Annotated in this window: 45 protein-coding genes, 1 tRNA gene and 2 pseudogenes; 19 read left to right on the forward strand and 29 right to left on the reverse strand. The window is 72.6% G+C overall.

The features are described from left to right. Window positions 1–91 precede the first annotated feature (91 nt). Window positions 92–949, reverse strand: coding sequence for an AraC family transcriptional regulator (locus EV684_RS22845; RefSeq protein ID WP_242478670.1), 858 nt, complete (start codon window positions 947–949; stop codon window positions 92–94). Window positions 950–1104: 155 nt separating this feature from the next. On the opposite strand from EV684_RS22845, the pseudogene EV684_RS24715 reads away from it, so the two are divergent. From EV684_RS24715 to glpK, 3 genes and pseudogenes are all read left to right on the forward strand, one after another. Further along, a pseudogene (locus EV684_RS24715) lies at window positions 1105–1548 on the forward strand (glycosyltransferase); the annotation flags it as partial. A gap of 215 nt (window positions 1549–1763) precedes the next feature. Next, entirely contained in the window at window positions 1764–2189 is a 426-nt protein-coding gene (locus EV684_RS22850; protein ID WP_132649654.1) for a glycosyltransferase, read from the forward strand. Between the two features lie 53 nt (window positions 2190–2242). Continuing rightward, complete coding sequence (gene glpK, locus EV684_RS22855; protein ID WP_132649655.1) at window positions 2243–3739, forward strand: glycerol kinase GlpK; 1497 nt, start codon at window positions 2243–2245, stop codon at window positions 3737–3739. A 20-nt stretch (window positions 3740–3759) separates the two neighbouring features. On the opposite strand, the gene EV684_RS24720 is transcribed toward glpK, so the two are convergent. Next, window positions 3760–4392 carry an H-NS histone family protein gene (locus tag EV684_RS24720; protein WP_375138685.1) on the reverse strand — a complete coding sequence of 211 codons (633 nt, stop codon included), beginning with the start codon at window positions 4390–4392 and terminating at the stop codon, window positions 3760–3762. 45 nt (window positions 4393–4437) lie between these two features. Next, on the reverse strand, window positions 4438–5103 hold the full coding sequence (locus tag EV684_RS22865) for a TetR/AcrR family transcriptional regulator (protein WP_132649656.1): 666 nt from the start codon (window positions 5101–5103) through the stop codon (window positions 4438–4440). Window positions 5104–5259: 156 nt separating this feature from the next. Between EV684_RS22865 and EV684_RS22870 the strand changes: the two genes are divergently transcribed. Next, window positions 5260–6072 (forward strand): DAPG hydrolase family protein, encoded by an 813-nt coding sequence (locus EV684_RS22870; RefSeq protein WP_132649657.1) that lies wholly within the window; start codon window positions 5260–5262, stop codon window positions 6070–6072. Here EV684_RS22870 and EV684_RS22875 read toward each other — a convergent pair. The 13 genes from EV684_RS22875 to EV684_RS22935 form a co-directional block, all read right to left on the reverse strand. Next, entirely contained in the window at window positions 6069–6569 is a 501-nt protein-coding gene (locus tag EV684_RS22875; RefSeq protein WP_132649658.1) for a GNAT family N-acetyltransferase, read from the reverse strand. The two genes, EV684_RS22870 and EV684_RS22875, sit on opposite strands and share 4 nt — an antisense overlap. Then, entirely contained in the window at window positions 6566–7033 is a 468-nt protein-coding gene (locus tag EV684_RS22880) for an OsmC family protein (RefSeq protein WP_132649659.1), read from the reverse strand. Before EV684_RS22880 ends, EV684_RS22875 begins: the two co-directional genes overlap by 4 nt. Window positions 7034–7094: 61 nt before the next feature. Continuing rightward, window positions 7095–7475 carry a DnaJ family domain-containing protein gene (locus EV684_RS22885; RefSeq protein WP_132649660.1) on the reverse strand — a complete coding sequence of 127 codons (381 nt, stop codon included), beginning with the start codon at window positions 7473–7475 and terminating at the stop codon, window positions 7095–7097. Between the two features lie 10 nt (window positions 7476–7485). After that, on the reverse strand, window positions 7486–8838 hold the full coding sequence (locus tag EV684_RS22890) for a tetratricopeptide repeat protein (RefSeq protein ID WP_132649661.1): 1353 nt from the start codon (window positions 8836–8838) through the stop codon (window positions 7486–7488). 116 nt (window positions 8839–8954) lie between these two features. Then, window positions 8955–10343 carry an amidase gene (locus tag EV684_RS22895; RefSeq protein WP_132649662.1) on the reverse strand — a complete coding sequence of 463 codons (1389 nt, stop codon included), beginning with the start codon at window positions 10341–10343 and terminating at the stop codon, window positions 8955–8957. Further along, window positions 10343–11845 carry an ABC transporter substrate-binding protein gene (locus tag EV684_RS22900; RefSeq protein WP_132649663.1) on the reverse strand — a complete coding sequence of 501 codons (1503 nt, stop codon included), beginning with the start codon at window positions 11843–11845 and terminating at the stop codon, window positions 10343–10345. Before EV684_RS22900 ends, EV684_RS22895 begins: the two co-directional genes overlap by 1 nt. Next, window positions 11829–12644: an ATP-binding cassette domain-containing protein gene (locus EV684_RS22905; RefSeq protein WP_132649664.1), complete on the reverse strand. Its 816-nt coding sequence runs from the start codon at window positions 12642–12644 to the stop codon at window positions 11829–11831. The genes EV684_RS22900 and EV684_RS22905 overlap by 17 nt, the downstream gene beginning before the upstream one ends. Next, window positions 12641–13615 carry an ABC transporter ATP-binding protein gene (locus tag EV684_RS22910; protein WP_132649665.1) on the reverse strand — a complete coding sequence of 325 codons (975 nt, stop codon included), beginning with the start codon at window positions 13613–13615 and terminating at the stop codon, window positions 12641–12643. The genes EV684_RS22905 and EV684_RS22910 overlap by 4 nt, the downstream gene beginning before the upstream one ends. Before the next feature lie 120 nt (window positions 13616–13735). Next, complete coding sequence (locus EV684_RS22915) at window positions 13736–14737, reverse strand: porin (protein WP_132649666.1); 1002 nt, start codon at window positions 14735–14737, stop codon at window positions 13736–13738. 357 nt (window positions 14738–15094) lie between these two features. Further along, a complete protein-coding gene (locus EV684_RS22920; protein ID WP_132649667.1) occupies window positions 15095–15613 on the reverse strand; it encodes a class IV adenylate cyclase in 519 nt (172 codons plus the stop codon). Between the two features lie 22 nt (window positions 15614–15635). After that, complete coding sequence (locus tag EV684_RS22925) at window positions 15636–16496, reverse strand: ABC transporter permease (protein WP_242478671.1); 861 nt, start codon at window positions 16494–16496, stop codon at window positions 15636–15638. Further along, the gene (locus EV684_RS22930) at window positions 16493–17449 is read right to left on the reverse strand and encodes an ABC transporter permease (protein ID WP_132649668.1); all 957 of its coding nucleotides are present in this window, start codon (window positions 17447–17449) and stop codon (window positions 16493–16495) included. Before EV684_RS22930 ends, EV684_RS22925 begins: the two co-directional genes overlap by 4 nt. Before the next feature lie 103 nt (window positions 17450–17552). Continuing rightward, window positions 17553–17795, reverse strand: coding sequence for a hypothetical protein (locus tag EV684_RS22935; protein ID WP_132649669.1), 243 nt, complete (start codon window positions 17793–17795; stop codon window positions 17553–17555). A 124-nt stretch (window positions 17796–17919) separates the two neighbouring features. Between EV684_RS22935 and EV684_RS22940 the strand changes: the two genes are divergently transcribed. After that, window positions 17920–18864 (forward strand): LysR family transcriptional regulator, encoded by a 945-nt coding sequence (locus EV684_RS22940; RefSeq protein WP_132649670.1) that lies wholly within the window; start codon window positions 17920–17922, stop codon window positions 18862–18864. Window positions 18865–18867: 3 nt separating this feature from the next. Here the strand turns inward: EV684_RS22940 and EV684_RS22945 are convergent, their stop codons facing one another. Together EV684_RS22945 and EV684_RS22950 are read right to left on the reverse strand one after the other, a co-directional pair. After that, window positions 18868–20064, reverse strand: a complete 1197-nt coding sequence (locus tag EV684_RS22945; protein ID WP_132649671.1) for an amino acid aminotransferase — start codon at window positions 20062–20064, stop codon at window positions 18868–18870. Then, window positions 20061–20549 carry a glutathione peroxidase gene (locus EV684_RS22950; protein WP_132649672.1) on the reverse strand — a complete coding sequence of 163 codons (489 nt, stop codon included), beginning with the start codon at window positions 20547–20549 and terminating at the stop codon, window positions 20061–20063. Before EV684_RS22950 ends, EV684_RS22945 begins: the two co-directional genes overlap by 4 nt. Window positions 20550–20658: 109 nt before the next feature. Here EV684_RS22950 and EV684_RS22955 point away from each other — a divergent pair, with 109 nt between their 5' ends. After that, window positions 20659–21393 (forward strand): response regulator, encoded by a 735-nt coding sequence (locus EV684_RS22955; RefSeq protein WP_132649673.1) that lies wholly within the window; start codon window positions 20659–20661, stop codon window positions 21391–21393. A 4-nt stretch (window positions 21394–21397) separates the two neighbouring features. Here EV684_RS22955 and EV684_RS22960 read toward each other — a convergent pair whose 3' ends face one another. Both EV684_RS22960 and lplT read right to left on the reverse strand, forming a co-directional pair. Then, window positions 21398–22291: a DMT family transporter gene (locus EV684_RS22960; RefSeq protein WP_132649674.1), complete on the reverse strand. Its 894-nt coding sequence runs from the start codon at window positions 22289–22291 to the stop codon at window positions 21398–21400. Beyond that, window positions 22281–23558, reverse strand: coding sequence for a lysophospholipid transporter LplT (gene lplT, locus EV684_RS22965; protein ID WP_132649675.1), 1278 nt, complete (start codon window positions 23556–23558; stop codon window positions 22281–22283). Before lplT ends, EV684_RS22960 begins: the two co-directional genes overlap by 11 nt. 140 nt (window positions 23559–23698) lie before the next feature. Between lplT and alr the strand changes: the two genes are divergently transcribed. From alr to EV684_RS23000, 7 genes are read left to right on the forward strand one after another with little or no spacing between them, the layout of a single operon-like run. Next, window positions 23699–24787 carry an alanine racemase gene (alr, locus tag EV684_RS22970; protein ID WP_132649676.1) on the forward strand — a complete coding sequence of 363 codons (1089 nt, stop codon included), beginning with the start codon at window positions 23699–23701 and terminating at the stop codon, window positions 24785–24787. Then, complete coding sequence (gene arfB / locus EV684_RS22975) at window positions 24787–25197, forward strand: alternative ribosome rescue aminoacyl-tRNA hydrolase ArfB (RefSeq protein ID WP_132649677.1); 411 nt, start codon at window positions 24787–24789, stop codon at window positions 25195–25197. The genes alr and arfB overlap by 1 nt, the downstream gene beginning before the upstream one ends. A gap of 12 nt (window positions 25198–25209) precedes the next feature. Next, entirely contained in the window at window positions 25210–26562 is a 1353-nt protein-coding gene (radA, locus tag EV684_RS22980; RefSeq protein WP_132649678.1) for a DNA repair protein RadA, read from the forward strand. A gap of 2 nt (window positions 26563–26564) precedes the next feature. Next, complete coding sequence (locus EV684_RS22985) at window positions 26565–27329, forward strand: metallophosphoesterase family protein (RefSeq protein WP_132649679.1); 765 nt, start codon at window positions 26565–26567, stop codon at window positions 27327–27329. Then, window positions 27326–27733 carry a hypothetical protein gene (locus tag EV684_RS22990; protein WP_132649680.1) on the forward strand — a complete coding sequence of 136 codons (408 nt, stop codon included), beginning with the start codon at window positions 27326–27328 and terminating at the stop codon, window positions 27731–27733. Before EV684_RS22985 ends, EV684_RS22990 begins: the two co-directional genes overlap by 4 nt. A 44-nt stretch (window positions 27734–27777) precedes the next feature. Beyond that, a complete protein-coding gene (locus EV684_RS22995) occupies window positions 27778–28701 on the forward strand; it encodes a branched-chain amino acid transaminase (RefSeq protein ID WP_132649681.1) in 924 nt (307 codons plus the stop codon). A 4-nt stretch (window positions 28702–28705) separates the two neighbouring features. Then, on the forward strand, window positions 28706–28909 hold the full coding sequence (locus EV684_RS23000; protein WP_132649682.1) for a zinc-finger domain-containing protein: 204 nt from the start codon (window positions 28706–28708) through the stop codon (window positions 28907–28909). 158 nt (window positions 28910–29067) lie between these two features. On the opposite strand, the gene EV684_RS23005 is transcribed toward EV684_RS23000, so the two are convergent. The 4 genes from EV684_RS23005 to EV684_RS23020 are packed head-to-tail and all read right to left on the reverse strand — an operon-like array spanning window position 29068 to window position 35144. Beyond that, complete coding sequence (locus EV684_RS23005; RefSeq protein WP_132649683.1) at window positions 29068–29478, reverse strand: type 2 periplasmic-binding domain-containing protein; 411 nt, start codon at window positions 29476–29478, stop codon at window positions 29068–29070. Window positions 29479–29489: 11 nt separating this feature from the next. Next, window positions 29490–30785, reverse strand: a complete 1296-nt coding sequence (locus EV684_RS23010) for a hypothetical protein (protein ID WP_132649684.1) — start codon at window positions 30783–30785, stop codon at window positions 29490–29492. Continuing rightward, window positions 30782–31975 carry an HD-GYP domain-containing protein gene (locus EV684_RS23015; RefSeq protein WP_132649685.1) on the reverse strand — a complete coding sequence of 398 codons (1194 nt, stop codon included), beginning with the start codon at window positions 31973–31975 and terminating at the stop codon, window positions 30782–30784. Before EV684_RS23015 ends, EV684_RS23010 begins: the two co-directional genes overlap by 4 nt. Next, a complete protein-coding gene (locus EV684_RS23020; RefSeq protein ID WP_132649686.1) occupies window positions 31965–35144 on the reverse strand; it encodes a response regulator in 3180 nt (1059 codons plus the stop codon). The genes EV684_RS23015 and EV684_RS23020 overlap by 11 nt, the downstream gene beginning before the upstream one ends. 142 nt (window positions 35145–35286) lie before the next feature. Here EV684_RS23020 and purU point away from each other — a divergent pair, with 142 nt between their 5' ends. Genes purU through EV684_RS23040 form a run of 4 tightly spaced genes read left to right on the forward strand, consistent with a single transcriptional unit; the run spans window position 35287 to window position 38158 of the window. Continuing rightward, the gene (gene purU, locus EV684_RS23025; protein WP_132649687.1) at window positions 35287–36171 is read left to right on the forward strand and encodes a formyltetrahydrofolate deformylase; all 885 of its coding nucleotides are present in this window, start codon (window positions 35287–35289) and stop codon (window positions 36169–36171) included. 7 nt (window positions 36172–36178) lie between these two features. Further along, a complete protein-coding gene (locus EV684_RS23030; RefSeq protein WP_132649688.1) occupies window positions 36179–36631 on the forward strand; it encodes a YybH family protein in 453 nt (150 codons plus the stop codon). A 25-nt stretch (window positions 36632–36656) separates the two neighbouring features. After that, entirely contained in the window at window positions 36657–37625 is a 969-nt protein-coding gene (locus EV684_RS23035; protein WP_132649689.1) for a YheT family hydrolase, read from the forward strand. 14 nt (window positions 37626–37639) lie between these two features. After that, window positions 37640–38158 carry a DUF2946 family protein gene (locus EV684_RS23040; RefSeq protein WP_132649690.1) on the forward strand — a complete coding sequence of 173 codons (519 nt, stop codon included), beginning with the start codon at window positions 37640–37642 and terminating at the stop codon, window positions 38156–38158. Window positions 38159–38171: 13 nt separating this feature from the next. Here the strand turns inward: EV684_RS23040 and EV684_RS23045 are convergent, their stop codons facing one another. After that, on the reverse strand, window positions 38172–38699 hold the full coding sequence (locus EV684_RS23045; RefSeq protein ID WP_132649691.1) for a c-type cytochrome: 528 nt from the start codon (window positions 38697–38699) through the stop codon (window positions 38172–38174). Window positions 38700–38816: 117 nt separating this feature from the next. On the opposite strand from EV684_RS23045, the gene EV684_RS23050 reads away from it, so the two are divergent. Both EV684_RS23050 and EV684_RS23055 read left to right on the forward strand, forming a co-directional pair. After that, window positions 38817–38891: transfer RNA gene (locus EV684_RS23050), tRNA-Arg, on the forward strand. A 291-nt stretch (window positions 38892–39182) separates the two neighbouring features. After that, window positions 39183–40082 carry a fumarylacetoacetate hydrolase family protein gene (locus EV684_RS23055; protein ID WP_132649692.1) on the forward strand — a complete coding sequence of 300 codons (900 nt, stop codon included), beginning with the start codon at window positions 39183–39185 and terminating at the stop codon, window positions 40080–40082. A 36-nt stretch (window positions 40083–40118) separates the two neighbouring features. Here EV684_RS23055 and EV684_RS23060 read toward each other — a convergent pair whose 3' ends face one another. The 4 genes and pseudogenes from EV684_RS23060 to EV684_RS23075 form a co-directional block, all read right to left on the reverse strand. After that, window positions 40119–40448 (reverse strand): hypothetical protein, encoded by a 330-nt coding sequence (locus tag EV684_RS23060; protein WP_132649693.1) that lies wholly within the window; start codon window positions 40446–40448, stop codon window positions 40119–40121. Continuing rightward, window positions 40448–41338, reverse strand: coding sequence for a formate/nitrite transporter family protein (locus EV684_RS23065; RefSeq protein WP_132649694.1), 891 nt, complete (start codon window positions 41336–41338; stop codon window positions 40448–40450). Before EV684_RS23065 ends, EV684_RS23060 begins: the two co-directional genes overlap by 1 nt. 7 nt (window positions 41339–41345) lie before the next feature. Further along, complete coding sequence (locus tag EV684_RS23070; protein WP_132649695.1) at window positions 41346–42275, reverse strand: bifunctional enoyl-CoA hydratase/phosphate acetyltransferase; 930 nt, start codon at window positions 42273–42275, stop codon at window positions 41346–41348. Between the two features lie 82 nt (window positions 42276–42357). Next, window positions 42358–42597, reverse strand: a pseudogene (locus EV684_RS23075) (pyruvate formate-lyase-activating protein); the annotation flags it as partial.

The following is a 42597-nucleotide window of genomic DNA, read 5'->3' on the forward strand; positions in this document are numbered from 1 at the left end:
CGGTTGTTGAGTGGACTGGGGGTTTGGCGATTTCCAGTCTCTCAGAACCTCTCCGGGTGAACACCCGCAACAACCTATTGAAGCTTCACAGCTAGCGCGCCCGGATCTGGCGCTGGTAACGCGCCGGCGTGACGCCGTAGCGCGCCGCGAAGGCGCGTGTCAGGTGCGCCTGGTCGGCCAGCCCGGTGGCCGCGGCCACCTCGGCCGGCGCGACGCCGGCGGCGAGCTGGCGCTGCGCGGCCAGCAGGCGCAGCGACATCAGCACCTGCTGCGGCGTCGCACCCTGCGCCTCGCGGAAGCGGCGCAGGAAGTGGAACGGGCTCAGGCCGGCGACGGCCGCCAGCTCCTCCAGCGTCAGGCGTTCGGCTAGGCGGTCCTGCATGTAGTCCAGCACCGGCGCGAAACGCGGCATGGCCTCGCGCACCGCGGCGTGGTCGGCACGCGCGTGCGGCTGCAGCGCGGCCAGCAGGTCGGCGAGCAGGCCGTCGAAGGCCAGCGGCTCGTCGGCCGCCTGCCACAGCGCGGCCAGCAGCCGGCCGACGCGGCGCGCGCGCGGGGCGTCGGCCGCCACGGCGTCGGCGAAGCGCCAGCGCTCGCCGGTCAGCGCCTGGACCAGCGCCTCGTCGACGTAGGCCATGCGGTAGCGCCAGCCGGCCTCGGTCTCGGCGCGGCCGGTGTGCACTTCGCCGGGGTTCATCAGCACCAGCGAGTCCGGCGGCGCGAGGTGATCGCTGCCGCGATAGCGGAAACGCTCGACGCCGGCTTCGATCGCGCCGACACCGAAGCCGTCGTGCGCGTGCGGCTCGAAGGCGTGGCGCACGATGGCCGCGCGGTACAGCTCCACGCCCGGGCGGTGCGCCGGGCGGCGGAACTCGGCGGCGTCCTCGGGCGCGTCGAAGGCCTGGGGCACGCCGGGCATAGTCGCCAGCGGATCGGTGAGCCGGGTCATGGGGCGCCCAATCTAACGCGCCGCGCCAGCGGGCGTGCGCCGGGTCGCGGCAAACCCGCGGCGCGGGCCGCGGTGGACAATCGGCCGAGCACCGCACGACCGCCGCCGATGTCCATTCCCGCCCTCTCGTTCCCCCGCCCCGCCGGAGCCCGCCCATGGTGAGCACGATCCACGTGCTCGGCAGCCGCGAGCTCGGTGGCGCCGACCGCTTCTTCATCCGCCTCGTCGAGGCGCTCACGAGCGCCGGCCACCCGACGCTGGCCGTCACCCGTCCCGGCAGCCCGGTGGCACGCGCGCTGGCCCCGTCGGTCGAGCAGGTTCACCTGGCGCTGGGCTCGAAGTGGGACCTGCTGTCGCGCTGGCGGCTGACACGGCTGATCGCGCAGCGCCAGCCCGACGTCGTGCAGACCTACATGGGCCGCGCGACGCGGCTCACCCGGCTGCCCGCCGGCAGCCGGGCGGCGCTGGTGGCGCGCCTGGGCGGCTACTACAAGATCCCCGGCTACTACGAGCATGCGCACGCCTGGGTCGGCAACACGCGCGGCATCTGCGATTACCTGAAGCGCGAAGGCCTGCCCGCCGACCACGTCTTCTACATCGGCAACTTCGTGCCCTCGCCGCGCGCGGTGGCGCCGGCCGAGCTCGATGCGCTGCGTGCGACGCTGGCGCTGCCGCCCGGTGCACGCGTGCTGCTGGCGCTGGGCCGCGTGATCGCCAAGAAGGGCTTCGCCGACCTGCTGGACGCGCTCGCCCAGGCGCCCGACGCGCCCGGGCGGCCGCCGGTGGTGCTGGTGATCGCCGGCGACGGCCCGAGATGCCGGCGCTGCGGGCGCAGTGCGAGCGCCTGGGGCTGGCGGCACGCGTGCGCTTCGCCGGCTGGCAGGACGACCCGGTGCCGTTCTACGAACTCGCCGACCTCTTCGTCTGCCCCTCGCGCCACGAGCCGCTGGGCAACGTCATCCTCGAAGCCTGGCAGCACCGCCTGCCGGTGCTGAGCACGCGCAACGAAGGCGCGACCGAACTCGTCGCCGAAGACCGCAACGCGCTGCTGGCACCGCTGTCGAACCCGGCCGGCCTGGGCGAGGGCCTGCGCCGGCTGTTCGCGCTGGACGACGCGGCGCTGGACGCGCTGGCCACCGCCGGCCACGAGACCGTGCAGCGCGAGCACCACGCCGACGCGGTGCTGCAGGCCTACCTCGAGCTCTACGACCGGCTGATGCACGAGCGCCGCCGCGCCTGATTCCGCGGCGCGCCGGGCGCCGATATGCTCCTTGGCTCGCCAGGAGCACCGCCATGACCCGCCACGTCCTCGCGCTCGACCAGGGCACCTCCAGCTCGCGCAGCATCGTCTTCGACGAGGCCGGGCGCGTCGTCGCGCTCGCCCAGCGCGAGTTCCGCCAGCACTATCCGCAGCCCGGCTGGGTCGAGCACGACCCCGAGGAGATCTGGCAGAGCCAGCTCGCCACCGCGCAGGAGGCGATCGCGCGCGCCGGGCTGACGGCGCGCGACATCGCCGCGATCGGCATCACCAACCAGCGCGAGACCACCGTCGTCTGGAACCGCCGCACCGGGCGCCCGGTGTGCAACGCCATCGTCTGGCAGGACCGGCGCGGCGAGCCGCTGTGCGCCCAGCTGCGCGAACGCGGCCTGGAGGACACGGTGCGGCGCAGCACCGGGCTGGTCATCGACCCGTACTTCTCGGCGACCAAGATCCGCTGGATCCTGGACCACGTGAACGGCGCGCACCTCGCCGCGGCCCAGGGCGAGCTGGCTTTCGGCACCGTCGACAGCTGGCTGATCTGGAAGCTGACCGGCGGCCGCGTGCACGCCACCGACGTCAGCAACGCGTCGCGCACGATGCTCTACGACATCCGCCACGACGTCTGGGACCACGAGCTGCTGGCCGCGCTGCACGTGCCCGACAGCCTGCTGCCGCAGGTGCTGCCGTCCAGCCACCCGTTCGGCGAGACCGAGCCCGGGCTGTTCGGCGCACCGATCGCCATCGCCGGCGTCGCCGGCGACCAGCAGGCGGCGCTGTTCGGCCAGGCTTGTTTCGAGCCCGGGCTGGCGAAGAACACCTACGGCACCGGCTGCTTCATGCTGATGCACACCGGCGAGCGTTTCGAGCGTTCGAGCAACGGCCTGGTGTCGACCGCCGCGGCGCGCTGCGGCACGGCGCGCGAGTACGCGATGGAAGGCAGCGTCTTCATCGGCGGCGCCGTCGTGCAATGGCTGCGCGACGGGCTGCAGGCCATCCGCGCCAGCGGCGAGGTGCAGGCGCTGGCCGAGAGCGTGCCCGACGCCGGCGGCGTGATGTTCGTGCCGGCCTTCACCGGCCTGGGCGCGCCGTACTGGAACGCCGACGCGCGCGGCACCATCGTCGGCCTGACACGCGGCAGCACCGTCGCGCACATCGCGCGCGCGGCGCTGGAGAGCATCGCCTTCCAGAGCGCGGCGCTGCTGCAGGCGATGGCGCGCGACACCGCGGCCCAGGGCGGACGGCCGCTGTCGGAGCTGCGCGTGGACGGCGGCGCCTGCGTCAACGACCTGCTGATGCAGTTCCAGGCCGACCTGCTGGGCATCCCGGTGGTGCGCCCGCAGGTCACCGAGACGACCGCGCTGGGCGCGGCCTATCTCGCGGGGCTGGGGGTGGGCGTGTGGCGCGACCGTTCGGAGATCGGCGCGCTGTGGCAGGCCGAACGCCGTTTCCTGCCGACGCTGGCGCGCGAACGCGCCGCGGAGCTGATGGCGCGCTGGGAGCGCGCCGTGCGCCAGACCGTCGCCGAGTGACGCCGGCCCGGCACGCCGGGTCAGGCCCCGACTTCCAGATCCTGCAGCGTCTTGCCGGCGGCGAGCGCGTCACGCACCCATTGCGGGCGTTTGCCGCGGCCGACCCAGGTATTGCCGGCGTCGTCGCGGTATTTGGCGATGACGATCTTGCGTTTGCGCGAACGCGGTTTGGCCGCCACCAGGCCGAGATCGGCGGCCGTCAGCCCGTATTGGGCAATCTGCTCGCGCACGCTGGCGATGACGGCGTCGACTTCCCGGCGCCGGAGGGTTTCGGCCTGGGCTTTCAGGGACTCGATCTGCTTGAGGACTTCGCTGTAGGTTTTCGTCATGATCGTTCCGGGCTGGCGCGGCCGCCGGTGTCCTCCCCGCGGGCCGGTTGCGTCGACCGGCCCGCCCGCCACGTGCGGCGGCGGGTGATGCACGCGGGCCGGCGGCCCGCGCAGCGCGGAACTTACCACGGCCCCCGCGGGGGTCGCGGAGCATTTCTGCATTTGCAATGGCAACGCCTGGAACAGGACGTGGAACGCGGGGAATTGGCAACATCGGCGGCCCGCGGCAATCGCTGACCGGCACAAGTTCTTGCAATTCACGGCCGATTGCAGCGCTTTCTCCGCAGCGATGGCGAGGCGCCGGTGCTCGCCCGGGATACGCAATTCAATTGCGTATCGCGGTTCCGCCCGGGTGGCTGCGGTGGCGCCTCAGGGTGGCGACTGCCGGGCGCCGGCCGGAACGAGCAGCATCTGCAAGGCCTGGCGGGCGAGCTCGTCGGCCAGGCCTTGCGCCGCCGCACGATCGGTGCTCATCGCCGCGCCCAGCAGCGGCAGGGCGATCGCCGGCAGCAGCATGCGCAGGCACAACGCGGGGTCCGTCGCACGCAGCACGCCCTGGTCGATCGCAGCGCGCACGATCGGCGCCGCGGCGGCAAGGAAAGGCTCGACCAGCAGGCGCTCGATCGACTCCAGCCGCGGCCCCGGCGTGCAGGTCTCCTGCATCAGCAGCGCCGGGAACTCCGGGATCTCCAGGCTGATGCGCGAGAACAGGACGATGAACTCGCAAAAGCCGCCGCGTGCGTCGCCGCCGGCGGCGAGGTGGTCGAACTGCGCACGGTAGTGCTCGCCGGCGGCGGCCAGATCGTCGATCACCGCGCGCCACAGCGCGTCCTTGGAGCCGAACAGGCGCGCGACGAGCGCGACGTCGACCCCCGCCTGGGCCGCGATGTCGCGCAGGCTGGCGCCGTCGAAACCCTTGCGCGCGAAGCTGCGGCGCGCCGCGACGAGCAGCGCCTCGCGGCCCGAGGGTGCGTGCGACGGCCGGCGCCCTCGGGGCGGTCGGGCGCGGGGATCGGCCTCGGACTGGATCGGCATGGGGTGGAAGGCGCAGGACGCCCGCGGTGGCGGCAGCACACGGACACGGGCGCGTGGATTATGCCGAGCGGTCCCGCCACGACCGGCCCGCCCGGCTTGACGCCGGGCCGGACGACGCTAGCATGTCAACGTTCGTTGATTTAAAACGGGACTGCCATGAGAAGCCTCGCCCTGACCGCCGAAGAACGCCACCAGCCCTACGCCGCGTACTTCTCCCGCCGACCCGCGGCGCCCGACCCGCGGCGGCTGGAGGCGATGTCCGCGCCGATGGACCCGGCCCAGGCGCTGCGCGCCGAAGACCGCGGCCGGCTGCTCGACCCGGGCTATCACGGGGTGGAATGCGGCTGGTGCATCCTGCCCGACGGCACCGGTTACGTCGCCAACCACACGCCGATGCCCGGCGTGACGCTGGAGATGGTGAACTGGTGGTTCGCGTGGCACGCGCTGGAGGACCTGCGCTACAAGATCTGGTGGCCGGCCGGTCACTTCTCGGCCAGCATCCCCGACCCGGCGCAGCGCGCACGCGCCGCCGATGCCCGCCGGCCGCTCGTCGAACGCTTCCAGGGCATCACCCACCACGTCCAGGAGGACGTCGGCGGCGGCCCCGAGGACATCCTGATCTCGTTCATGACGCCGCAGGACTTCGGCCTGGACATGGCCCGCTTCGACGCCGCACGCCACACGCTGGTGGCGGCCAACGGCAGGAGCCGGCCGGTGGGCGCGTTCTTCCTGCGGCCCTGGGCGAGCGCGGTGATGTGCCACTTCGTGCGCACGACGGACGACGGCGTCGAGTTCCGCTCGCGCTTCTGGCTGGGCCGCCAGCTCGTCGACGGCCAGCCCAGGACCAGGCTGCCGCCCTTCGTGAAGGTGCCAGCCGCCGCGGCGCGCGGCCTGGCCCGGCACAACGTGCTGGAGTACGCGAACCTCGCGTCCTTCCTGCCGGCGCTGTATCGGGAGATGAACGCCTAGGCGTTGTGGCGCCAGACGCGGGCGCGGCCGCCGAGGAAGTCGATCTCGGTGTCGGCCACCGCGCCCAGGCGTTCGGCGAGCCGGATCGAGCGCTCGTTCTCGGGGCGGATCAGGCTGATCGGCGAGACGATGCCGCGCACGTCGCGGCCCCAGGCGAGCGCGGCGCGTGCCGCCTCCTGGGCGTAGCCCTGGCCCCAGGCGTCGCGCGCCAGCAGCCAGCCGAGCTCGCAGCCGGGCCAGCCCTCGGGGTGCATGAAGCCGGCGCGGCCGATCATGCGGCCGTCGCTCTGGCGCTCGACGGCCCACATGCCGTGGCCGCGCAGCGTCCAGTGGCCGATGAACAGCGCCACCTGGCGCCAGGCGACGTCGCGTTCGACCGGGCCACCGGCGCCGATGTGGCGCATGACCTCGGCGTCGGCGCACATCTCGGCATAGGGCTCGACGTCGGCCGGGCCGAAGCTGCGCAGCACGAGGCGCGCGGTGCGCAGCCGCGTCACGGCTGCGGCTCCACGCGCACCGCGGTCTTCACCGAGTTGGCGATGAAACACGCCTCGTGGGCACGGTGGTGCAGCACCGCCAGGCGTGCGGCCTCGGGCACGGCATCGCCGGCCAGGCGCACGCGCGGGCGCAGCGTCACGGTGGTCAGGAAGGGCCGGCCGTGCTCGTCGCGGCCCATCGTGCCGACGGCGTCGTCGAGGTAGGAGTCGACACGCCAGCCGGCGCTGGCGGCCAGCGACAGGAACCACAGCATGTGGCAGCTCGCCAGCGAGGCGACGAACAGCTCCTCGGGATCGACGGCGCTGGCGTTGGAGTACGGCAGCGGCACGACCCCGGGCGAAGCCGAGGCGGCGATCTCGGCGCCGCCGTCGAAACGCAGCGCATGCAACCGGCTGTAGCGCTGGTCGGTGAAGGCCTCGGCGGGCTGGCGCCGCCATTCGACCTGGGCGTGGTGTTCGGACATGGGCCCTCGCGGAGGACTGGACCACGGCATTGTGCGCCCGCGCGCGGCGCCCGGGCGCCGATCAGAGGCTGGCGCTGCGGCGCAGGTGTTCGAGGCGCAACGCCAGCTGCTGGCGCAGCTCGGCGACACGCTGGCGCCTGGCGCGCCAGGCCGGCGTGTCGGCTTCGGCCGCCGGCGCGGCGTCGAGCTCGGCCTGCAGCGCGGCGATCTCGCGCATCAGCTCGACCTCGGCGGGCACGTGGCCGGCGTCCTTGAGGATCTTGAAGGGCATCTTCAGCCCGTCGGGCGTCTGGTCGTAGCCGTCGTCCAGCGCCAGCGGCCGGCCCCAGCTGGGCGCGGATTTCAGCTCGCCGCTGTCCTGGCTCTGGCGCAGCGCGTCGGCGATCTGCTCGTCCAGCGTGCGCAGGCGCTCGAGCCGCTTGTCCTCGCGCCGCGTCGCCATGTCCGCCGCCTCAGGCGCGCGCCTCGCGCGCCAGGCCCAGGCGCGAGGCCCAGTGGCGCGTCAGCGCCGTCGCCGGCTTGGCCATCAGGCGCTCGTTGAGCAGCGCCCGGCCGAGGTCGCGCCGCCGCCCCTGCACCGCCGCGGCGAGCAGGGTCTGGTCGATCAGGTCGCGCTGCGCGTGGCTGCCGCCGAGCGCCGGCGCGGACATGCGCGCCGGGTAGAGGATGTCGGCGGCCGTATCGACGTCGCCGCGCGCGAAGGCGAGGAAAGCGCGCATCAGCGGCAGGCCGACCTCGCGCGCCATGGTGTGGTTGACGCGCCGTGCGTCGTCCAGGGCGAGCGCACGTTCGGCACAGCGCGCGACCCAGCGTTCGGCGCGCGGCAACTGGCCCGCGGCGATCAGCGCGGTGACGCGGTGCAGATCGTTGAAGGCGTAGTAGCCGGGTTCGTCGTCGGCCTCGGCCCAGGCGTCGGCCAGCGCCAGCGCACGCGCCGAGACGTCCTCGCCGACGAGGTGCAGCCGCCACAGCATCGCCGCGGCGTCGACGCGCTGCAGCGTCGTCGTCAGCGCCTCGGCCGTCAGGTGACCGTCGATCAGGCGCAGCACGCCGGCGCAGTCCATCGCCTCGACGCGGAACAGCGCCTTGTGCCACCACAGGTGCGAGGCGAACTCGTTGCCGTCGGCCCAGTCGTGCTGGTGCAGCCGCAGCCAGGCCGAACCCTCGTCGTGCCGGCCCTGCATCTCCAGCACGTGGGCCACGGCGTGCACCGCCCAGGTGACGCGCCGGTCGGCCTGCAGCGCCTGGCGCGCGGCCTCCTCGGCCTGCGGGTACAGGTTGCACTCCTCCAGCCCGAAGGCGTAGAGGCCGAGCACGAACGGGTACAGCGGGTCGTCGGCGTCCCAGTCGGGCAGCGAACGCGCCGGGCGCATGCGCATGCCGGCGGCGTCGCCACGATGCAGGTCCCACTGGTGCGACCACTGCAGCGCCAGCGCGTCGCGCGGGTACTCCAGCAGCAGGTCGTCCCAGCGGCGGCAGGCGTTGTGCCAGCGGCCTTCGAGCACCAGCTGCAGTGCTTCGAGGTGCGCACGTTCGCGCACGCCGGCACTGCCCAGGCGCTCGCGCGCCGCGTCCAGGTGCCGGGCCACGGCGGCGAGTTCGCCGGGGTCGGTGGCGGCGAGCAGCCAGCCCGCCGTCATCAGGTGCGGCATCGCCCAGCCGGGATCGGCCGCGATCGCCGCGTCGAGATCGGCCAGCGGCGAGTCGTAGAACGACATCAGCCGCCACAGCGCCGACTCCGCGGCATCACGCGCGGCGGCGACACCGCAGCCGACGGGATTGCCTCGCAGATCGAAGAACGCCATGGCGAGACTGTAGCGCGAGCACGTAACAGGCCGCGGCGGGGCTCAGCCCTCGCGCGTGAAATCGCGCTTGGGCCTTCGGCAGGCGCAGAACGCCTTCCGGCGTCCTGCGTCCGGCCTCAGACCAGCGGCCCGGCGGGCAGCGGCGGCCGCAGCCGCTCCCAGGCGCGCGCCAGGCGCAGCACGCCCAGGTCGTCGTGGCGCCGGCCGGCGATCTGCAGCCCGACCGGCAGGCCGTCGGCCGTCATGCCCGCCGGCACCGCGATCGCCGGCTGCTCGCTCATGTTGAACGGCAGCGTGAAGCCGATGTGCGCCATCGCCTGCGCCGGGTCGTTCGTCGGGCTGGCGTGCAGCGCCGGGAAGGCCGGCACCGGCGCCACCGGCGAGAGCACGAAGTCGAACGGCGCGCAGGCCGCGACCGCGGCGTCGCGCAGCGCCGCCATCTGCGCGTGGCCGTGGAAGACCTGGGCGGCGCTGTAGCCGGCGCCGCGGCCGGCCCAGTCGCGGATGAAGGGCAGCACACGTTCGCGCCGGTCGGCCGGCAGCGCCTGCAGGTCCAGCCAGGAGCGCATGCGCCAGAACAGATCGATGCCCTCGGCCATCTCGGGCGTCGTGAACGCTGCCAGCGGCTCGACGATGCAGCCGGCGGCTTCGAAAGCCCGTGCGGCGGCGGTGACGATCTCGACGTGGCGCGGCTGCGGCGCCAGGCCCCAGCCGGCGTCGAGCAGCAGGCCCAGGCGCAGGCCGCGCAGGTCCAGGTCGTCGAGCCGGTCCCAGGCGATGGCCTGCGGCGGCAGGCTGGTCGCGTCACGCGCATCGGGGCGCGACAGTTCGGCCATCAGCAGCGCGGCGTCGGTCACGGTGCGCGTGATCGGCCCGGCGCAGCGCCCGGCGTACGGCGGCACGATCGGCACGCGGCCCAGGCTGGGTTTGAAGCCGACGACGCCGCACCAGCCGGCGGGCAGGCGGATCGAGCCGCCGATGTCGGTGCCGACGTGCAGCGGGCCGTAGCCGGCGGCGGCCCCGGCGCCGGCGCCGGCACTGCTGCCGCCGGGCGTCAGCGCCGGGTTCCAGGGGTTGCGCGCGGCGGCGTGCAGGCTCGACAGCCCCGAGGACAGCATGCCGTAGTCGGGCATCGTCGTGCGCGCGACGAAGACGCAGCCGGCTTCGCGCAGGCGCGCCGCGGGCGGCGAGTCCTCGGTCTCGGGCGCGGCCTCGACGGCGGCGCAGCCCAGCGGCTTGGGCCAGCCGCGCGTGCCGATGTTCTCCTTGAGCATCGCCGGCACGCCGTCCAGCGCCGACAGCGGCCGGCCTTGGCGATGCCGTTCTTCAGACTCGGCCGCCGCGGCGAGCGCGCTGTCGGGGTCGAAGCCCCAGGTGGCGTGCAGCGTCGGCTCCAGGCGCTCGACACGCTCGATGACGGCCCGCGTGGCCTGCACCGGCGACAGCTCGCCGCGCCGGTACAGCGTGGCCAGCGCCGCCGCGTCGAGCGTGTGCAGCGCCGTCATCAGCCGCCCCAGGAGACGGCGGCCAGGTCGTTGGCGAAGATCGGCGAGCGCGTCCACAGCCCGCGCAGGCCCTTGCGCCAGACCGCCACCTGCGCCGGGTTCCAGAGGAAGACGCTGGCCGCGTCGTCGGCCAGCTTGCGCTGGATCTCGCGCCACAGCCGCGCCTTCTCGCGCGCGTCGTTGCTGCCGGCGTGCGTGGCGACGAGGCGGCGGAAGTCGGCGCTGTCGTAGCCGAAGTAGTACTTCGGGTCGGCGTAGGCGGTGGCGTAGTCCAGCGGCTCGACGTGGTTGATGATCGTGAGGTCGAACTGGCCCTTGAACGCGCCCGACAGCCACTGCGCCCACTCGACGTTCTCGATCTTCGCGACGACGCCGACCTTGGCCAGCATCGCGGCGACGATCTCGCCGCCCTTGCGCGCGTAAGGCGGCGGCGGCAGCGTCAGCGTGACGTGCAGCGGCGTCGTCACGCCGGCTTCCTTCAGCAGCGCACGCGCCTTGTCGGGGTCGTGGGCGACGAGGCCGGACAGGTCGACGTAGCCGCTGTCGGTGGGCGCGAAATGGCTGCCGATCGGCGTGCCCAGGCCTTCCTGGGCGCCGGCGATGAAGGCGCGGCGGTCGATGGCGTGGGTCAGCGCGCGGCGCACGCGCACATCGTCGAAGGGTTTGCGGCGGTGGTTGACGGCCAGGATGCCCTTGCCGGCGGTGGCGCCGACCTCGACGACGAAACGCCGGTCGGCGCGCAGCTGCGGCAACGCCTGCAGCGCGGCGAAACGCGGCATCGCGTCGACGTCGCCGGCCAGCAGCGCCGCGACCTGGGCCGCGGGGTCGTTGATGAAACGGAAGACGACCCGCTCCAGCGCGACACGCGCGGCGTCGCGGTGGCCGGCCCACTTGGCCAGCGTGACGCTGACGCCGCGTCTCCAGTCCTCGACGCGGTACGGCCCGGTGCCGACCGGCCGCGTTGCCGCGTGGGCGGCGCTGGCCGGGTGCAGGATGACGGCGCTGCTCTCGCCGAGACGGAACGGCAGCGTCGCGTCGGCGTTGGCCAGCGTCAGGATGACCGTTTGCGGGTTCTCGACGCTGATGCGCGCGATGTTGTCGAACACCGCCTTCTTCGCCTTGTTCGTGCTGCCCTCGGCGCGCGCGCGCTCGAAGCTCCAGCGCACCGCCTCGGCATCGAAGACCGCGCCGTCGGAGAAGGCGACGCCGCGGCGCAGCCGGAAGACGTAGCTCTTGCCGTCGGGCGAGACGGTCCAGGACTCGGCGAGCAGCGGCGACACGCGGCCGTCCATGCCGATCTTCGTCAGCCCTTCGAGCACGTTGTAGTGCACGATCTCGCCGATCGCCGCGGCCGGCGCGACGGTCGGGTCCAGGCCGGGCGGCTCCAGCACCATGCCGAGCACCAGGCGCTTCTTCGACGCCTGGGCCTGCGCTGCGGGCAGCGCGGCGGCCAGCGGCAGGCCGGCCAGCAGCGTGTTGACGGTTCTACGGGTGGGATTCATGGCCGGGCGATTCTGCGCCAAGGGCCGCGGCCAGCAGCCGGCGCGTGTACGGGTGCTCGGGCGCGCGGAACAGCCGCTCGGGTGTGCCGCGTTCGACGACCCGGCCCTGGTAGAGCACCAGCACCTCGTCGCTGACCAGGTCGACGACCGCCAGGTCGTGGCTGATGAAGAGATAGGCGACGCCGTAGCGCTGCTGCAGGTCCTGCATCAGGTTCAGCACCTGGGCCTGCACCGAGACGTCGAGCGCGCTGACCGGCTCGTCGGCGACGATCAGCTTCGGCCGCGTGACCAGCGCGCGTGCGATCGCGATGCGCTGGCGCTGGCCACCGCTGAACTCGTGCGGGTACTTCGGCAAATCGGCCGGGCCCAGGCCGACGGCCTCCAGCACCTCGACGGCACGCGCGAGCTGCTCCTCGCGCCCGGCGCCGTGCAGCACGGCCAGCGGCTCGGTGACGGTCTGCAGCACGCTGCGGCGCGGGTCGAGCGAGCCGTAGGGATCCTGGAAGACCATCTGGAACTTGGCACGCGCGCGCCGCAGCGCCTCGGGCGCCAGCGTGTGCAGGTCCTCGCCGTCGAGCAGCACGCGGCCGGCGCTGGGCGTCTCCAGCGCCATCACCAGGCGCGCCAGCGTGCTCTTGCCCGAGCCCGACTCGCCGACGATGCCCAGCGTGCGCCCGGCTTCGAGCGTGAAGCTCGCGTCGGCCAGCGCCTGCATCTCGGGTGCCGGTGCGAACAGATGCTGGCGCGGCAGGCGGTAGCGCTTGCCCAGCCCCTGGACCTGCAGCAGCGGCGCCGTCATGGGTGAAGCCGGATGCAGCGCGCCTCGTGGCCCGGGCCGACGGCCACCGGCGCCGGCAGCGCAGCGCGGCACTCGGCGACCGCGCGCGGGCAGCGCTCGGCGAAGGGGCAGCCAGCGGGGCGTTCGCCCAGCGCCGGCACGCGCCCGGGAATCGTCGCCAGACGGGTGCCGCGCGCCAGCCCCAGCCGCGGCTGGGCGGCGAACAGCGCACGCGTGTAAGGATGCGCCAGACGCTCGAAGACGGCGGCCGTCGGCCCGCTCTCGACGACGACGCCGGCGTACATCACGAGCAGGTGTTCGACCGAGCGCGCCATCACGCCCAGGTCGTGGCTGATCAGCAGCAGCGCCATGCCGGTGTCGGCGCGCAGTTCAGCGATCAGGTCCAGCACCTCGCGGCGCACGGTGGCGTCGAGCGCGGTGGTCGGCTCGTCGGCGATCAACAGCTCGGGCGCGCAGGCCAGCGCGATCGCGATGACGACACGCTGGCGCTGGCCGCCGGAGAGCTGGTGCGGGTAAGCGTCGAGCCGGCGCGCCGCGTCGGGCAGGTGCACCCGTTCAAGCAGGCGCAGCGCCTCGGCACGCGCGGCCGCCGCCGACAGGCCGCGATGCAGGCGCAGCGGCTCGGCGATCTGGCGGCCGACGGTGTGCAGCGGGTTCAGCGCCGTCATCGGCTCCTGGAAGACCATCGCCAGGCGGTCGCCGCGCAGCGTGCACCAGTCGCGTTCGGCGAGCGCGGTCAGCTCGCGGCCGTCGAGCACGATCGAGCCGCTGATGCGCGCGGCCTCGGGCAGCAGGCCCATCAGCGCCAGCGCGGTCAGCGACTTGCCGCAGCCGGACTCGCCGATCAGGCCCAGCGTGCCGCCGCGGCCGAGCGTGAAGGACACACCGTCGAGCGCCGCGCCGGCGCCCGTCGCGGTCGGCAGCACGACCCTCAGGTCGCGCACGGCAAGCAGTTCGGAAGACAGGGACATCGGGGACACGGCGGCCGGCAACGATACGCCGCCGGCGGCGCCCATGAAAAAAGCCCCGGCACCAGGGCACCGGGGCTTGCTCGGCACCGGCGGCCGTGAGGCCGCCGGTCGCTCCGTCGATCAGAACGAGTGGCGGATGCCGATTTCCAGACCTTGCGACTTGTCGCCGGCGGCGATCGTCGAGTAGTCGTTGGACACCGTGAAGGCGGCGCCGTCGTCGTTGTCGATCACCGCATAGGTGCCGTACAGCGCGGTGCGCTTGCTCAGGTTGTAGATCGCGCCCAGGGCGAAGCGGTTGGCATCACGATCGGTGACGTCGCTGGACTTGCTCTGCGAGTACGCAGCGCGCAGCACGAAAGCGCCGACCGGCACCGTGGCGCCGACGGTCATGTGCTCGTCCTTGTCGCCTTGGTACTTGGCCTGCTGGTAGGCGGCCATCAGCTTGGCAACGCCGAAGTCGTAGGAGCCGCCGATCACCGCCAGCTTGACGTCGTCGGAGGTGACTTCGGTCTGGCCGTAGGCGCCGCTGACGTCGAAGGCGCCGGCCTTGAAGCCCAGGCGGCCGCCGAAGTACTTCTTGCCCGCGGTGCCTTCGCCGGCGGCGACCGAGGCTTGGCCGTAGATGCCACCCAGGTTGCCCGGCAGGATGTAGCTGACTTGGTTGTCGGCACGGACCTTGGTGTCGACGCCGCCCCAGACCTTGTAGATGCGGGTGGTGTCGGCGATGCCGGTCGTGCCGAACGCGTCGTAGTCGGCCAGGCCGGAGTAGGTCGGCGTGAAGTCACGGCCCAGGCGGACTTCGCCCAGCGAGTCGGAGATCACGCTGACGGTCGCACGACGGTGCCAGAAGCGGCTGTTCGGCTGGGTGCCTTCGTCGGCCTTGACTTCGGACTCGAGCCAGAAGCCGGCCTTCAGGCCGCCGCCCAGGTCTTCGACGCCACGGAAGCCGATGCGGCCGGTGCTCAGGCCGCTGCTGCCCAGCACGTCACGCGTACCGGCGCTGTCGTTGTCCAGGTGGCGGTAGGCCACGTCGACGATACCGAACACGGTGACCGACGACTGGGCCGAAGCGCTGCCGGCGGCAGCGGCCAGGACGGCCAGAGCGATGAGGGACTTCTTCATATGGATTCCTCGTTGGGGGATGGGATTCAGACACACAGGCCGCAGCCAGGCGGCACCTCAGCGACTGGAAGGCTACGAACCGGCCGGGACTGCAACTAGCTCTTCCAGCGCAATAGTGTCGTGCACAGGAAGAAATAATAAACCCGGATTGCGTCCGACGTCCCGTCATGCCACGGCGCTACGCGCGCCCGTACGTCGTGCGCCCTCGCGTAAACCAGTCGCGTGACGGTCCGCCGCCCGGCACCGGGAGTGCCCCAGGGCGTCCCACCATGGTCCGCAGCCGTGCGCTGCAGCGCCGAAGCAACACCGCTTCATGTTGCACCGCCGCAACGTTTACTGACCCCCAGGCCCGCGCGGTCAGCCCCGGGGCGGCTGCAGGTCGGCGTAGGCCGTGGCCAGACGCGGCGCTTCGGCCAGTCCGAGCGCGGCCAGCAACTGCTCGGCGACCTGGCGTCCGTCGGCTTCGCACTCGGTGTCTTCGAGCACGACCTCGATCTCGACGAAGTCGCCCAGGCCTTCGACCCGATCCAGGTGCAGGCGCGAGCGCCCGACGCGCGCGAGCCAGCGCTGCTTGCGCACGCATGCCCGCACGCCCAGGCCACGCACGAGGACCCGGTGCAGCGCCTCGGCCGCTTCGCCGACGGCGACGCGTTCATAGTCCGACAGGCGCGCGCCGCTGCCGTCGGGGCGCTCGTAGTGGATCAGCTCGGCGCTGCCGTCGGCGAAGCGGCGCAGCTTCAGCCGGCCGCTGGCGACGGAGTAGAAGACGTCGTCCTGCTCGATGAGTTCGAGCGCCGCGCCGGACAGCGCGACGGCGCGTTGGTGCAGAGCGTCGAGCGACTCGACGCGGACCTTGATCTCGACGTTGCGTGCCATCTCGCTCCCCGATGCAGACCGATCATCGCGCGCCTGCGCCGGGCCGGGCCAGGCGCGGGTCCAGCAGGTCGCGCAGACCGTCGCCAAGCAGGTTCAGGCCGAGCACCGCGGTCATGATCGCCAGGCCCGGGTAGACGGCCTGCATCGGTGCCTGGAACCACTGCGTCTGGGCCTCGTTGAGCATGCGGCCCCAGCTCGGCCGCGGCGGCTGCGTGCCCAGGCCGAGGTAGCTCAGTGCCGCCTCGGCCAGGATCGCCGTGGCGAAGGCGATCGTCGCCTGCACGACGATGGGCGCGGCGATGTTGGGCAGCACGTGGTCCAGCGTGATGCGCCACGCGCCCTTGCCGGCGGCCCGTGCGGCGAGCACGTACTCGCGCGCCCAGACGCCCAGCGCGGCGCCGCGCGTGATGCGCGCGAACACCGGCACGTTGTACAGGCCGATCGCGACGACGCTGGTGGCCAGGCCCGGGCCCTGCACCGCCGCCAGCAGCAGGGCCGACAGCAGCGCCGGGAAGGCGAAGCCGAAGTCGGCCGCACGCATCAGCGCCTCGTCGATCCAGCCGCGCCGGGCAGCGGCCAGCGCGCCCAGCGCCACGCCCAGCGTGAGCCCGATGGCGACCGCGACGACACCGACGAGCAGGCTGGTCTGCGCGCCGGCCATCAGCAGCGAGACGATGTCGCGCCCCAGACTGTCGGTGCCCAGCCAGTGCGCCGCCGACGGCGGCTGCAGCCGGGAGGCGATGTCCAGCTCCTGCGGCGCCCAGGGCGTCCAGGCCAGCGAAACCAGCGCCAGCAGCACGACCGCGCCAGACAGCGCCGCGCCGAGCATCAAGCCCGGGCTGCGCCGCGCGCGTGCGGCAACGCAGACGCCGGCCGGTCTCATGCGTGCCGCAGCCGCGGGTCGACGAGGGCGTAGAGCAGGTCGACGACGAAGTTGACGACGATGACCAGCGCCGCCAGCAGCAGCACGACGTCGCGCACGACGACGAGGTCGCGGTTGGCCACCGCCTGGAAGACGAGGCGTCCCAGCCCGGGCAGCACGAAGACGTTCTCGACGACGATCGTCCCGGTGACGAGGTTGGCGAACTGCAGCCCGGCGACCGTGAGCACCGGGATCGCGGCGTTGCGCAGCACGTGGCGGCGCAGCGTCTGCACTCGCGACAGGCCCTTGGCACGCGCGGTGCGCACGTAGTCCTCGCCCATCGTGTCGAGCACCGCCGAACGCGTGACACGCGCCAGGATCGCCGCCTGCACCGCCGCCAGCGCCAGCGCCGGCAGCGCCAGCGCCTTCAAGCCGTCGGCCAGCCCGCCGCCCTCGTCCACGCTCCAGCCGGGGAAGCCCCCCGCGCCGACCCACTGCAGCTGCACCGCGAACAGCAGGATCAGCAGCATCGCCAGCCAGAAGCTCGGCAGCGCCAGCCCGAGCTGGGTGGCGATCATCACGCCGACGTCGCCGGCACGACCGCGGCGCGCAGCCGCATAGATGCCTGCGGCCAGCGCAACGGCGACGGTCAGCACCATGGCCAGCGCCGCCAGCGGCAGCGTGACGCTCAGGCGTTCGGCGATCAGCTCGGCGGTCGGCGTGTCATACGCGATGCTGTCGGCGGTGCGGCCCTGCAGCAGGCCGCCGATCCACTCGGCATAGCGCTGCACGGCGGGCCGGTCCAGGCCCAGTCGCGACTCCAGCGCGGCCACCGCCTCGGGGGTCGCGGTCTCGCCCAGCACCACCTCGGCGGCACTGCCGGGCAGCAGCTCGAGCACCACGAAGACGATCATCGACGCCGCGACCAGCGTCAGCACGAAGGTCGCGAAACGGCGCAGCAGGAACACGGACATCGCGGGCAATGATGCCCGATGGCGGCCGCTGCCCCGACGAAAAACGGCCCCGGCGCAGCAGGCGTCGGGGCCGTAGCGGCGGCAACTCGGCCGCCGGGGGTGATCAGTCGCCCAGCCCTTCGTGGCGCGCCGCGGCGGCGTAAAGGTCGGCGGCGAAACCGGGGTCGGTGTTCTCGACCTGGTGCGCCAGCTCGCGCACCACGGCGATGTCGTGCACGCGTTCCGGGGTCACCGGGTGCGGCGTGAAGCGCTTCATCAGGCGCGAGAACAGCTCGGCGGCGATCAAGGCACCGCGGGGGATCTCCTGCGCGGGTGCGACCGTCTGGACTTCAACGTAAATGCCCATCGTATTTCCTGTCGGCACAACCCTCGTGGGGCTGCGATGGGAGCATTTTCAGGGTTTACCCCATGTCAATCCACTGAATGTTTTGCATCATCAGCATAAACAACGTTCATATCAGAATCGGATCATGAACTTCCGCACACTCGACCTGAACCTGCTGCGCGTGTTCGATGCGGTGATGACCGAAGGCAGCCTAACGCGCGCCGCCGAGGTGCTGGCCGTCACGCAGCCCGCGGCCAGCCACTCGCTCAAGCGCCTGCACGAGGCCGTGGGCGAGCCTCTGTTCGTGCGCGGCTCGCACGGCATGAAGCCGACACCGCGCGCGCAGGCGCTGTGGCCGGTGGTGCGCGAGGGCCTGGCCGAGCTGCAGCGGGCGCTGGCCCCGGAGGAGTTCGACGCGCGCACCCAGGAGGCGAACTTCCGCATCGCGATGTCCGACGCGCCGGCCTCGGTGCTGACGCCGATCCTCGTGCGCGCGATCGAGGCCCGCCGGGCGCGCGTCGACCTGCGCCTGGTGCCGCTGACCAGCCGCGACCCGCGCACGATGCTGCGCGACGGCGAGGCCGACCTGGCCGTCGGCCACTTCCCGGAGGCGATCGCGGCCATCGTCGCCGACGGTCCGCCCTCCGGCCTGCTGCACCGCCAGCTGCACCGCAGCCACTACGTCTGCGTGATGCGCCGGGGCCATCCGCTGGCCGACGCGCTGACGCTGGATGCCTTCTGCGAGGCGCACCACGTGCTGGTCAGCTTCTCGGGCCGGCCGCACGGAATGATCGACGAGGCGCTGGCCGCACTCGGCCGGCGCCGGCGCATCGTGCTCACCGTCAACCAGTACTACACCGCCGGCCGCGTCGTCACGCAGTCGGACCTGATCACGGTGCTGCCGCTGTCCTTCGTCGCCGCCACCGGAACGCCGCAGCGGCTCGTGACGCGCACGCTGCCGGCGCCGGTGACGCTGCCGCCGGTGGGCGTGCACATGGTCTGGCCGGCACGACAGGACGGCGACCCGGCGCAGCGCTGGCTGCGTGCGCTGGTGCAGCAGGCGGTCGGCCGGGAGATCCCGGCCGAGTGAGCATCAGACGACCGCGGCGATCGCCTCGGCCGTGCGCTCGACGTTGCCGCTGTTGAGCCCGGCCACGCAGATGCGGCCCGAGCGCACGAGGTAGACGCCGAACTCCTCGCGCAGCCGGTCGACCTGCTGAGCCGACAGGCCGGTGTAGCTGAACATGCCGCGCTGGCTGAGGAAGTAGCCGAAGTCGCGCCCCGGCTTGCGCGCCGCGAGCACCTCGTGCAGCGCCCGGCGCATCGCCAGGATGCGCTCGCGCATCGCCGCGACGTCGGCCTCCCACGAAGCGCGCAGCCCCGGCTCGCCGAGCACGCGTGCGACGACGCCGGCCGCATGCAGCCCCGGGCTGGAGTAGTTGCGGCGCACCGTGGCCTTCATCTGGCCGAGCACGAGCTCGGCCTCGGCGCGATCGGCGCACACCACCGACAGCGCGCCGGCGCGTTCGCCGTACAGGCTCATGCTCTTGGAGAACGAGTTCGAGACGAAGAACGGCAGCCCGGCCTCGGCCAGCGTGCGGATCGCGAAGGCGTCCTGCTCGATGCCGTCGCCGTAGCCCTGGTAGGCGATGTCCAGGAACGGGATCAGGCCGCGCTCGCGCACGATCGTCACCAGCTCGCTCCACTGCGCCTGCGACAGGTCGACACCGGTCGGGTTGTGGCAGCAGGCGTGCAGCAGCACGACGTCGCCGGCCGGCAGGCCGCGCAGCGTCTCGCACAAACGATCGAAGGCGACGCCGCCGGTGGCCGCGTCGTAGTACGGGTAGGCCTTCACGGCCAGGCCGGCGCCTTCGAAGATCGAGCGGTGGTTGTCCCAGGTCGGGTCGCTGACCCAGACCGTGCTGGCCGCAAACCAGCGCTTCAGGAAGTCGGCGCCGACCTTCAGGCCGCCGCTGGAACCGATGGTCTGCAGCGTCGCGACGCGGCCCTCGGCGACGGCGGCGCTGGCGGCGCCGAACAGCAGCGTCTGCACCGCCGCGCGCATCGGGCCCGAACCTTCCATCGGCAGATAGGGCTTGGGGCCGGATTCGGCCAGCAGCTGCGCCTCGGCCTGGCGCACGCAGTCGAGCACCGGGATGCGGCCGGCATCGTCGAAGTAGATGCCGATCGAGAGGTTCACCTTGGCCGGGCGCGGGTCGCGGCCGAAGGCCTCGTTGAGCGACAGGATCGGGTCGCCCGCGTAGGGCTCGAGGTGGGAGAAGACGGTCATGCCGAAAGCGCTTTCTCGATGTCGGCGGCCAGCGAGGCCGGAGAGTCGGTCGGCGCGTAACGCTTGAGCACGCGTCCGTCGCGGCCGACGAGGAATTTGGTGAAGTTCCACTTCACCGCCTGGGTGCCAAGCACGCCGCGCGCCTCGGTGGTGAGCCACTGCCACAACGGATGCGCGTCGCCGCCGTTGACCTTCACCTTGGCCATCATCGGGAAGCTGACGCCGTAGTTCATCTGGCAGAACGAGGCGATCTCGTCGTTGCTGCCCGGGTCCTGAGCACCAAACTCGTTGCTGGGGAATCCCAGGATCACGAGGCCGCGCTCGCGGTAGGCCTGCCAGAGCTGTTCGAGCCCGGCGAACTGCGGCGTGAAGCCGCAACGGCTGGCGGTGTTGACGACGAGCACCACCTGGCCTTCATAGGAAGACAGCGGCGCGGGGCGGCCGTCGATCGTGACGGCGTCGAAATCGGACAGGGTCGCGGCCATCGGAGCTCCGGTCGTGACGAAACGCGCATCCTAAGCCCCCGTCTGATGACTGGCGTTGACACGGCCGATTGGCGCCGCGCAGCATCGTCGTCCGCGCCCCGTCACCGCCATGCTGCACCGCCTCCACCTGCTCGGCTTCAGCGTCTTCGAGCGCAGCACGCTCGCCAGCTGCGTGCGCCTGGCCGCCACGCGCGAGCCGGGTTACGTGCTCGCACCCGACCCCGACGGCGCCGATTTCCTCATCGCCGACGCCGACGATGTCGATGCCGTGCTCAGCACGACGGCCGCCGGCCGTGTCGCCGACGCGGTCTTCGTCGGCCGCCACGCACCCGAAGGCGCCGCGGCCTGGATGCCTCGGCCGCTGGACGCGCTGCTGCTGCTGCGCGAACTGGACGCCATCGTCGCGATGCGCGGCGCCGCCGCACCGGCCGAGCGCCGCCGCTTCGTGCCGCACGCGCTGATCGTCGACGACAGCGAGGTCGCCACGCGCTACCTCGCCGGCCGCCTGGAGCGCCTGGGCCTGCCCAGCATCGCCGCACGGACCAGCGGCCAGGCGCTCGAACGCCTGGCCCGCCAGCGCTTCGAGTTCGTCTTCGTCGACGTCGAGCTCGGCGACACGAGCGAACTCGACGGCCTGGCGCTGTGCCGGCGCCTGCGCCGCGAGCCCAGCCCGGGCGCCCGCGGCGCGGTCCTGGTGCTGGTCTCGGCGCACCACGGCGAGGTCGACCGGGTGCGCGGTGCGCTCGCCGGCGCCGATGCCTACCTCGGCAAACCGCTGGACGACGACGAGCTGACGCGCCTGGTGTCGCGGCCGCCGCGCGCCGCGGCACCGGCCAGCCACTGAAACATCAGCGGGCCGCCAGCAGCGCCGCCCCGACGATCAGCGCGCCCCCGGCCAGCAGCGGCAGCGTGATCGCCGCCGCGCCCAGCAGCGCCGCCGAGACCGAGGCGAACAGCACCTCGGTGATCATGACCACCGCCGTCGCGTTGGCCGGCAATCGCGCCGCACCGTACTGCAGCGCCAGATTGCCGCCGAGGAAGAACACCGCCAGCAGCAGCACGCCGGCGATCCAGCCGGGCGCCGGGGCCGGCGGCATCGGCACCGCGCCGTGCGCGGCCAGCACCGCCGCCAGCGGCCCGGCGACGACGACGCCACCGAGGAACATCGCCAGCGCGCGCGCCGACTGCGGCCGCTGCGCCTCGCGCCGCAGCATCACGTTGTTCAGCGCGAAGCTGAAGCCGCCGGCGATGCCCAGCCACTCGGGCAGCGTGCGCGGCAGCGGCAGGCCGCCGCCCTCGGGCCAGAGCACGACGGCCGCACCGGCCAGCGCCATCGCGACGCGCAGCGCCGCGGCACGCGTCAGGCGTTCGTTCAGCAGCAGCCGCGCCAGCAACACCGTCCACAGCGGCATCAGATAGAACAGCAGCACGACGCGCACGACGTCGCCGACGGTCACGCCCCAGTTGAAGGTCGCATTGGTCGTGCCGGCGGCGGCCACCAGCACCCACAGCACCGGGGTGCGCAGCAGCTCGCGCCAGGCCGACGGCCGCCAGGCCGAGATGGCCAGCACGACGCTGCCGTAGACCGCGACGGTGGCCCACAACGGGTGCAGGCCCAGCGCCTGCAGTTCGCGCAGCGGCCACCAGGAGAGGCCCCAGACGAAGGCGTTGGCCAGCAGCGCGAGCGCCGGCGCCGCCGCGCCGGGGCTGCCGGCGCGCGGCGCGGCGAGCTCAATGGCCATCGGTGCGCGCGATCACGAGCAGGCGCTCGACCTCGTCCTTGTGCTCGATGACGTTGCGCCGGTGCCAGCGCCGGATCGTCTCCATGATGCCGGCGACGACCAGACCGAAGACCGTGATCGCGGCGAAGGCCGACAGCTCGAAGCGCGTCATGCCGGCGTAGAAGGCGCCCAGCGCCAGGATGCAGGCCTGCTCGTTGAAGTTCTGCACCGCGATCGAACGTCCGGCGCCCATCAGGTTGTGGCCGCGGTGCTGCAGCAGCGCGTTCATCGGCACGACGAGGTAGCCGCCGGCGGCACCCAGCAGCAGCAGGAAGGGGATCGCGACGTACAGGTCGCGGATCAGGTTGAGCCCCATCAGCAGCACGCCCATCAGCACGCCCAGCGGGATCACCGCGGTGGCGCGGTCCAGGCGCATGCGCATCGAGGCCACGACCGCACCGACGGCCACGCCGACCGACACCACGCCGGCCAGCGACGAGGCCTGCGTTGTCGAGTAGCCCAGCGCCGCGGCGGCCCAGGGGAAGACGATGATGCGCAGGTTGCCGCCGACGCCCCAGAACATCGTCGTCGTGGCCAGCGAGATCTGGCCCAGCTTGTCCGACCACAGGCGCGCGTTGCAGCGCGAGAAGTCGCGCACCAGCCACAGCGGGTTGGACGGCAGCGGCTGCAGCGGCGCGTCGGTGCGCGGGATGTAGAGGTTGAACAGCGCCGCCAGCGCGTAGACGAAGAGCAGCACGCAGATCGCGGCCTCGGCCGGCATGTCCACGCCGGTGTCGATGAACGGCAGGTCCAGGCCCAGCAGCGCCGGCGCGATGTGCGGCCCGACGAGCTGGCCGCCGAGCACGGTGCCGAGGATGACACTGGCGATCGTCAGCCCCTCGATCCAGCCGTTGGCCTTGACCAGCTGCGACGGCGGCAGCAGCTCGGTGAGGATGCCGTACTTGGCCGGCGAGTAGGCCGCCGCGCCCAGCCCGACGATCGAGTACGCCAGCAGCGGGTGGCCGCCGAAGAGCATCAGCAGGCAGCCGACGATCTTGATGCCGTTGGAGATCAGCATCACGCGGCCCTTCGGGATCGCGTCGGCGAAGGCGCCGAGGAAGGGCGCGAGCACGACGTAGAAGAGCGCGAAGACGACCGCGAGCACCGGCACGTGCCAGCTGGGCGCCTGGCTGCTGCGCAGCAGTTCGATCGCAGCGACGGTGAGCCCGTTGTCGGCCAGCGAACTGCAGAACTGCGCCGACATGATGGTCGAGAAACCTTTTTTCATCTGTCGCGCGCGCAGCCGGGAACGCCGGTTCCGGGCGCCAGTCCTGTCTCTCCATCCTTTCGGGCAGGCGGTTTATAGCACGGTGGCATCCTCGTTCCGAAGGACGTAAGCCACGGGTCGGCTGGCAAAATGGCCCGGCCATGCCGCGCCCGATCGAAGCCCTCGTCCACGTCCCCGCCCTCGCCCACAACCTGCAGCGCGCCCGCGCGCTGGCCCCCGACGCCCGCGTCTGGGCGGTCGTCAAGGCCAACGCCTACGGCCACGGCATCGAGCGTGCGTACGACGGATTGCGCGGCGCCGACGGCTTCGCGCTGCTGGACCTGGCCGAGGCCGAACGCCTGCGCACGCTGGGCTGGCGCGGCCCGATCCTGCTGCTCGAAGGCGTGTTCGAGCCGCGCGACCTGGAACTGTGTTCGCGCCTGGACCTGTGGCACGCGGTGCACTGCAACGAGCAGATCGACTGGCTGGCGGCGCACAAGACGCAGCGCCCGCACCGCGTGTTCCTGAAGATGAACAGCGGCATGAACCGCCTCGGTTTCACGCCGACGGCCCTGCGCGGCGCCTGGGCCCGGCTGGACGCGCTGCCGCAGGTCGACGAGATCTCGCTGATCACCCACTTCTCCGACGCCGACGGCCCGCGCGGCATCGCCCACCAGATCGCCGCCTTCGAGACCGCGACGCAGGACCTGCCGGGCGAACGCTGCCTGTCCAACAGCGCCGCGCTGCTGCGCCACGGCGTCAAGAACGACTGGGTGCGCGCCGGCATCCTGCTGTACGGCAGCGCGCCCGACTTCCCCGAACACGGCATCGAGCACTGGGAGCTGCGGCCGACGATGACGCTGCGCTCGCGCATCATCGCCACGCAGACCCTGGCCGCCGGCGACACCGTCGGCTACGGCAGCAGCTTCACCGCGCCGGGCCCGATGCGCGTGGGCATCGTCGCCTGCGGCTACGCCGACGGCTACCCGCGGCTGTGCCCCACCGGCACGCCGGCGCTGGTCGACGGCCGGCGCACGCGCACCATCGGCCGGGTCTCGATGGACATGCTCGAGGTCGACCTGACCGAGCTGCCCGACGCCGGCATCGGCAGCGAGGTCACGCTCTGGGGCCGCGGCCCCGGTGGCAGCGTGCTGCCGATCGACGAGGTGGCACGCGCCGCCGGCACGATCGGCTACGAGCTGATGTGTGCCGTCGCGCCGCGCGTGACGATGCGCGGCGCCGAGGACTGATGGCCGCGCCGCCGCCGTGCGTCGACCGCCGCGAGGTCGAGTTCGCGGCGATCCGCGCCCAGGGCGCCGGCGGGCAGAACGTCAACAAGGTGTCGAACGCGGTGCACCTGCGTTTCGACATCCGCGCCTCGTCGCTGCCGGGCCCGATCAAGGAACGGCTGCTGGCGACACCCGACCAGCGCATCGGCGCCGACGGCGTCGTCGTCATCAAGGCGCAGACCCACCGCAGCCTGCCACGCAACCAGGCCGACGCGCTGGCACGGCTGCAGGCGCTGGTCGACGCCGCGGCCGAGGTCCAGGCCCCGCGCCGGGCGACGAAACCGACCTGGTCGTCCAAGCAGCGCCGGCTGCAGGGCAAGGCGCGCGATGCCCAGGTCAAGGCCGGACGCGGCCGCGTGCGCGACTTCTGACAGGATCCCTCCGTGGCCAAGACGATCTACACCTGCCGCGAGTGCGGCGGCACCAGCCCCAAGTGGCTGGGCAAGTGCCCGGCCTGCGGCGCCTGGAACTCGCTCGACGAGGGCCTGGCCGAGGCGGCGACGAAGAACAACCGCTTCCAGGCGCTGGCCAGGAGCCAGCCGGTGGCGACGCTGGCCGACATCGACGCCGCCGAGGTCGCGCGCACGCCCACCGGCCAGGAGGAACTCGACCGCGTGCTCGGCGGCGGCATCGTCGCCGGCGGCGTGACCCTGATCGGCGGCGACCCCGGCATCGGCAAGAGCACGCTGCTCCTGCAGGCGCTGGACGCGCTGTCGGCGGTGATGCCGGTGCTCTACGTCACCGGCGAGGAATCGGGCGCCCAGGTCGCGCTGCGCGCGCGCCGGCTCGGGCTGGCGGGTGCCAAGGTGCGTGTCGTCGCCGAGATCTCGCTGGAGAAGATCCTGGCGACGCTGGAGACCGAGCAGCCGGCCTTCTGCGTCATCGATTCGATCCAGACGCTGTATTCGGACCAGCTGACGTCGGCGCCGGGCTCGGTGGCCCAGGTGCGCGAATGCGCCGCGCAGCTCACGCGCGTGGCCAAGACCGGCGGCTGCGCGATGGTGCTCGTCGGCCACGTCACCAAGGAAGGCGCGCTGGCCGGTCCGCGGGTGCTGGAGCACATCGTCGACACGGTGCTGTACTTCGAGGGCGACACGCATTCGAGCTTTCGCCTGGTGCGGGCGATCAAGAACCGCTTCGGCGCCGTCAACGAGATCGGCGTCTTCGCGATGACCGAGAAGGGGCTGCGCGGCGTCAGCAACCCGAGCGCGATCTTCCTGTCGGCGCACGGCGAGCCGGTGTCGGGCTCCTGCGTGCTCGTCACGCTGGAAGGCACGCGGCCGCTGCTGGTGGAGATCCAGGCGCTGGTCGACAGCGGCGGCGCCAGCCCGCGGCGGCTGTCGGTGGGCCTGGACCGCGACCGCCTGGCGATGCTGCTGGCGGTGCTGCACCGCCACGCTGGCGTCTCGTGCATGGACCAGGACGTGTTCGTCAACGCGGTGGGCGGCGTGCGCATCGCCGAGCCGGCGGCCGACCTGGCGGTGCTGCTGTCGATCACGAGTTCGCTGCGCGGCAAGCCGCTGCCGCGTGGTTTCGTCGCCTTCGGCGAGGTGGGTCTGGCCGGCGAGGTGCGCCCGGCGCCGCGTGGCCAGGAGCGGCTGAAGGAAGCCGCCAAGCTGGGTTTCTCGGTCGCCGTCGTGCCCAAGGCCAACGCGCCGAAGAAGCCGGTCGAAGGCCTTACGGTGCACGCCGTCGAGCGCATCGAGCAGGCGATCGACATCGTGCGCGGGCTGTGACGATGCGCTGGGCGATCGTCTCCGACATCCACGGCAACCTCCCGGCGCTGGAGGCGGTGATCGCCGACGCCGGCGCGGTCGACGGCTGGCTGAACCTGGGCGACATCGTCTCCGGCCCGCTGTGGCCGCGGGAGACCGCGCGCCGGCTGATGGCGCTGGGCTGGCCGACGATCGCCGGCAACCACGAGCGCCAGTTGCTGGCCCCGCCGCACGAGCACCTGGGCGCCAGCGACCGTTTCGCCTTCGACGCGCTCGGCGAGGCCGAACGCGCCTGGCTGGCGGCGCTGCCGGCGACGATGGCGCCGCACCCCGACGTGCTCGCCGTGCACGGCAGCGGCCGCAGCGACCTGGAGTACCTGCTGCACAGCGTGCGCGCCGACGGCCTGCACGAAGCCGACGAGGCCGAGATCGCCGCACGCCTGCCGGCCGCGGCGCCGGCCTGGCTGCTCTGCGGCCACAGCCATCTGCCGCGCCAACGCCGCGTCGGCGCGACGACGGTGCTCAACCCCGGCAGCGTCGGCCTGCCGGCTTTCGACCACGACCAGCCCGGGCCGCACGTCGCCGAGACCGGCACGCCGCAGGCGCGTTACGCCTGGCTGGAACTCGGCCCCGGCGGCTGGCAGGCGACGCTGCGCGCCGTCGACTACGACCATGAAGTCGCCGCCCGCCGTGCCGAGGCCCAGGGCCGCGGCGACTGGGCCGACGCGCTGCGCAGCGGCCGCGTCGGCCGGCGCGAAACCGACATCACCGCAGGAGGAACACGATGAACGCCTGGATCGGCTGGCTGCTGGCCGCCGCCGCGATGGCCGCCGGTTATGTCGGCTGGGGCTGGAGGGGCGTGGCGCTGGGCGTCACCGTCATCGTGTTCTGGCTGCTGCTGCAGTTCAGCCGCGCGCTGCGCGCGATGCAGCAGGCGGCCAAGCGCCCGCGCGCCAGCGTCGCCAGCGCGGTGGCGCTGCACGCCCAGCTGGAGCCCGGCCTGTCGATGCTGCAGGTGATGAAGCTCACCGGCAGCATCGGCGAGAAGCTGGCCGACGAGCCCGAGACCTTCGCCTGGCGCGACGCCGGCGGCGACGCGGTGCACGTGGCCTTCAGGGGCGGCCGCGTCGGCAGCTGGCAGCTGCTGCGGGCCGCCTGCGCCCCCGATGCCGGCGAGCACCCCGCCGCCTAGAATCGTGCGTCTCTAGAACCGCTCACTTTTCCCGAGGAACCACCATGTCGATGTCCGACCGCGACGGCAAGATCTGGATGGACGGCGCGCTGGTCGACTGGCGCGACGCCAAGATCCACGTGCTGACGCACACGCTGCACTACGGCTGCGGCGCCTTCGAAGGCGTGCGCGCCTACAACACGGCGCAGGGCACGGCGATCTTCCGCCTGCAGGAGCACACCGAGCGCCTGTTCAACAGCGCCAAGATCCTGCGCATGAAGATCCCCTTCTCGCTGCAGGAGGTGATGGACGCGCAGCGCGAGGTCGTGCGCGCCAACAAGCTGGAGAGCTGCTACCTGCGCCCGCTGACCTGGCTGGGCTCCGAGAAGCTCGGCGTCAGCCCCAAGGGCAACACCGTGCACCTGATGATCGCCGCCTGGCCCTGGGGCGCCTACCTCGGCGAGGAAGGCCTGCGCCGCGGCATCCGCGTCAAGACCAGCAGCTACACGCGCCATCACGTCAACATCACGATGACGCAGGCCAAGGCGGTGAGCAACTACACGAACTCGATCCTGGCCAACATGGAGGCCACGGACGACGGCTACGACGAGGCACTGCTGCTCGACGCCTCGGGCTTCGTCTCCGAAGGCGCCGGCGAGAACCTGTTCGTCGTGCGCGGCGGCACCGTCTACACGCCCGACCTGTCGGCCGGCGCGCTGAACGGCATCACGCGCAACACGATCTTCGCGATCTGCCGCGACCTGGGCATCCCCGTCGTCGAGAAGCGCATCACGCGCGACGAGGTCTACGTCGCCGACGAAGCCTTCTTCACCGGCACCGCGGCCGAGGTCACGCCGATCCGCGAGCTCGACCGCATCCAGATCGGGGCTGGCGCGCGCGGCCCGGTGACGGAGAAGATCCAGACCGCCTTCTTCGACATCGTCAATGGCCGCAACCCCAAGTACGCCGAATGGCTCACCAAGGTCTGAACCCATGAACGAACCCAAAGCCACCGTCGAGGTCCAGGCGGCCGACCTCGCCGGGCCGGGCGTCGTCTTCTGCCCGAACCCGAAGATGCCGCTGTGGAGCAACCACCCGCGCGTCTTCATCGACGTCGCCACCACCGGCGAAGGCCGCTGCCCGTACTGCGGCACCGCCTACAGGCTGGCGCCGGGCGTGCACCTGCACGGCCACTGAAATGGCGCGACGGGGGAGGCACGCGGCCGGCCCCTTCGCGGCGGGACAGCCCGCCCCCGGAGCCCGTCGACGGCGCTGACGCGCGCCACGCGCTGTTCCACGCCGCGCACGCGGCGAGTTCGACGCACGGGCTCGGGCTTCGCCGCCACGCGGCCCGGTCAGGGCCGCAGCACGACGTTCAGGCCCGGCTTCAGGTCCGAGGCGAGGATGTAGCCGATCGCCCCCGGCGTCGCCTGCACGTAGGCGATGATCTCCGCGCTGCTGCCCAGCTCGCGCGGCGGCACACCCTTGCCGACGTGGCGGCGCACCGTCCAGTACGCGGTGTAGCGGCCGTCGTCGAGCTGCACCACCAACGCCAGGAAACGCTCGCGCGACGCGCTGCCCGGCGGCGCGTTGACGACGTGCGCCGTGGCGCCACCGAGTTCGACCGCACGCCCGGTGTACAGACGCTGCAGCATCGGCTGGTCCACGCGCGTGATGCCGGGATGGGCGATGACGACGATGTCGTCGGCCGCCCAGGCGCCGCCGAACAGCAGCACGCCGAGGATGAAACCGAGGAGTGTCCGCATCGTGGCGCTCCTCAGAAGACGACGTTGTAGTTGACCGACCACACGTCCAGGTGCGTGTCGTGGATCGTGTCGGAACCCGCCGGCGTGTCCACCAGACGGCTCATCTGGCCGATGCGGGTGCGTTTCCACTCGGCCTTGAGCTTCTGCCCGGAGGCCAGCGCCCACGAAGCGCCGAGCGCGAAAGAGCGCTGGTCGGTGGCCCAGGTGCTCTCGGCCGCCATGCGCTGGCCGGCGTTGATGGCCTCGGCGCCCGGGACGTCCGCCGGCAGCGGGTTCTCGGTCAGGCGGCGGAACCACGCCCGCGTGCCGCTCGTCGAGCGCAGCCGGGCGCCGACGAGATAGGGCGTCACCGGGCCGAACTCGCGGAACAGCGCGACGTAGCCACCCGAGGTGTTGGCGCCGAGCACGGTGTCTTGCTGGATGTCGCGCGCGAACTCCGCCGCGACACGCCAGTGCCGGGCGAAGCGCTGCTCCACGCCGAGCGAGAACACCAGGTTGGTGACCGTCGAGACCTCCTGCAGCGCGGGGCCGTAAGGGATCGAGTTGTCGGTCTTGTAGAAGCCGACGCCCGGCGCCAGCTCGACCCGGGGCAAGGTCACCGGGATTCGCGCGCCGTCGGTCTGACGGGTGCGCACGTGGTGCACGCTCGCGCGCCACAGCGCATCGGGCTGGCGCAGCGTCAGCGCCGCGCCGAGCACGTGGACGTCGACCTCGACGAAGTTGGCTCCGGCCGGCCTGATCGGCTCGGCGCCGTCACGCGACCAGAAACGCGCCGTGGTGCGCGCGCGACCGCCCCACAGGTCCAGCCCCAGTTCGTCGTCGCCGAGGTTCCAGGTCCTGGTCGCCGTCAGCCCGTCGAACTCGTTGGACGGCGCGATCGAGTACATCTCGGTCGGCAGCCGCGCCATGTCCTGGGTCGCGCCGACGTCCAGGATCTCGGAATACAGGTACAGCGGCAGCCGCATGCGCCCGACACGCAGCAGCCAGTCGTCGCTGGGCCGCCAGCCGACGAAGGCCCAGGTCGGCGTGGGGTCCCAGCGGCGGTCCTGCTCGATCGACTCGGCGACCTTGAGCTGCAGCGTCGCCGACCACTGCGCCGACAGGCGCGCGTCGACCTGCAGGCCGAGCACGGAGTCGCGCTCGGCGCTGCCGTGCTCGTCGATGCTGCGTTCGTAGCGGTACTCGCGGTTGGACTCGGCCCAGCCCAGCGTGCCGAAGCCCGACCCGGACAGCTCCAGCGCGGCGGCCGGGGCCGCCGCGGCGGCCAGGATGAGCGCGGCGGCGGCTCTCGTCAGGCTGTGGATCATCTCGGGTCCTCGCCCGCGTCGGCGGCCATGGGCGCCGTCGGCGCCGCTGCACCGGGCTCGCCGGGCGTGTCCTTCAGCTGGGTGGCGATCTCGACGAACGCCGCCTCGTTGGCGCGCAGGCCCTCGACGAGCACCGGGTCGAAATGGCTGCCCGCAGCCTGGACGATGCAGTCCATCGCCGCGGCGTGATCCCAGGCCGGCTTGTACGGGCGCGTGGTGGTCAGCGCGTCGTAGACGTCGGCCACCGCCATCAGGCGCGCGGCCAGCGGGATCGCCTCGCCGGCCAGGCCGTCGGGGTAACCGCTGCCGTCCCAGCGTTCGTGATGATGGCGGGCGATCTGCTTGGCGTGGTGCAGCATCGGCCCGGCGTCGTGGTCCAGGCGGTCGATGGCCTTCTGCAGCAGCTCGGCGCCGCGCACGGTGTGCGTCTTCATCGTCACCCACTCATCGGCGGACAGCGGGCCGTCCTTGAGCAGGATGGCGTCGGGGATCGCGACCTTGCCGATGTCGTGCAGCGGGGCGGCCTTGGCCAGATCGTCGATCACCTCGGGCGTCAGCCCCGCCGCGGCGCCGCGGCGCGCGGCGTACCAGCCGGCCAGCGTGCGCACGTACTCCTCGGTGCGGCGGATGTGGTTGGCGGTCTCGTTGTCCCGGAACTCCGCCAGGCCGAGCATCAGGAACAGCGTCGTCTCGCGCAGCCGCTCGGCCTCGCGGCGGCGGCGCTCCAGCTCGCGGCCCAGGTGCGCGTTGCGGTCGCGCAGCACGTCGCGCGCGACCTTCAGCTTGATCTGCGTGGCCACGCGGGCGAGCACGGTCTCGGGGTTGAAGGGCTTGAGGATGAAGTCGGCGCCGCCGACCCGAAATCCCTGCGTCTCGTCCTCGGGCCGGCTGAGCGCGGTGATGAACAGCACCGGCACGTCGGCCAGCACCGGGTCGGCCTTGAGCCGGCGGCAGACCTCGTAACCATCGAGCCCGGGCATCATGACGTCGAGCACGATGACGTCCGGCGGGCTGCGCCCGGCGATCTCCAGCGCGCGCTGGCCGCTGATCGCGATCTTGACCTGGTAGTCCTTGTTCAACACCTGCGCCAGCAGCGTCAGGTTGGCCGGCGTGTCGTCGACCACCAGCACCACCGGGCGCCGCAGCGGCGCGTCGAAGGCGGGCAGCGCCCGGGGCGTGTCAGCGTTCATCCTGGCCTCCCCCGGGGCCGGCGAGACGCAGCGCCGCCAGCGCGGCGTCGAAGTCCAGGGCGCTCATCGCCTGCGTCAGGTGGCGCATCGCGGGCGCGGCAAGCGCCGCCTGCAGCGCCGGACGCTGCTGCTGGAACCAGTCGATCGCATCGCTGTCGTCGGCCTCCAGAAGCTCGTGCAGGCGGTGCAGGGCTTGCGCGGGCGTGACGGCCGGGCCTGGCGGCGGCGTCGATGGCACGCCGGCCATCCACGGCGGCGGCGCGGCCAGTGCCGCGTCGATCTCGGTGATGACCCGGCCCAGCGTGTCGCCCAGCGGCAGCAGCGCGGCCCGGGCGGCGGCGGCTTCCTGCTTCGCGGCGGCCTGTTCGAGCGCCAGCGCGTGTTCGCGCAGCGCGACGGCACCGATGGTGCCGGCCAGCCCCTGCAGCGTGTGCGCGGCGCGGCGCAGCGCGGTCCAGTCCGGCGCGTCCAGCCACGCGGCCCAGGCCGCCAGGCCGTCGCCGTACTCGGCGGCGAAGGCAAGCAGCGTGCGCCGGTACAGCGCGACGTTGCCGTCGAACTGGCGCAGCGCACGTCCGGTGTCCAGCGAGGGCAGCGGCGGCAGCGCCGCGGTGGCGGGCGGCGCCGGCGGCGGCACACCGGCGGCGGGCCGCAACGGCGCCAGCGCGGCCTCCAGCGCGGCGACGTCCAGCGGCTTGGCGATGTGGCCCTGCATGCCGGCGGCCAGGCAGCGGCGGCGTTCCTCGTCGAGCGCGTGGGCCGTCATCGCCAGCACCGGCAGCGTGTCGAAGCGCGCCTCGCGGCGCAGGCGCCGCGTCGCCTCCAGCCCGTCGAGCACCGGCATCTGCACGTCCATCAGCACGACGTCGAAAGCCTCGGGCCCGCGTGCGGCCAGCGTCTCCAGCGCGACGAGCCCGTTGTCGGCGATCACCACCTCGGCGCCGCGGCGGCGCAGCAGCGAGGCGGCGAGTTCCTGGTTCAGCGCATGGTCCTCGACCAGCAGCACGCGCAGGCCCGCCAGGCCGGCGCTCGGCGGCGCCGGGGCGGGCGTGCGTTCGGCCGGGCGGAACAGCCGGCGCAGATCCTCGGGCAGCACCGGCTTGGCGATGAAGCCGTCGGCACCCAGCGCCCGGGCCTGCTGGCGGATCTCGTCCGTGCCGTAGGCCGAGACGATGCAGATGCGTGCCGCCGGGTTCAGCTCGCGCAGGCGCTGCAGCACGGCGGCGCCGTCGGCATCGGGCAGCATCCAGTCCAGCAGCACGCGGTCGAAGGGCCGGCCGGCGCGTGCCGCGTCCTCGGCCAGCGCGACGGCCTGCGTCGCGTCGCGCGCGGCGGCCAGCCGGCCCGACGAGCCCACGCCCAGCGTGTGCAGCTGCCCCAGCATCACCAGGCGCGTGTCCTGCTGGTCGTCGACGACGAGCACGCGTGACGCCGCGGCCTCCGGCGTCGGCGGCCGGGCCTGCGCCGCGCGCTCGCGCGGCAGCGTCACACGCACCTCGAAGCGGCTGCCGACACCGGGCTCGCTGCGCACCTCGATCGTGCCGCCCATCAGCTCGACGAGGCGGCGCGTGATCGCCAGCCCCAGGCCCGTGCCGCCGAAGTGGCGCGTGGTCGAGACGTCGGCCTGCACGAACTCGCGGAACAGGCCCTGGACCTGCTCCGCGGTCATGCCGATGCCGGTGTCCTCGACCCTGAGCTGCAGCTCCACCGTCGACTCGTCGGCGCGCGGCACGCTGTCCAGCGTCAGCCGCACCTGCCCGCGCGGCGTGAACTTCACGGCGTTGGACAGCAGGTTGGCGAGGATCTGCTGCAGCCGCAGCGCGTCGCCGCGCAGCGTGCCGCGCTCGGCCAGCAGCGTCGGGTCGGCCCAGTCGCACAGCAGCTCGATCTCCTTGTGCTGCGCGGGCTGGCGCACGAGCTCGATCGCCTGCGCCACGACCTCCTCGACCGAGAAGCGAGCCGACTCGATCACCATGCGCCCGGCCTCGATCTTGGAGAAGTCGAGCACGTCGTTGATCAGCGCCAGCATCATGCGCGAGGCCGCCTGCGCCTTGTCGACGAAGTCGCGCTGCTCGGCCGACAGGTCGGTCTGCAGCGACAGGTGCGTCAGGCCGAGCACGATGGTGTTCATCGGCGTGCGCATCTCGTGGCTCATGTTGCGCACGAAACGCGACTTGGCCTCGGTGGCTTCGTTGGCCTCGTCGCGCGCGAGCTTGAGCTCGCGGCCGGTCTGCTCGCGCGCGGCGATGTCGGCCTGGAAGCGGTTGGCCATCGCGTCCAGCGCCGCGCCCAGCCGCACGAGTTCGTCGACGCCGCGTGCGTGGCGCGGCGTGCGGGCGTCGTAGTCGCCCTCGGCGATGCGGCCCGCGACGGCGCTGAGCATGCGGATCGGTTCGAGCACGCGCCGCCGCTGCACCGACAGCACGCCGTAGAACAGCAGCGCCAGCGCGGCGTTGACGCCGACGGCGACCTGGATGCCGGTCGCGAGCTTCTCGCGTGCGGCGCCGATCGCGGCGTCCGTGCGTGCGCGCACCTGGCCGCGCAGCTCGCCGACCGCCTCGGTCAGCATCAGGCGGCGGTCCTCGTACTCGCGCGAGCGCACGAGGTCGAAGGCGAAGTGCAGGTCGGGGCGGCCATCGTCGGTGAAGTCGCCGGTCGTGGTGTCGAACAGGCCCTGGGTCGCGGCCATCGCCACCTTCTCCAGCTCCTGCATGTACTGCGCCGCGGCGAGCACGCGCCCGGCGGCGGCGAGTTCGTCGGGCGCGAAGCCCAGCCGCGTCATGCGTTCGAGCATCGGCCCGCTGGCCCCGGAGCGTGGCGCGACCGGGGCCTGCACGCGCATGCGCTCGCGCCAGTACAGCATCGGATCGGCACCCTCCGGCGCCGGCGAGCGCCCGGCGCGCACGTCGAGGATCTCGTAGTAGGTGTTGATGTAGCGGAGATCACCCTGGCGGTCGGTACGCGCGGTGAAACCCTGCACCAGCTCGGCCAGCAGCGTGTTCTCGTTCTCGATCTGCTGCACGAAGCCGAGCGCCAGCTCGCGTTCGTCGATCGCGCGGCGCATCGCCTCCTGGGCCGGGAACACCAGACCCCAGAACACCAGCACGTTGACCAGCAAGGCCAGCAGCACCGCGGCCGAGGAGCCGTGCGAGATCGAACGCAGCTTCATCGGGCTTCAGGGTGTTTCGGTCGCAGCGCGGCACATCCGGCCCTATATCGAACGAATCCGCCCGCCCCTGAGGGGGAGCACGGCCGGCGGCCGTGACGGATGTCGCGCCGAGGGCTGCGGCGGCGGTCCCTACAATGCCGGGATGGCTGCGGAAAACCAGTTCGTCCTCACGCTCTCGTGCCGGGACACCAAAGGCATCGTCTTCGCCGTCTCGGGACTGCTGTACCAGGCGGGCTGCAACATCATCGACTCGCAGCAGTTCGGCGACCTCGACGGCGACGACGCGACGGGCCTGTTCTTCATGCGCGTGCACTTCGAGGCGCCGGCGCAGCTGGCCGACGTGCAGACGCTGGACCGGCTGTTCGCCCACACCCGCGAGCAGCACCAGATGGACGTGCGTTTCCACGCCGTCTCGCGCCGCCCTCGCCTGCTGCTGATGGTCAGCCAGCACGGCCACTGCCTGAACGACCTGCTGTTCCGCTGGAAGAGCGGGCAGCTGCCGGTGGAGATCCCGGCGATCGTCTCCAACCACAGCACCTTCGCCGGCCTGGCCGACAGCTACGGCATCCCCTTCGTGCACCTGCCGCTGGTCGGCGGCAGCAGCGCCGAGACCAAACGCGCCCAGGAGCGCGAGGTCGAGGCGATCATCGACCGCGAGCGCATCGACCTCGTCGTGCTCGCGCGCTACATGCAGATCCTCAGCCCCGAGTTCTGCGAGGTGCTGCGCGGCCGGGCGATCAACATCCACCACAGCTTCCTGCCCAGCTTCAAGGGCGCGCGGCCGTACTTCCAGGCCCATGCGCGCGGCGTCAAGCTGATCGGCGCGACCGCGCACTACGTCACCGCCGACCTCGACGAAGGCCCGATCATCGAGCAGGACGTGGAGCGCGTGGACCACACGCTGTCGGCCGAGGACTTCACCGCCGTCGGCCGCGACATCGAGTGCCGCGTGCTCGCGCGCGCGGTGCGCTGGCACGTCGAGCGCCGCGTGCTGCTCAACGGCCACAAGAGCGTCGTCTTCCGCTGACCGCGCCGTGGCCCGCCCGAAGCCTCCCGCGGCGCCGACCATCGCGCTGACGCCCGAGGACGCCGAGGCCGCGTTCTACGAGGCGATGGCCGGCGGCGACGTCGGCCGCATGATGGCGCTGTGGGTCGACGACGAGGACGCGCTGTGCGTGCATCCGGGCGGCGGCCGCATCGTCGGCACCGCTGCGGTGCGTGCGAGCTACGAGGCCATCCTGGCCGACGGCGGCATCCCGGTGTCCTACGACGCGGTGCACCGGCTGCAGCGCGCCGAGGTCGCGGTGCACCACCTGATCGAACGCGTCGTTGTCGACTCGGCGCGTGGCCGCAGCGAGCTGCGCATGCTGGCCACCAACGTCTACCTGAAGACGCCGCTGGGCTGGCGCATCGCGGTGCATCACGTCACCGCCGCCGGCCCCGACGACCGGCCGCCGCCCGAGGCGGCGCCGACGACGCTGCACTGACCCCGGGCCGCGGGCCCGCGCCGCGATGCACGACTACCGCGCCCCGCGTTGGCTGCCCGGCGGCCACCTGCAGACGATCTGGCCCTCGCTGTTTTCGCGCCCCTGGCGGCACGAGACGCCGCCCTACCGGCGCGAGCGCTGGACCACGCCCGACGAGGACTTCGTCGACCTCGACCATCTCGACGCCGCCACACCCGGCGCGCCGCGGCTGGTGCTGTTCCACGGGCTGGAGAGCTCATCGACCAGCCGCTACGCGGTCGCCTTCGCGCTGGCCGCACGCGCCGCCGGCTGGAGCTTCACGGTGCCGCACTTCCGCGGCTGTTCCGGCGAACCCAATCTTGCGCCACGCGCCTACCACTCGGGCGACTTCGAGGAGGTCGGCTGGATCCTCGAGCGGCTGCGCGCGCGCGAGAACCGGCCGTTGCTGGCCGCCGGGGTCTCGCTGGGCGGCAACGCGCTGCTGCGCTGGACCGAGGAGCACGGCGACAGCGCCGCCGCCACCGTGCGCGCCGTCGCCGCGGTCTCGGCGCCGGTGGACCTCACGGCTGCCGGCCGCGCCATCGACCGCGGCTTCAACCGCGCCGTCTACGCGCGCCGCTTCCTGCAGACGATGAAGCCGCGTGCGCTGGCCAAGTGGCAGCAGCACCCGGGGCTGTTCGACCGCGAGCGCCTGCTACGGGCGACGACGCTGTGGGAGTTCGACGACGTCTTCACCGCGCCGCTGCACGGCTTTGCCGGCGCCGACGACTACTGGCGCCGCGCCTCGGCCAGGCCGCATCTGCACGCGGTGCGTGTGCCGACGCTGGTCTTCAACGCCCTCAACGACCCCTTCGTGCCCGGCGACTCGCTGCCCGCGCCGGGCGAGGTCGGCGCGCACGTGAGGCTGTGGCAGCCGGCCGAAGGGGGCCACGTCGGCTTCCCGCACGGCGGCTTCCCCGGCGACGTACGCCCTTTCGCCGATGCGGTCGTCGGCTGGCTGGCGCGCGCCGCCTGAGGCAGGATCGGCCGATGGACGCGATCGTCGAAGCCGCGCTGCGCAAGTGGCCCAAGGTGCCGCACTGCTGGGGCTGGCTGGCGCTGGACGCGCGCGGCGACTGGTACATGCGCGACGAACGCGTGCAGGCCGCCGGGCCCTTCCCGCGGGTCAAGGGCAGCCGCATCGTGCACGACAAGCTGCGCGAGTTCATCCACCGCAACTACCTGCACGACGAAGCCGGCGCCTGGTTCTTCCAGAACGGCCCGCAGCGCGTCTACGTCGAGCTGGAGGCGGCGCCTTTCGTCTGGCGTGTCGGGCCGGACTTCGGGCTGCACGCGCACACCGGCGCACCGGCCGAGCCCCGCAGCGCCTGGCTGGACGAACACGGGCGGCTGTTCCTGGACACCACGCTCGGCTTCGGCCTCGTGCACACGCTGGACATGGGGCATGCCGCCGACGCCGTGGAGGCCGGCGCGTGGCAGCCGCAGGAGCTGGGCTTCGCCTCGATGCCGGAGCGTTTCGGCTACGTGCTCGCGCCGCAGCCGGCCTGAACCGCCGGCCCGGTCAGTCGGCGGCGCTGGCCGCCGGCGCGGGCGGCTCGGCGAAGCTGGCGCCGCCCGCGTTGGCGAGGTAGACCACGGCCCGGGCGATCTCGTCGTCCGAGGTGGCGCCGCCGCCTTGCGGCGGCATCGCGTTCTTGCCCTTGAGCGCCGAATGCAGCAGCGTGTCGAAGCCTTGCGCCACACGCGGCGCCCACGCGGCCTTGTCGGCGTACTTCGGCGCGCCCAGCGTGCCGGCCGCGTGGCACGCGCTGCACACCGCCTGGTAGACCTGTTCGCCGCTGCGCGGCGCACCGCCGCCGGCCGGTGCGTCGGCGAGCGCGATACGGCCCACGGGTTGAAGCCGGGCGGCGATCGACTGTTCATCGAAGGCGTCGCTGCCCGCCCCCATGCGCGGCTGGGCACCGAAATAGCCGGCCACGAGCAGCAGCAACGTCACCGGCACCAGGAAGGCGGCGACGATGGTCAGCACGAGGTTGCGCGGGGTCTTGATCGGGCCCTCGGGCGCCGGGGAGTCGGTGTGGTCGGTCATCAGTGTCTCGTGGCGTCGGCCACCGGGCCGAACTCTTGATTATGGTCAATCACGCTCGGGGCTTGGCGGCGGCTCAGCCGGGACCGGCAAGCGCAGGCTAGAATGCCGGCTCACCTGGCGACCGTGGTGAAGTGGATATCATGCGGCCCTCCGAAGGCTGCGTCGCAAGTTCGATTCTTGCCGGTCGCACCAGATCCCGGGCACCTCCCGCCCGATGCCCCCGTGAAACAAACCATTAAGCGGCTTCGGCCGCTTTTTGCGTTCTGGCGCCCGGCCCGACGAGGCTCCAGGCCGGATGAGCCCGCAGCGCCAACACATCCACGTCGACAACCAGGTCTTTGTTTTGCCTGTAATGGCAATTCTGAAACCTCGGAATTGAGTCTAGGAAGATATCGCGCCGTTTCCTACAGTGGGTCCACCACAACCCATCTGCTACGGACACGACGACAGCACGCCGATGCCCTAGCGTTTCACGAGGACCCCATGAAATTGCTCAGCTTCCGCACCCGCCGGGGCGAACGCAGCTACGGCATCCGCAACGAACACGGCATCGTCGACCTGGGACGTCGCCTGGGCAGCCGCCTGCCCAGCCTGCGTGCACTGCTCGCCGCGCAGGACGGCCTCGTGCTGGCTCGCCAGCACGGGAACGCGGCGCCGGACTACGCCGAGGGCGAGGTCGTCTTCCTGCCGGTCATCGAGCAGCCGAACAAGATCTTCTGCGTCGGCATGAACTACGCCGCCAAGCGCCAGGAGTTCAACGAGAGCAATCCGGCGCCGACGCTGTTCATCCGTTTCCCCGACTCGCAGACCGGCCACCGCTGTCCGGTCGTCAAGCCGCTGCAGAGCCGCGAGTTCGACTTCGAGGGCGAACTGGCCGTGGTCATCGGCACCGGCGGCCGGGGCATCCGTCGCGAGGACGCGCTGCGCCACGTCGCCGGCTACGCCTGCTACATGGACGGCTCGGTGCGCGACTGGCAGCACACCTGGTTCACCGCCGGCAAGAACTGGCGCGACACCGGCGCCTTCGGCCCGTGGATCGTGACCACCGACGAGATCCCGGACCCGCAGCAGCTGCGCCTGCGCACCTTCCTCAACGGCCAGCAGGTGCAGGACGAGAGCACCGCCGCGATGCTGCATCCGGTGGCCGAACTGATCGAGTACATCAGCACCTTCAGCGCGCTGTCGCCCGGCGACGTGATCATCACCGGCTCGCCTGGCGGCGTCGGCAAGAAACGCGTGCCGCCGCTGTTCATGAACGCCGGCGACACGATCGAGGTCGAGATCTCGGGCATCGGCCGGCTGTGCAACACCGTCGTCGACGAGACGCCCGAGACCGAGGACGACCCGGTGAGCCTGCTGCTCGCCGAGACCGCGGCCGCCTGAACGAAGCGCCCCGCCGCCGCCCGGCGGCGCTTGTCTTCAGCCGCCGCCCAGGCGGCTGTCGATCTCGCGGTCCAGGACGCGCGACAGCACGCGCCAGGCCGCGCCCGGCGCGCCGGCACCATCGAGTTCCAGCTCCAGCCGCCTCCGCAGCACCACCAGCGCGCAGAGCTTGAGCCGAAGGCGTTCGCGCCCGTGCGGCACGCGTCCGGTGGCGGGCCTCAGGCCCTGGCGCCGGTCCAGCGTCTCGCCGACCAGCGCCTGCACCGCCGCGGCGTCCTGCCAGTCCAGGCCCAGCACGCGGGCGGCCTGCATCAGCGCACGCTCGGTCTCGCGTGCCGTGGCCGCGTAGTCGATGAAGCCGGCCATCACGCCTTGCCCCCCGGGCGCCGGAACAGCCACCAGTAGACGCCCGCGACGAGCAGCGCGCCGCCGACCCAGTTGCCCAGCGTCACGACGCCGAGGTTGATCAGGTACTGGCCCACCGGGATCTCGGCGGCCGCTCGGGCCTGCGCCGCGGGCTCGGCCCAGAAGCTCGCCGGCGCGAACCACTTGACCATCAGGCCGTAGGGCACGAAGTACATGTTGGCCACGCAGTGCTCGAAGCCGGCGGCGACGAAGGCCGTGATCGGCAGGAACATCGCGACGATCTTGTCGGTCACGCTGCGTGCGGCCAGCGACAGCCAGGTCGCCAGGCAGACCAGCACGTTGCACAGGATGGCCAGGCTGAAGGCCTTGAACGGCGGCAGAGTGGCCTTGCTGGCCGCCAGGTACAGCGCGCTGGCGCCGACCTCGCCGTGACCGAAGCCGTACTGGCCGCCGAAGAACACGATGGCCGCGGTGCCCAGCGCACCGACGAGGTTGCCCAGCCAGACGAGGGTCCAGACGCGCAGCATGCGCCGCGTGTCCAGCCGGCCGCTGGCCCAGGCCATGACCATCAGCGCGTCGCTCGTGAAGAGCTGGGCGCCGGCGATGACGACCAGCATCAGCCCCATCGAGAACGCCGCGCCCATCAGCAGGCGCATCACGCCCCAGGGCAGCACGTGGTCGGCGCCGGCGATGGCAATGGTGGCGAACATCGCCCCCAGCGCGACGAAGGCGCCGCCGAGCACGGCCAGGCCGAACTGCTGGGCGGCCGAGGCCTTGGCCTTCTTGACGCCCATCTCCTCGGCGGCGCAGGCCACCGCGTCGGGCGCCAGCGGGTCGAACAGCGAACGGGGAGCCGCTTCGGCGGCGGGAGCAGACATCGGAGCGTTCATCGGGTTCTCAATGGGAGAGCTGCGCCGCCGCCAGCCGCGCGGCGATGGCGCAGGACGCGAGCCGGGAGCGCAGCGTGTCGGTGGCGCCGGCCATGATCACCGGCAGCCGGGCACCGAGCACGACGCCGGCAACATCGGCCGCGGCGAACAGGCGCAGCTGTTTGACCAGCAGGTCGCCGGCCACGAGGTCGGGCACCAGCAGGATGTCGGCGTCGCCGGCCACCGGCGAAGCCAGGCCCTTGGTGCGTGCGGTCTCGGCGCAGATCGCGTCGTCCAGCGCCAGCGGGCCGTCGAGCAGGCCGCCGGCGATCTGGCCGCGTTCGGCCATCTTGCAGAGCACCGCGGCGTCCAGCGTCGACGGGATCCTGGGGCTGACCGTGTCGGTGGACGACAGGATCGCGACCTTGGGCATCGCGACCCCGAGCGCCTGCGCGAGCCGGATCGCGTTCTGCACGATCTGCGCCTTGTCCTCGAGCGAGGGCGAGACGTTGATCGCCGCGTCGGTGATCAGCAGCGGCCGCGACCGGCCGGGCAGCTGCACGACGGCGACCTGGCTCAGGCGCGGCGCAACGCGCAGCCCGTGGTCCTTGCGCATCACGACGGCCACGATCTCGTCGGCCGGCAGCGCGCCCTGCACCAGCGCGCCGACCTCGCCGTCGCGCGCCAGTTGCGCGGCGACTTCGAGGGCCGCCCGTGCCGAGGCGGCGTCGACCAGGCTGCAGCCCGACAGGTCCAGCGCATGCATCGCCGCCAGCCGCTGCATCGTCGCCGCCGGGCCGACGAGCACCGGATCGAGCAGCCCGGTGGACGCGGCCTCGACGGCCACACGCAGCGAGATCTCGTCGCAGGGATAGACCAGCGCCGCCGCCAGGGGCGCTTCGCACGGGGCAGCGGCGGCACGCGCCTTCGGCGCGGCGCACAGGGAGAGGGTCGACATCGTGGCGATCTCCAGGCAAAGGCCTGCCCGGCCGGGCAGGCACCCGGTGTGTCGGAAGCGGTGGGAAGCGCCGGGGCCGGCGTCAGTCGACGGCCAGCCCGGCCTCGCGGAACAGCCGTCGCGTGTGCTCGGCCAGTTCCTCGGAGGGCGGCGCCACGCCGGCCAGGCGATAGTCCAGCGCGCGGTCGTGCCACTTGTGCTCGCCCATCTGGTGGAACGGCAGCACGTCCACACGCTGCACGTTGCCCAGCCGGGCGGCGAAGGCAGCCAGCGCGCGGATCTCGCTGTCGTGGTCGGTCCAGCCGGGCACCAGCACGTAGCG

The organism is Rubrivivax gelatinosus (genome assembly GCF_004340905.1).
In the GTDB taxonomy this organism is placed as follows: Bacteria; Pseudomonadota; Gammaproteobacteria; order Burkholderiales; family Burkholderiaceae_C; genus Rubrivivax; species Rubrivivax gelatinosus.

What these genes read in the sequence shown, in the direction of transcription:
- EV684_RS23000 (WP_132649682.1), top strand. Translation starts at nt 28,706, where the DNA reads ATGAACGAACCCAAAGCCACCGTCGAGGTCCAGGCGGCCGACCTCGCC.
- EV684_RS23065 (WP_132649694.1), bottom strand. Translation starts at nt 41,338, where the DNA reads ATGAACGCTCCGATGTCTGCTCCCGCCGCCGAAGCGGCTCCCCGTTCG.
- glpK (WP_132649655.1), top strand. Translation starts at nt 2,243, where the DNA reads ATGACCCGCCACGTCCTCGCGCTCGACCAGGGCACCTCCAGCTCGCGC.
- EV684_RS22865 (WP_132649656.1), bottom strand. Translation starts at nt 5,103, where the DNA reads ATGCCGATCCAGTCCGAGGCCGATCCCCGCGCCCGACCGCCCCGAGGG.
- EV684_RS22870 (WP_132649657.1), top strand. Translation starts at nt 5,260, where the DNA reads ATGAGAAGCCTCGCCCTGACCGCCGAAGAACGCCACCAGCCCTACGCC.
- EV684_RS22920 (WP_132649667.1), bottom strand. Translation starts at nt 15,613, where the DNA reads ATGGCACGCAACGTCGAGATCAAGGTCCGCGTCGAGTCGCTCGACGCT.
- EV684_RS22955 (WP_132649673.1), top strand. Translation starts at nt 20,659, where the DNA reads ATGCTGCACCGCCTCCACCTGCTCGGCTTCAGCGTCTTCGAGCGCAGC.
- EV684_RS22950 (WP_132649672.1), bottom strand. Translation starts at nt 20,549, where the DNA reads ATGGCCGCGACCCTGTCCGATTTCGACGCCGTCACGATCGACGGCCGC.
- EV684_RS22885 (WP_132649660.1), bottom strand. Translation starts at nt 7,475, where the DNA reads ATGGCGACGCGGCGCGAGGACAAGCGGCTCGAGCGCCTGCGCACGCTG.
- EV684_RS22910 (WP_132649665.1), bottom strand. Translation starts at nt 13,615, where the DNA reads ATGTCCCTGTCTTCCGAACTGCTTGCCGTGCGCGACCTGAGGGTCGTG.
- EV684_RS23015 (WP_132649685.1), bottom strand. Translation starts at nt 31,975, where the DNA reads ATGAACGCTGACACGCCCCGGGCGCTGCCCGCCTTCGACGCGCCGCTG.
- EV684_RS22915 (WP_132649666.1), bottom strand. Translation starts at nt 14,737, where the DNA reads ATGAAGAAGTCCCTCATCGCTCTGGCCGTCCTGGCCGCTGCCGCCGGC.
- EV684_RS22940 (WP_132649670.1), top strand. Translation starts at nt 17,920, where the DNA reads ATGAACTTCCGCACACTCGACCTGAACCTGCTGCGCGTGTTCGATGCG.
- EV684_RS23070 (WP_132649695.1), bottom strand. Translation starts at nt 42,275, where the DNA reads ATGTCGACCCTCTCCCTGTGCGCCGCGCCGAAGGCGCGTGCCGCCGCT.
- purU (WP_132649687.1), top strand. Translation starts at nt 35,287, where the DNA reads ATGGCTGCGGAAAACCAGTTCGTCCTCACGCTCTCGTGCCGGGACACC.
- EV684_RS22895 (WP_132649662.1), bottom strand. Translation starts at nt 10,343, where the DNA reads ATGACGGCGCTGCACACGCTCGACGCGGCGGCGCTGGCCACGCTGTAC.
- EV684_RS22905 (WP_132649664.1), bottom strand. Translation starts at nt 12,644, where the DNA reads ATGACGGCGCCGCTGCTGCAGGTCCAGGGGCTGGGCAAGCGCTACCGC.
- EV684_RS22995 (WP_132649681.1), top strand. Translation starts at nt 27,778, where the DNA reads ATGTCGATGTCCGACCGCGACGGCAAGATCTGGATGGACGGCGCGCTG.
- EV684_RS23045 (WP_132649691.1), bottom strand. Translation starts at nt 38,699, where the DNA reads ATGACCGACCACACCGACTCCCCGGCGCCCGAGGGCCCGATCAAGACC.
- EV684_RS22990 (WP_132649680.1), top strand. Translation starts at nt 27,326, where the DNA reads ATGAACGCCTGGATCGGCTGGCTGCTGGCCGCCGCCGCGATGGCCGCC.
- EV684_RS23020 (WP_132649686.1), bottom strand. Translation starts at nt 35,144, where the DNA reads ATGAAGCTGCGTTCGATCTCGCACGGCTCCTCGGCCGCGGTGCTGCTG.
- EV684_RS23005 (WP_132649683.1), bottom strand. Translation starts at nt 29,478, where the DNA reads ATGCGGACACTCCTCGGTTTCATCCTCGGCGTGCTGCTGTTCGGCGGC.
- EV684_RS22900 (WP_132649663.1), bottom strand. Translation starts at nt 11,845, where the DNA reads ATGAATCCCACCCGTAGAACCGTCAACACGCTGCTGGCCGGCCTGCCG.
- EV684_RS22985 (WP_132649679.1), top strand. Translation starts at nt 26,565, where the DNA reads ATGCGCTGGGCGATCGTCTCCGACATCCACGGCAACCTCCCGGCGCTG.
- EV684_RS22850 (WP_132649654.1), top strand. Translation starts at nt 1,764, where the DNA reads ATGCCGGCGCTGCGGGCGCAGTGCGAGCGCCTGGGGCTGGCGGCACGC.
- arfB (WP_132649677.1), top strand. Translation starts at nt 24,787, where the DNA reads ATGGCCGCGCCGCCGCCGTGCGTCGACCGCCGCGAGGTCGAGTTCGCG.
- EV684_RS23055 (WP_132649692.1), top strand. Translation starts at nt 39,183, where the DNA reads ATGAAATTGCTCAGCTTCCGCACCCGCCGGGGCGAACGCAGCTACGGC.
- EV684_RS22960 (WP_132649674.1), bottom strand. Translation starts at nt 22,291, where the DNA reads ATGGCCATTGAGCTCGCCGCGCCGCGCGCCGGCAGCCCCGGCGCGGCG.
- lplT (WP_132649675.1), bottom strand. Translation starts at nt 23,558, where the DNA reads ATGAAAAAAGGTTTCTCGACCATCATGTCGGCGCAGTTCTGCAGTTCG.
- EV684_RS23035 (WP_132649689.1), top strand. Translation starts at nt 36,657, where the DNA reads ATGCACGACTACCGCGCCCCGCGTTGGCTGCCCGGCGGCCACCTGCAG.
- EV684_RS22945 (WP_132649671.1), bottom strand. Translation starts at nt 20,064, where the DNA reads ATGACCGTCTTCTCCCACCTCGAGCCCTACGCGGGCGACCCGATCCTG.
- EV684_RS23010 (WP_132649684.1), bottom strand. Translation starts at nt 30,785, where the DNA reads ATGATCCACAGCCTGACGAGAGCCGCCGCCGCGCTCATCCTGGCCGCC.
- EV684_RS22845 (WP_242478670.1), bottom strand. Translation starts at nt 949, where the DNA reads ATGACCCGGCTCACCGATCCGCTGGCGACTATGCCCGGCGTGCCCCAG.
- EV684_RS23060 (WP_132649693.1), bottom strand. Translation starts at nt 40,448, where the DNA reads ATGGCCGGCTTCATCGACTACGCGGCCACGGCACGCGAGACCGAGCGT.
- EV684_RS22890 (WP_132649661.1), bottom strand. Translation starts at nt 8,838, where the DNA reads ATGGCGTTCTTCGATCTGCGAGGCAATCCCGTCGGCTGCGGTGTCGCC.
- EV684_RS22930 (WP_132649668.1), bottom strand. Translation starts at nt 17,449, where the DNA reads ATGTCCGTGTTCCTGCTGCGCCGTTTCGCGACCTTCGTGCTGACGCTG.
- EV684_RS23040 (WP_132649690.1), top strand. Translation starts at nt 37,640, where the DNA reads ATGGACGCGATCGTCGAAGCCGCGCTGCGCAAGTGGCCCAAGGTGCCG.
- EV684_RS22935 (WP_132649669.1), bottom strand. Translation starts at nt 17,795, where the DNA reads ATGGGCATTTACGTTGAAGTCCAGACGGTCGCACCCGCGCAGGAGATC.
- alr (WP_132649676.1), top strand. Translation starts at nt 23,699, where the DNA reads ATGCCGCGCCCGATCGAAGCCCTCGTCCACGTCCCCGCCCTCGCCCAC.
- EV684_RS22925 (WP_242478671.1), bottom strand. Translation starts at nt 16,496, where the DNA reads ATGAGACCGGCCGGCGTCTGCGTTGCCGCACGCGCGCGGCGCAGCCCG.
- EV684_RS22880 (WP_132649659.1), bottom strand. Translation starts at nt 7,033, where the DNA reads ATGTCCGAACACCACGCCCAGGTCGAATGGCGGCGCCAGCCCGCCGAG.